The organism is Blautia sp. CGZ-1-C1 (genome assembly GCF_056504575.1).
Genome location: NZ_JBWLUT010000090.1, coordinates 1 through 57,671 on the forward strand (window position 1 = coordinate 1; position 57,671 = coordinate 57,671).

General features: G+C 39.0%; 55 protein-coding genes and 7 pseudogenes (1 of these 62 running past the window's edge). 54 read left to right on the top strand and 8 right to left on the bottom strand.

Features of this window, described 5'->3' with window-relative positions:
* From AC058W_RS07260 to AC058W_RS07305, 10 genes and pseudogenes are all read left to right on the top strand, one after another.
* A pseudogene (locus AC058W_RS07260) lies at positions 1-350 on the top strand (hypothetical protein); the annotation flags it as partial.
* A 1,294-nt stretch (positions 351-1,644) separates the two neighbouring features.
* Complete coding sequence (locus tag AC058W_RS07265; protein ID WP_117674929.1) at positions 1,645-1,941, top strand: hypothetical protein; 297 nt, start codon at positions 1,645-1,647, stop codon at positions 1,939-1,941.
* Positions 1,942-1,962: 21 nt separating this feature from the next.
* Complete coding sequence (locus tag AC058W_RS07270; RefSeq protein ID WP_117674928.1) at positions 1,963-2,472, top strand: RNA polymerase sigma factor; 510 nt, start codon at positions 1,963-1,965, stop codon at positions 2,470-2,472.
* Position 2,473: 1 nt separating this feature from the next.
* Positions 2,474-3,127: a zf-HC2 domain-containing protein gene (locus AC058W_RS07275; RefSeq protein ID WP_479389899.1), complete on the top strand. Its 654-nt coding sequence runs from the start codon at positions 2,474-2,476 to the stop codon at positions 3,125-3,127.
* A gap of 188 nt (positions 3,128-3,315) precedes the next feature.
* Positions 3,316-4,170 (top strand): YitT family protein, encoded by an 855-nt coding sequence (locus tag AC058W_RS07280; RefSeq protein ID WP_118419922.1) that lies wholly within the window; start codon positions 3,316-3,318, stop codon positions 4,168-4,170.
* 90 nt (positions 4,171-4,260) lie between these two features.
* On the top strand, positions 4,261-5,574 hold the full coding sequence (locus tag AC058W_RS07285) for a Na+/H+ antiporter NhaC family protein (protein WP_118136119.1): 1,314 nt from the start codon (positions 4,261-4,263) through the stop codon (positions 5,572-5,574).
* A 153-nt stretch (positions 5,575-5,727) separates the two neighbouring features.
* Entirely contained in the window at positions 5,728-6,369 is a 642-nt protein-coding gene (locus AC058W_RS07290; protein WP_118136117.1) for a MerR family transcriptional regulator, read from the top strand.
* Positions 6,350-6,667 (top strand): YbjQ family protein, encoded by a 318-nt coding sequence (locus tag AC058W_RS07295; protein ID WP_019163048.1) that lies wholly within the window; start codon positions 6,350-6,352, stop codon positions 6,665-6,667. Before AC058W_RS07290 ends, AC058W_RS07295 begins: the two co-directional genes overlap by 20 nt.
* Positions 6,668-6,759: 92 nt before the next feature.
* Complete coding sequence (locus AC058W_RS07300; protein ID WP_019163047.1) at positions 6,760-7,095, top strand: hypothetical protein; 336 nt, start codon at positions 6,760-6,762, stop codon at positions 7,093-7,095.
* A gap of 57 nt (positions 7,096-7,152) precedes the next feature.
* Positions 7,153-7,581, top strand: coding sequence for an SseB family protein (locus tag AC058W_RS07305; RefSeq protein WP_019163046.1), 429 nt, complete (start codon positions 7,153-7,155; stop codon positions 7,579-7,581).
* Between the two features lie 118 nt (positions 7,582-7,699).
* On the opposite strand, the gene AC058W_RS07310 is transcribed toward AC058W_RS07305, so the two are convergent.
* The gene (locus AC058W_RS07310) at positions 7,700-9,067 is read right to left on the bottom strand and encodes an MATE family efflux transporter (protein ID WP_118419923.1); all 1,368 of its coding nucleotides are present in this window, start codon (positions 9,065-9,067) and stop codon (positions 7,700-7,702) included.
* 207 nt (positions 9,068-9,274) lie between these two features.
* Here AC058W_RS07310 and AC058W_RS07315 point away from each other — a divergent pair, with 207 nt between their 5' ends.
* Positions 9,275-9,733: a ferritin-like domain-containing protein gene (locus AC058W_RS07315; RefSeq protein WP_026649487.1), complete on the top strand. Its 459-nt coding sequence runs from the start codon at positions 9,275-9,277 to the stop codon at positions 9,731-9,733.
* 112 nt (positions 9,734-9,845) lie between these two features.
* On the opposite strand, the pseudogene AC058W_RS07320 reads toward AC058W_RS07315, so the two are convergent.
* Positions 9,846-10,031 (bottom strand): annotated as a pseudogene (locus AC058W_RS07320) (DUF6783 domain-containing protein); the annotation flags it as partial.
* Between AC058W_RS07320 and AC058W_RS07325 the strand changes: the two are divergent.
* The 9 genes and pseudogenes from AC058W_RS07325 to AC058W_RS07365 all read left to right on the top strand — a co-directional run bounded on the left by AC058W_RS07325 (position 10,005) and on the right by AC058W_RS07365 (position 17,908).
* Positions 10,005-10,115, top strand: a pseudogene (locus AC058W_RS07325) (DUF6783 domain-containing protein). The pseudogenes AC058W_RS07320 and AC058W_RS07325 overlap by 27 nt on opposite strands.
* Before the next feature lie 391 nt (positions 10,116-10,506).
* Positions 10,507-10,890 carry a LacI family DNA-binding transcriptional regulator gene (locus AC058W_RS07330; protein ID WP_479389900.1) on the top strand — a complete coding sequence of 128 codons (384 nt, stop codon included), beginning with the start codon at positions 10,507-10,509 and terminating at the stop codon, positions 10,888-10,890.
* Positions 10,887-11,078, top strand: coding sequence for a hypothetical protein (locus AC058W_RS07335; RefSeq protein WP_479389901.1), 192 nt, complete (start codon positions 10,887-10,889; stop codon positions 11,076-11,078). Before AC058W_RS07330 ends, AC058W_RS07335 begins: the two co-directional genes overlap by 4 nt.
* 116 nt (positions 11,079-11,194) lie before the next feature.
* On the top strand, positions 11,195-11,491 hold the full coding sequence (locus tag AC058W_RS07340; RefSeq protein WP_479389902.1) for a substrate-binding domain-containing protein: 297 nt from the start codon (positions 11,195-11,197) through the stop codon (positions 11,489-11,491).
* 345 nt (positions 11,492-11,836) lie between these two features.
* Positions 11,837-13,066, top strand: a complete 1,230-nt coding sequence (locus AC058W_RS07345) for an ABC transporter substrate-binding protein (protein WP_118136111.1) — start codon at positions 11,837-11,839, stop codon at positions 13,064-13,066.
* A 179-nt stretch (positions 13,067-13,245) separates the two neighbouring features.
* Positions 13,246-14,124, top strand: coding sequence for a carbohydrate ABC transporter permease (locus AC058W_RS07350; RefSeq protein ID WP_118136109.1), 879 nt, complete (start codon positions 13,246-13,248; stop codon positions 14,122-14,124).
* Between the two features lie 50 nt (positions 14,125-14,174).
* Positions 14,175-15,005 carry a carbohydrate ABC transporter permease gene (locus AC058W_RS07355; RefSeq protein WP_118136107.1) on the top strand — a complete coding sequence of 277 codons (831 nt, stop codon included), beginning with the start codon at positions 14,175-14,177 and terminating at the stop codon, positions 15,003-15,005.
* An 18-nt stretch (positions 15,006-15,023) separates the two neighbouring features.
* Positions 15,024-16,505 (top strand): glycoside hydrolase family 32 protein, encoded by a 1,482-nt coding sequence (locus AC058W_RS07360; protein ID WP_118136105.1) that lies wholly within the window; start codon positions 15,024-15,026, stop codon positions 16,503-16,505.
* A 65-nt stretch (positions 16,506-16,570) separates the two neighbouring features.
* Positions 16,571-17,908: a NosD domain-containing protein gene (locus tag AC058W_RS07365; RefSeq protein WP_118136103.1), complete on the top strand. Its 1,338-nt coding sequence runs from the start codon at positions 16,571-16,573 to the stop codon at positions 17,906-17,908.
* Positions 17,909-18,081: 173 nt separating this feature from the next.
* Here AC058W_RS07365 and AC058W_RS07370 read toward each other — a convergent pair whose 3' ends face one another.
* Positions 18,082-18,318, bottom strand: a complete 237-nt coding sequence (locus AC058W_RS07370) for a DUF6783 domain-containing protein (protein ID WP_334295136.1) — start codon at positions 18,316-18,318, stop codon at positions 18,082-18,084.
* On the opposite strand from AC058W_RS07370, the gene AC058W_RS07375 reads away from it, so the two are divergent.
* Positions 18,235-18,414 (top strand): DUF6783 domain-containing protein, encoded by a 180-nt coding sequence (locus tag AC058W_RS07375; RefSeq protein ID WP_479389920.1) that lies wholly within the window; start codon positions 18,235-18,237, stop codon positions 18,412-18,414. The two genes, AC058W_RS07370 and AC058W_RS07375, sit on opposite strands and share 84 nt — an antisense overlap.
* Here AC058W_RS07375 and AC058W_RS07380 read toward each other — a convergent pair.
* Positions 18,333-19,574, bottom strand: coding sequence for an AraC family transcriptional regulator (locus AC058W_RS07380; protein ID WP_118419924.1), 1,242 nt, complete (start codon positions 19,572-19,574; stop codon positions 18,333-18,335). The two genes, AC058W_RS07375 and AC058W_RS07380, sit on opposite strands and share 82 nt — an antisense overlap.
* Positions 19,575-19,805: 231 nt before the next feature.
* Here AC058W_RS07380 and AC058W_RS07385 point away from each other — a divergent pair.
* The 4 genes and pseudogenes from AC058W_RS07385 (at position 19,806) to AC058W_RS07400 (ending at position 25,852) form a co-directional block, all read left to right on the top strand.
* Positions 19,806-20,973: pseudogene (locus AC058W_RS07385) on the top strand (glycoside hydrolase family 5 protein).
* A gap of 95 nt (positions 20,974-21,068) precedes the next feature.
* Positions 21,069-22,439: pseudogene (locus AC058W_RS07390) on the top strand (MFS transporter).
* Positions 22,440-22,738: 299 nt separating this feature from the next.
* Positions 22,739-24,388, top strand: a complete 1,650-nt coding sequence (locus tag AC058W_RS07395) for a glycoside hydrolase family 32 protein (protein ID WP_479389903.1) — start codon at positions 22,739-22,741, stop codon at positions 24,386-24,388.
* A gap of 96 nt (positions 24,389-24,484) precedes the next feature.
* On the top strand, positions 24,485-25,852 hold the full coding sequence (locus AC058W_RS07400; protein WP_479389904.1) for an MATE family efflux transporter: 1,368 nt from the start codon (positions 24,485-24,487) through the stop codon (positions 25,850-25,852).
* A gap of 242 nt (positions 25,853-26,094) precedes the next feature.
* On the opposite strand, the gene AC058W_RS07405 is transcribed toward AC058W_RS07400, so the two are convergent.
* Positions 26,095-28,125, bottom strand: a complete 2,031-nt coding sequence (locus tag AC058W_RS07405; protein ID WP_479389905.1) for a right-handed parallel beta-helix repeat-containing protein — start codon at positions 28,123-28,125, stop codon at positions 26,095-26,097.
* A 259-nt stretch (positions 28,126-28,384) separates the two neighbouring features.
* Between AC058W_RS07405 and AC058W_RS07410 the strand changes: the two genes are divergently transcribed.
* The 20 genes and pseudogenes from AC058W_RS07410 to AC058W_RS07505 all read left to right on the top strand — a co-directional run bounded on the left by AC058W_RS07410 (position 28,385) and on the right by AC058W_RS07505 (position 47,518).
* Complete coding sequence (locus tag AC058W_RS07410) at positions 28,385-29,107, top strand: GntR family transcriptional regulator (RefSeq protein WP_118411089.1); 723 nt, start codon at positions 28,385-28,387, stop codon at positions 29,105-29,107.
* Positions 29,108-29,376: 269 nt separating this feature from the next.
* The gene (locus AC058W_RS07415; RefSeq protein WP_118411228.1) at positions 29,377-30,948 is read left to right on the top strand and encodes an amidohydrolase family protein; all 1,572 of its coding nucleotides are present in this window, start codon (positions 29,377-29,379) and stop codon (positions 30,946-30,948) included.
* 35 nt (positions 30,949-30,983) lie between these two features.
* Positions 30,984-31,430, top strand: a complete 447-nt coding sequence (locus tag AC058W_RS07420; protein WP_479389906.1) for a hypothetical protein — start codon at positions 30,984-30,986, stop codon at positions 31,428-31,430.
* Positions 31,339-32,406, top strand: a complete 1,068-nt coding sequence (locus AC058W_RS07425) for a YfcC family protein (RefSeq protein WP_479389907.1) — start codon at positions 31,339-31,341, stop codon at positions 32,404-32,406. The genes AC058W_RS07420 and AC058W_RS07425 overlap by 92 nt, the downstream gene beginning before the upstream one ends.
* A gap of 43 nt (positions 32,407-32,449) precedes the next feature.
* Positions 32,450-33,421 carry an SIS domain-containing protein gene (locus AC058W_RS07430; protein ID WP_025577721.1) on the top strand — a complete coding sequence of 324 codons (972 nt, stop codon included), beginning with the start codon at positions 32,450-32,452 and terminating at the stop codon, positions 33,419-33,421.
* Between the two features lie 59 nt (positions 33,422-33,480).
* Positions 33,481-34,341, top strand: coding sequence for a PfkB family carbohydrate kinase (locus tag AC058W_RS07435; RefSeq protein ID WP_025577722.1), 861 nt, complete (start codon positions 33,481-33,483; stop codon positions 34,339-34,341).
* Positions 34,342-34,645: 304 nt separating this feature from the next.
* Entirely contained in the window at positions 34,646-35,572 is a 927-nt protein-coding gene (locus AC058W_RS07440) for an SIS domain-containing protein (protein WP_479389908.1), read from the top strand.
* A gap of 123 nt (positions 35,573-35,695) precedes the next feature.
* A complete protein-coding gene (locus AC058W_RS07445) occupies positions 35,696-36,532 on the top strand; it encodes a sugar phosphate isomerase/epimerase family protein (protein ID WP_118411231.1) in 837 nt (278 codons plus the stop codon).
* A gap of 24 nt (positions 36,533-36,556) precedes the next feature.
* Entirely contained in the window at positions 36,557-38,038 is a 1,482-nt protein-coding gene (locus AC058W_RS07450; RefSeq protein WP_118411232.1) for an ABC transporter permease subunit, read from the top strand.
* Positions 38,031-38,753: an amino acid ABC transporter ATP-binding protein gene (locus AC058W_RS07455; protein WP_118411233.1), complete on the top strand. Its 723-nt coding sequence runs from the start codon at positions 38,031-38,033 to the stop codon at positions 38,751-38,753. The genes AC058W_RS07450 and AC058W_RS07455 overlap by 8 nt, the downstream gene beginning before the upstream one ends.
* A gap of 387 nt (positions 38,754-39,140) precedes the next feature.
* A complete protein-coding gene (ureA, locus tag AC058W_RS07460; protein WP_117844345.1) occupies positions 39,141-39,443 on the top strand; it encodes an urease subunit gamma in 303 nt (100 codons plus the stop codon).
* Positions 39,444-39,457: 14 nt separating this feature from the next.
* Positions 39,458-39,817 carry an urease subunit beta gene (gene ureB / locus AC058W_RS07465; RefSeq protein WP_479389909.1) on the top strand — a complete coding sequence of 120 codons (360 nt, stop codon included), beginning with the start codon at positions 39,458-39,460 and terminating at the stop codon, positions 39,815-39,817.
* A gap of 12 nt (positions 39,818-39,829) precedes the next feature.
* A pseudogene (ureB, locus tag AC058W_RS07470) lies at positions 39,830-41,552 on the top strand (urease subunit beta).
* Positions 41,553-41,724: 172 nt separating this feature from the next.
* A complete protein-coding gene (locus AC058W_RS07475) occupies positions 41,725-42,231 on the top strand; it encodes an AmiS/UreI family transporter (RefSeq protein ID WP_008705095.1) in 507 nt (168 codons plus the stop codon).
* A 49-nt stretch (positions 42,232-42,280) separates the two neighbouring features.
* The gene (locus AC058W_RS07480) at positions 42,281-42,757 is read left to right on the top strand and encodes an urease accessory protein UreE (RefSeq protein WP_479389910.1); all 477 of its coding nucleotides are present in this window, start codon (positions 42,281-42,283) and stop codon (positions 42,755-42,757) included.
* Between the two features lie 48 nt (positions 42,758-42,805).
* Positions 42,806-43,498: an urease accessory protein UreF gene (locus AC058W_RS07485; protein ID WP_118411235.1), complete on the top strand. Its 693-nt coding sequence runs from the start codon at positions 42,806-42,808 to the stop codon at positions 43,496-43,498.
* 150 nt (positions 43,499-43,648) lie between these two features.
* Positions 43,649-44,257 (top strand): urease accessory protein UreG, encoded by a 609-nt coding sequence (gene ureG / locus AC058W_RS07490; RefSeq protein WP_021925795.1) that lies wholly within the window; start codon positions 43,649-43,651, stop codon positions 44,255-44,257.
* A 9-nt stretch (positions 44,258-44,266) separates the two neighbouring features.
* Positions 44,267-45,118, top strand: coding sequence for an urease accessory protein UreD (locus AC058W_RS07495; protein ID WP_118411236.1), 852 nt, complete (start codon positions 44,267-44,269; stop codon positions 45,116-45,118).
* 201 nt (positions 45,119-45,319) lie between these two features.
* Positions 45,320-47,023, top strand: coding sequence for an AAA family ATPase (locus AC058W_RS07500; RefSeq protein WP_118411237.1), 1,704 nt, complete (start codon positions 45,320-45,322; stop codon positions 47,021-47,023).
* 210 nt (positions 47,024-47,233) lie between these two features.
* Positions 47,234-47,518: an alpha/beta hydrolase gene (locus tag AC058W_RS07505; protein WP_118411238.1), complete on the top strand. Its 285-nt coding sequence runs from the start codon at positions 47,234-47,236 to the stop codon at positions 47,516-47,518.
* A 12-nt stretch (positions 47,519-47,530) separates the two neighbouring features.
* Here the strand turns inward: AC058W_RS07505 and AC058W_RS07510 are convergent, their stop codons facing one another.
* Positions 47,531-48,358 (bottom strand): carbon-nitrogen hydrolase family protein, encoded by an 828-nt coding sequence (locus tag AC058W_RS07510; RefSeq protein ID WP_227226541.1) that lies wholly within the window; start codon positions 48,356-48,358, stop codon positions 47,531-47,533.
* A gap of 242 nt (positions 48,359-48,600) precedes the next feature.
* On the opposite strand from AC058W_RS07510, the gene AC058W_RS07515 reads away from it, so the two are divergent.
* Positions 48,601-48,801, top strand: a complete 201-nt coding sequence (locus AC058W_RS07515; protein WP_119243584.1) for a hypothetical protein — start codon at positions 48,601-48,603, stop codon at positions 48,799-48,801.
* A gap of 65 nt (positions 48,802-48,866) precedes the next feature.
* Here the strand turns inward: AC058W_RS07515 and AC058W_RS07520 are convergent, their stop codons facing one another.
* Together AC058W_RS07520 and AC058W_RS07525 are read right to left on the bottom strand one after the other, a co-directional pair.
* Positions 48,867-49,490, bottom strand: a complete 624-nt coding sequence (locus AC058W_RS07520) for a substrate-binding domain-containing protein (RefSeq protein WP_479389921.1) — start codon at positions 49,488-49,490, stop codon at positions 48,867-48,869.
* A gap of 1 nt (position 49,491) precedes the next feature.
* Positions 49,492-49,923 (bottom strand): LacI family DNA-binding transcriptional regulator, encoded by a 432-nt coding sequence (locus tag AC058W_RS07525; RefSeq protein WP_479389911.1) that lies wholly within the window; start codon positions 49,921-49,923, stop codon positions 49,492-49,494.
* Positions 49,924-50,301: 378 nt separating this feature from the next.
* Between AC058W_RS07525 and AC058W_RS07530 the strand changes: the two are divergent.
* The 8 genes and pseudogenes from AC058W_RS07530 to AC058W_RS07565 all read left to right on the top strand — a co-directional run.
* Positions 50,302-51,036 (top strand): annotated as a pseudogene (locus AC058W_RS07530) (TIM barrel protein); the annotation flags it as partial.
* A 24-nt stretch (positions 51,037-51,060) separates the two neighbouring features.
* Positions 51,061-52,005 carry a sugar ABC transporter substrate-binding protein gene (locus tag AC058W_RS07535; RefSeq protein WP_118411242.1) on the top strand — a complete coding sequence of 315 codons (945 nt, stop codon included), beginning with the start codon at positions 51,061-51,063 and terminating at the stop codon, positions 52,003-52,005.
* Positions 52,006-52,134: 129 nt separating this feature from the next.
* A complete protein-coding gene (locus AC058W_RS07540; RefSeq protein ID WP_173699914.1) occupies positions 52,135-53,631 on the top strand; it encodes a sugar ABC transporter ATP-binding protein in 1,497 nt (498 codons plus the stop codon).
* Between the two features lie 7 nt (positions 53,632-53,638).
* Positions 53,639-54,613, top strand: a complete 975-nt coding sequence (locus AC058W_RS07545; protein WP_118411244.1) for an ABC transporter permease — start codon at positions 53,639-53,641, stop codon at positions 54,611-54,613.
* 53 nt (positions 54,614-54,666) lie between these two features.
* Positions 54,667-55,689, top strand: coding sequence for a zinc-dependent alcohol dehydrogenase (locus AC058W_RS07550; protein ID WP_118411245.1), 1,023 nt, complete (start codon positions 54,667-54,669; stop codon positions 55,687-55,689).
* A 26-nt stretch (positions 55,690-55,715) separates the two neighbouring features.
* Positions 55,716-56,552 carry a sugar phosphate isomerase/epimerase family protein gene (locus tag AC058W_RS07555; RefSeq protein ID WP_118411246.1) on the top strand — a complete coding sequence of 279 codons (837 nt, stop codon included), beginning with the start codon at positions 55,716-55,718 and terminating at the stop codon, positions 56,550-56,552.
* Between the two features lie 19 nt (positions 56,553-56,571).
* Positions 56,572-57,609, top strand: coding sequence for a Gfo/Idh/MocA family protein (locus AC058W_RS07560; protein WP_173681313.1), 1,038 nt, complete (start codon positions 56,572-56,574; stop codon positions 57,607-57,609).
* A gap of 13 nt (positions 57,610-57,622) precedes the next feature.
* On the top strand, positions 57,623-57,671 hold the beginning of the coding sequence (locus AC058W_RS07565) for a sugar phosphate isomerase/epimerase family protein (protein WP_118411248.1). 872 nt of this gene lie beyond the right edge of the window; only the first 49 of its 921 coding nucleotides appear in the window; it begins with the start codon at positions 57,623-57,625; its stop codon lies beyond the right edge, outside the window.

Genomic DNA, 57,671 nt, shown 5'->3' on the forward strand with positions numbered 1-57,671 from the left:
TTCACGAGAACGATTATCATGTCATGCATATCAGTTATGTGGCGAACCGGATCGTGTATCTGGATCAGGAGGTTCGCAGAACCTCTTATTATCTTACAGATGACGGATACAATCTGATACTTTCCACTCTTGAAATAGAAAATAATATGAAGTTTACCATCCATGAAATGATCTTTCGGATGCATCTGGAAAAGCAGAGCTATGATAAGGCTGTGGATGAGATTTAGAATGTCCTTAACCTGATGCGCATCCAGCTTCAGAAGATTCAGGAAGCCATGGGGAAAATTCGCAGAAATGCCCTGAATTATTCGGTAAAGGATTACGAGGAAATCCTTCTGGAGAATCTGGACTATTTTTTAAGACCCTTATTCAATCGGGAGCCGGACAAGGTTTATAATCTGAATAACGAACTGATTCCTGTGGCTGCAGAAGACCATGAGCCGGTTTCGGAGAATCTGTCTGCGCAAGAATTAAGAAATTGCAAGGGAATTCTGATCAGGGATTATAATCAGAAGATACGGGAAACCAGACAGAAGAAGGAAGAACTGGTGCGCACGTTGAATAAGATTGTCCGTATGGAAAGCTTTCAGGATGATTTTTACAGAAAACCTCTGGAACAGATGCTGGAACTTTCCGATGATGCAGTGCGTGTCCTGACTCAGTTAAAAACTACAGTGCAGTCCTATGACAGCCTTATGGAGAAGTTAGAGGTCGATATTTCTGTAGTAGAGAGGGAGAAGGAACGTATCACAGAACTTCTGGAGGATTATGTGCGGGAAATCCACAGTAATCTTGGAAAAATTGACCATAATTCAACCATCACCATCAGGGAAAGAAATATCAAAATGTTAAAGATCCAGCTTCCGGACTGGGAAGAAAATGCAGGGCTTTATCGTCTGAGATTGGAAGATTTTATTGATAAGATCACCATGGAAGGCGTGGAACTTTTCGAGAAAAATGAGAACGCACAGGAGTTTTTCGGCTCCGGTATCACTACCAGAAATCTCTATGATCAGGTGGTAGGAATTGGAAATGTACAGATCCATCTTTATAAGATTGAAGCCCAGAGAGAGTATCCGATTACCTGGAAAGAGGTTTCCAGAAACTCAGGTGGAGAAGGATTTTTGTCTGCATTTGTAATCCTGTCCAGCCTTCTGTATTATATGAGACGGGATGACACGGACATTTTTGCAGATAAAAATGAGGGAAAGGTTCTGATCATGGACAACCCGTTCGCGCAGACCAATGCCTCCCATCTGCTGATCCCTTTGATGGATATGGCAAAAAAGAGCAACACACAGCTTATCTGCCTTACCGGTCTGGGCGGAGAGTCCATATATAATCGTTTTGACAATATATATGTGCTGAATCTGATCGCTGCAAGTCTGAGAGGCGGTACCCAGTACCTGAAAGCTGAACACAAAAGAGGAAAAGAACCGGATGAACTTGTCACTGCGAGAATTGAAGTGGGGGATCAGATGGAGCTGTTGTTTTAATCGAATCAAGTAAGTCCCCTGCAGAGACTGCGAAAAGCAAACAGCAGGGGATTCTTTTTTATTTTTCTGTAACGTTTCTTCTGTCTGTGACTTAGTTATATAGAAAGACATCAGATAAAATAATGATACAGCAGACAGGAGGATTATTATGAAACGATATTTAGGAATATTCATTCTGACAGTTGTGGTTGGTTTATCAGGTTGTGCATCCGATACAGACAGTGATACCCAGGTGAGCAGCCGTGCATATTCAATGCAGATGCAACAAAATCAGAACCGTGTTCAGACATTCAATGGAAGAAGACAGATCAGGTCGTCAGATGGATCTATGTGGACACCGCCGGCAGGGTCATATCAGGATAAAGATGGTTATATTCTGGATAAGGATGGCACCACGATCGGTCAGACAGGACCATTAAAAATCCCGAAAGATGCAGTAGGATAATAAAAAATATAAGGGGCAGGAATGGAGAAATCAGAAATCGAAACAATCTATAGGAAGTATTTCCATGATGTCTTTCTCTATATCCGGGCACTTTCCGAAAATGAAAGTCTGGCAGAGGAAATCACCCAGGAAACATTTCTGAAGGCAATGAATAATATTGAGAAATTTGACGGCCGGAAGGATATCCGCGCATGGTTATTTGTAATTGCGAAGAATACATATTTCCGCTATTGCAGACGAAACAAAATCTACGTGGGCGAAGAATTTTCAGAAATAATGCAGGATTCCATGCAGGATACATCCCCGGCAGTACTGGATCAGATCGTGCAGGATGAGACAGTTCGGAATCTCAAACGCTATGCAGAACTGATACCGGAACCCTACAGGGAAGTATTTCATCTGCGGATATATGGTGAACTCTCCTTTGAGCAGATCGGAAAATGCTATCAGAAAAGTGCAGGGTGGGCAAGAGTAACCTACCACCGTGCACGCCAGATGATAAGAGCACAGATAAGTCAGGAGGAAAAGTAACATGGAAAAAATAAACTGCAACGTGATACAGGATATTCTGCTATTGTACATTGAAGATGCAGTAAGCGAAGATACAAAAGAACTTGTAGAAGAACATCTGCAAAACTGTGAAATCTGCCAGCGGGTATACCATGAGACAAAGGCAGACCTTGAAAATGATATGAAAATCTATGCGCAGACAAAAGAAAACAGCAATGAAGCAAATGACCTGAAGAATTTCAGGAAATTTTTAAAGAAAAAAAAGACAAAAACAATCCTGCTTTCCATAGCAGCAACCATAGTTTGCTTTTTGGCAGTGTTTACCTTTATGAATAAACATGTCACATATATCAACTACAAAGATGCCGGGATTACTATTGTTGAGGATAATAAAGATGAAGTAACATATAGAATGAATATAAAAGGAAATTATCGCTGGAAAACATCTTTGGACAGAGAAACAGGTGTAATGACTATCCATTTTGAACAGAGCTTGTGGGAAAAATATGTAAGCTGTATTTTTTATCCATATGATCAATTTCATGAGATTCTGAAGAAAGATGAGATAAAAGAAGTATATGTAGATAAGGATGGAACTACAACAACAATCTGGGAAGCACCGGAGGAAGAACAGAAGGCCTATTTATCTGAGAAACATACAGAACCGTTAGGATAAAATATTAGAACATTTTTCAAACATGTTCGAATATATGAAAGCGAATTTTATAGCAGTCCTATAGGTTATAAGGATTTACAAAGGGGGTGTCATGGAAGACAGCCTCTTTTTGTAATTGCCAATGGACATTCTCTTTCTATATGTTACAATAGAACAAGAATATGGAAAGAAAGACAGGAAATCTAACTATGAAAAAACAACTAAATTATGCAGATATCATAAAGGAAGCACTGATCCTGACAGGTGCGGTAGCGATCATTGCGGCAGCAGTTTATTTCTTTCTGGTGCCGAGCCATGCCTCTGTAAGCAGTATCTCCGGTCTTGGTATCGTGCTATCAAACTTTGTACCCTTACCACTGTCTGTGATCACCATGATTTTGAATGTGGTACTTCTGATCATTGGCTTTATCACCTGCGGACGCGAATTTGGTGTAAAAACGGTTTACACCAGTATCGTTCTGCCCTTATTTCTCGGATTATTCGAGAAATTATTTCCGGATTTTGGCTCTATGACCAATAGTCAGGAACTGGATGTGCTGTGCTATATCCTGGTAGTCAGTGTAGGACTGAGCATTCTTTTTAACAGAAATGCATCCTCCGGCGGACTGGATATTGTGGCAAAGATCATGAACAAATATCTCCACATGGAACTGGGAAAAGCAATGTCTCTTTCCGGTATGTGTGTGGCTCTTTCCGCAGCGCTGGTATATGATAAAAAGACAGTGGTGCTGAGTATACTGGGAACATACTTTAATGGTATGGTTCTGGATCACTTTATCTTTGACCATAATATCAAGAGGCGTGTCTGCGTTATCACTCAGAAAGAGGAAGAACTGCGCAAGTTCATTATTGAAGATCTGCACAGCGGAGCAACAATCTATGAAGCGACAGGTGCCTATAATATGAAGAAACGCAATGAGATCATCACGATCGTAGACAAAACAGAATATCAGAAGCTGATGGCTTACATCAATAATGAAGATCCAAAAGCCTTTGTGACAGTTTACAATGTATCGGACATGCGCTATCAGCCCAAGCTGTGATAAATACTATGGCAGGAAAACTGAGTGTATGATAAAATAGCAGAGTGATTATATAACCATAAAGAGATTATGGTAGAAAGAGGATAAAAGATGAAAAAAGGAAAAGGAATTGCCCTGCTTCCCATTGGTGTATTTCTTGTATTATACCTTGGACTGGGCATTTTGTTTGAGTATGTGATGGAAATCCCCATGGGATTTTATAATGTGCCTATTGTAGTAGCATTTCTGGCTGCGATCCTGGTTGCCTGTCTGCAGAACAGAGCACTGGATTTTGATAAGAAACTGGAGATCATGGCACAGGGAGTAGGGGATAAAAATATCATCACCATGCTTTTGATCTTCCTTGCAGCAGGTTCCTTTGTAGGGGTTGTGGGAAGAAGCAGTGCTGAGAGTGTTGCATATTGTATGCTGAGTCTGATACCTGCCAGATTTTCAGTTTCTGTGCTGTTTGTAGTTGCCTGTTTTGTGTCTGTGGCTATGGGAACCTCTGTGGGAACCATTACCCTTCTGACACCCATCGCAGCTGCAGTTTCCACAGCATCAGGATTTGATCTGGCATTTTGCGTGGCTTCTGTTATGGGCGGAGCCATGTTTGGAGACAATCTTTCTTTTATTTCAGATACGACGATTGCTGCATGTAATGGTCAGGGATGTGAGATGAAAGACAAATTCAGGGAGAACTTCTGGATCGCTCTTCCGGCAGCCGGCGCCACACTGATTTTAATCCTGATCCTGTCATTTCAGACAGAAATTCAGGGTCGTGTGCTCCAGCCCTATCATCTGACACAGGTAATACCGTATGTGCTGGTGTTGATCGGAGGAATTGTTGGAATCAATGTATTTGTGGTATTGCTGACAGGAATTGTATCCGGAGCATTTATCATGCTGATCGGAGGACATATCACACCTGTAGAGATCCTGAAAAATATGGGATCCGGTGTATCCGGAATGTTTGAGACCTGTATGGTGGCAATTCTGGTAGCAGCCATGTGTGCGCTGATCCGTGAATATGGTGGATTCGATGCGCTTCTTGGCTGGATCCATAAAATTTTCCGCGGAAAGAAAGGCGGACAGCTTGGAATGGGACTTCTGGTAGGAACTATGGACATTGCCACTGCCAATAATACAGTGGCAATCGTAATGGCAAACCCTATCGCAAAGGAAATGGCAGAGGAGTATGGAATTACACCGAGAAAGACAGCTTCCATACTGGATACTTTTTCCTGTGTTTTCCAGGGAGTGATTCCCTATGGTGCACAGATGTTGGTTGCAATCTCAGCAGTGAATGAACTGGGTGGTGAGATTTCTGCATTTCAGATCATGCCGAAATTATTTTATCCTATGTTATTGCTGCTCAGTTCTCTGATCACAATTATGAGAGGTTCAGACCGTACAGGAGCTTAAAAGATTCCCCCTGCCGGAAGCTATATTTTTTTCAATTTCTTTCAAAAAATACTTGACCTTCCTCCTTGTGGAAGCAGTATAAAGGAAGCACAGACAGGGCAGTAGAGTAGCGGATAGGCTGTATCTGCTGTCAGGAAAGCAAGAGGTAACAGAATGAAGATCAAACAGGTGGAAGAGCTGGTAGGCATCACCAGAAAGAATATCCGTTTTTATGAAGAGCAGGGCCTCCTGAATGTGGAGCGTGCAGAGAATGGATACCGGGAATATCATACGGCAGACATTGCCAGACTTCAGGAAATCAAATTATTCCGGAAGATGGATATTTCCATAGAAGAGATGAGAGCTCTTTTTGAAAAGAGGAAAAGCCTGCAGTTCTGTCTGGAACAGCACCTGAGAGAACTGGAACGCCGCAGGGAGGGCCTTGTGAAAATGCAGGAAATGTGTGAGCGCCTGATTACAGAGCATCAGTCCCTGGATACCTTAAATGCCGAGAACTGTCTGGAAGAAATCGAGCAGATGGAGAAAGAGGGTGCAAGGTTTATGGATATAAAGAAAACAGATATCCGTAAGAAAAGAAGGACAGGAGCGATCATTGGAGCAGTAGTCATGATCTTGCTTATGGGATTTGTGATTGGGCTTATGTTGTGGGCAAATACACAAGATCCCATACCGACCGGACTGCTGATATTTCTGATCGCCATACCGGTTGTGATCATCGGAGGAATCCTGGCAGCACTTGCAGGACGCATGAAAGAGATTGAAGGAGGAGAAGAGGATGAAGCTTCTAAGTATTGAATATATCCCGGGTGTGGAGTTTGAGGCGCTGGGAATTGTAAAGGGAACCGTTGTACAGACAAAAAATGTAGGAAAAGATTTCATGGCAGGGATGAAGACTCTTGTAGGCGGAGAAATCACTGGCTATACGGAAATGCTCAATGAGGCAAGACAGATTGCCACCAAGCGTATGGTAGATGAAGCCAAAGAGATGAATGCGGATGCTGTGATCGGTGTAAAATACGGCTCCTCCCAGGTAATGTCAGGGGCTGCAGAAGTGATCGCATATGGAACTGCTGTGAAATATAAACAGGATTAAAAATTAAGAACAAGAGCAGAGAACGCAAAAAGAGATCTTAAGTAAGTAAAGCAGAAAATCCGTAATGAAGGCTGGGAAAGGAAATTCAATATATGAAGATTGAAGGAAATCAGAAGGAATTAGACGCAATGGCTGAGTTTCATAAAGGAAACCGTGCAGAGGGTTTGCGTCTGCAGGAGGAATTCGCGGCAGAATTTCGTGAAGAATACAAGGAGAAGGATCACTGTTCCTGCCAGAAGGCCTGTCGTTATCACGGAAACTGCAAGGAATGTGTGGCAATCCACAGAGCACACCAGGAACATGTTCCGAACTGTATGCGGCCTCTGCTCAATAAGAAGCTGAAACTGTTATCAGAGCTGACAGAACATACGCTGGCAAATGAGATAGAGGCACCGCATGAGATCCTGAGAAAGCCATCAAAAAGCTGAAAAATTTAGAAAATACACTGGAAATAAAACGATGAAAGGCATAAAAGAGATATTAATATGAGTGATAATAAGAATGTAAATCAGGATAAAGGTCTTCAGGGAAATGAAAAAATAGAGCAGGCGATCGCTGCTCTGCAGCAGGAAGCCACTCAGGAAATGCTGGCACATACACTGACTGTAATCCGTAGACGAATGAGAGAAAACGGCCAGTTTATCCTTTCAGTAGAACCGCCCACAGGAGACAACCAGCTCCGGATCGGCACAGTGAAAACCGGAGATGGAAAAGTCTGGTGGGCGGCATTTACAAGCTTTGAGGAAGAACTGAAAGGCGGCGGAAGCGTACAATCCACTTTTCTGACAGACATAGATCAGCTTTTTCATTCAGCATTACAGGTAAATGAGATTGAGGGAATCATCCTCAACCCATGGAACCGGACGATAATGCTCGATAAGAACCTGATTAATATTATATTGGGAAATATATGAAGCTATGTAAAGAACTCTCATGTTCAGTTAAATAAAAGTCCTCATTGTTTATCCTTTTTACAATTTCTGCAAAGTTATGCGATAGTTAAAAATGGATAAATACTGAGGACTTTTCTGCTTATCGGGAGTTTCCCATTTTGTTCAATTCAGGCAATATTGTAATCAGCATGGTAATAAAACACAGAGAACCACCGATCACATTGGATACAGGCTCTGCCATAAACACGCCATCTGTGCCCATGTGTAATCCATAGGGCAGGAAATAAGTCAGCGGAACCACGATAAATACTTTACGAAGCAGGGAGAAAAAAATCGCCTGCTTTTTTTTATTTAATGATTTAAACACTGTTTGACCAATATACTGCAGATCCATAAAAATAAAGGCTGCAAAGTAAAGTTTCAGTGCAGGAACTGCATCCTTTAATAGCAGTTTGTCTGAACTGAAGATCCCGATCAGAAATTCAGGGGCAATGAGAATGACGCTCCACATGATACCTGTATAGATCAGAACCATAATGATCAGAACAACCCCTGCTTTCTTTACCCTGTCAGGACGTCTGGCTCCGTAATTGTAGCTGAGAACAGGAGAGGTTCCCTCATTGATCGCATGGATAGGCGTCTCCACCATCTGGCGAACACTGGATATAATAGTCATGACAGAGATATAAATATCACCGCCTGTCACGGAAAGAACATTATTGCAGCAGATACTTACCAAGCTGTTAGTCAGCTGCATGATAAATCCGGCAGACCCCAGACTGATGATATCCCTGGCATGTCTGGTGCACTCAGAAATCTCATTTATATGAATCCATCTTACCTTCAATTCTGATTTTCCATGAAGAAAATAAAATACAAGCAAGGCAGAGAGAATCTGAGAGATGACAGTAGCAATCGCTGCACCCTTAATCCCCATATCCAGAACAAAAATAAAAATCGGATCAAGAATAATATTTGCCACTGCACCGACTGTTACTGACAGCATACCGATAATGGCATATCCCTGTGCATTGATAAAAGGATTCATTCCTGTTGCTATCATGGAAGGGAGAGTACCCAGAAGGTAAATCATCAGATAGGGATACGCATAAACCAGAGCATCATCTGAAGCACCAAACAGAGTCAGTAAGGGGCGGGCAAAAAGAAATCCGATCAGCATCAGCACAGCAGCACTTCCACATAACATGGTGAAAGCAGTATTCATGATCATGTCAGCAGTCCTGGAATCTCCTTTTCCGCGGTTGATAGAGAAAATTGGTGCACCTCCGGAACCAAAGAGATTACTGAAAGCAGTAATGATCATGATGATCGGAAAGCATAAGCCCACAGCGCCAAGTGCAGTTGTTCCTATATCATGGATCCTGGCGATATAGATACGGTCCACAATGTTGTATAAAAGATTCAATATCTGCGCTACCAGCATGGGAAGCGCAGCGCTTAATATATTGTTGGTTACAGTTCCGTTTTCAAAATCAATTCGTTTCATTATAAATCTTCCTAAGTTCAAAAGTCTTATCGTGCATATAAGTATATCATAAAGTAAACAGAAATTCACTCTGATACAGTGGTATTGGAACAAAATATTCTCTGAAATTGTCATAAGTCATGATACAGAGAATAAAAAAGCATTTTTTATCCATACTATTTTCATGTAACAAAATACAGTATTTCTTAAAAAAGGAGACAACAGACTATGATTTTAAAAGAAAAGGAACGTTCAGTAATCGAAGATCTTCAGACACAAGAGAAAAGCTGTGTGGAAAAGTATGGAAAATACGCAGAACAGGCCAGAGACCCGGAGCTTAAAAATCTTTTCCGGAATATCCAGCAGGAAGAACAGAAGCATTATGAGTCTTTGTCAATGATTCTTTCCGGAAGTGTGCCTGAATGTAACTGTAATGACAGATCAGGCAGAGACTATCAGCCAAAAGCAGTCTATACAGCCATGAGTTCACCGGAAGATAAACAACACGATGCGTTTCTTGCAACAGACTGTATTGGTACAGAGAAGCTGGTGTCAGGAACATACAATGATGATGTATTTGCCTTTGGCGACAGTGGTGTACGCAAGCTGCTGGCAGATATCCAGATTGAGGAGCAGAATCATGCGGAGATGCTGTATAAGTATAAGACTGTGAATGGAATGGCATAAGAAGTCTTAAGGCATTGAGCAGAGTAGCATATTGGGAAAAATTCTATACCAGGACTGCTATAATTACCTGACAGGAGACAATTGGTTTTGACTGTCTCTTGCCAGGTACATCTTATTTTATAGAAAATATGATGGTATAAATGTTGGGATATTTTATGAAAAATTTTGTAAAATTTGTCATGATAAAAGCCATAAGATAATTGCTAGAGCGTGTTTGAAAAATCATTCCCATAATCTGCACGCCCCACTTTGCGATATATTTTGCCAAAATTTGTTTTCCGTAGCTCGCTACGACGCCCTTATTTGAACAAAATCTCCTACAAATTGTGATGCACATTTTGCGGAAAGCATTTTTCAAACACATTCTAGGAATTCCGATTAGTTACGTAAGGTGTAATAGTGAATTTTGGCAGGAATGAATAAGAATTTTTTATAAATACTTGAATGAATATGGTAAATATAATACACTACTCATTAGTGGTATATTATTTATTAGTAATGTATTATATTTGTTGGAGTATTTGTATTGGATTTTTTTGGTCTGATAATATTAAAAATAATTTATTTGCAGAAGGTATATCTTTAGATGATGAATTTCAGGTATCTTCTAAATGGAGTTAAGAAATCCCAAATTTTAGAAAATTTGCTGATTTATTACTTAAATCGTTGTTTCTTAATGTTTGACAAGTTCTAAGTTTAAATATCTCATCGTGTATGCTTGAACAAATTTGGAACTTGGGAATTTAATATCATAATATGAAAGTGTGGAAAAAATGGCAGGGATTAAAGATGTTGCAAAAATGGCAGGAGTAGGTGTGGGAACAGTTTCAAGAATGCTTAATGACAGTGGATATGTTTCTCTGGATACGAGGGCCAAAATAGAAGCTGCTATGAAGGAATTGAATTATACACCGAATGAACTTGCCAGAAATCTGTATTATAAAAAAAGCGGCATAATTGCGGTACTTGTACCGAATGTATCCAATCCTTTTTTTGCTGAGTTTGTTGATTGTGTAGAAGGGGAACTGCGCAAAGCCGGCTTCAAAATTATGTTATGTAACACATTGAAAGATGTAAAGGCTGAAGCTGAATATCTGGATTTGCTGAACGGACGTATTTGTAGATGGGATAATTGCGGGAATGTCTTCTTTGGATGAAAGTTGAGTATTCTAAAATTCATAAGCCGATTGTTGCGCTTGACAGATATCTGGGAGAAGAAATTCCGGTAGTAGCTGTGGACCATAAAATGGGTGGACGCCTGGCAGCAGAAGTGTTGCTGCGTAATGGCTGCAAAAGTAATACTTCATTTCAGAAGTACTGCAGAAAAAGAGTCTTTATATCATGATCGTCATGCAGAATTTCAAAAAATTATGGATGAGCAGGGAATAGAAACCTATTGTTTATGATCTGGACTGGCGGCGTTTGGATATTCAGTATTATCATCAGGTTGCAGAAGAAGTTATGGAAAAAAATCTGAAATTTGATGGTGTGTTTGGTGTAGACCGACTGGCTATTGAATGCATGAATGGATTGATCAGGCAACACAAAAAAATCCCGGAAGAGGTAAAAATAGTTTCTTATGATGGAACGTATATTACAGAATTGGTAGAACCGCAAATAAGTACAATTGTTCAGCCCATTGACAGAATGGCAGAGGAATCTGTAAAAAACCTTTGTGAGCTAATTAATGGAAAAAAAGTGAAAAATAAAAAAAGTATTTTAATACCTGAATTCCGTAAAGGCGGAACAACAGTATAAACAGATGTCATACGTGCGTTGTGCATTTGTTACAAAATAAAGGATGAAAAATAAAAATAAGTACAAAATATTTGGACATAATTTATAAAAAAAATAAAAAAACCATAATTGGATTGACAAAAGCTACAAAAAGGTTATAATGAAATCAACAAGACGAAGAAAACAAATTTTTTAAACAATGTGGAACGCGTTCCATATTGTAAAACAAAATTTGTTTTCCCAATGTTAACCCGTAAAATTAGATTACTCCGGAGAATATCTAAAGCGGTTGAAGCAGTATGTAAATGGAACGGCATGATATTTAATATCATGGAATTTAGAATCTTTAAGAATAGGAGATTAAAAATGAGAAAAAAGATTGTTAATTCATTAATTACAGCAACTGTGATTGGAAGTATGCTTACAGGAATGGCAGTTCCCTGTTTTGCAGGTGGGAAAAAAGACGGTGGAAGCAGTATTACAGTTCTTGTAGAAAGTGGTTCACCTGCAGAAGCACTTGCCAATAATACAGCAGCTGATTTTGAGAAAGAAACAGGCTGTAAGGTTGTTGTTGATGCTGTTGCCTATACTGGTATGTATGATAAGCTTTCTACCGAAATTAAAGCAGGACAGGCTGCTCATGATGTTTCATGCATGGATTTTGTATGGCTGGCAGCTTTTGCTGATGCAATCGAACCAATTACAGATGCAGATACCAGTGATTTCCTTCCAACGCTGGAAGAAAGCGGAACAGTAGATGGTAATCTTCTGGGATATCCGATGTGGGTAAACGCTAAGATCCTTATTTACAGAAAAGATCTGATTCCGGAAGATAAAGTGCCAAAGACCTGGGATGAATATAAAGCACTGGCAAAAGAAATGAAAACAGACGATATGTACGGAACAACAGTTTTTGGAAGTGGTTCTGACGCAGTTTGTTCCTTCCTTGATTTTGCCTGCCAGGCCGGTGCAGATGGATTAGTATATGACAAGGATGGAAATGTAAATATTACAGATCAGCCATATGTGGATGCGCTTGATTTTATGGTTGAAATGGCAAATGAAGATTGTACGCCATCAGATTCTCTGGCTACTGCTTCTACAGAGTCTCAGGAACTTTTCAATAATGGTAAAGTTGCAATGCAGTTGAACTGGAGCCATCAGTATCCTGCAGCTGTTGAGGCACTTGGAGCAGATAAGGTGGGATGTGCACCAATGATTGCCGGCAGTGCAGGAGTAGGAGCAACCACAGGTCCATGGTATGAATGTGTAATGAAAAATTCTGAGAATAAAGACATGGCACTGAAATATGTAGAATATATGTACGATCATAATGCAGATTATATGAACGGAACCCTTAAAATTGCCGGCAGAACTTCTGTTTATGAGGAAGCTGGAAAAGAGGCTGGTAATGAGCATACAACAGCAGTTCTTGACACATTGAATGAAAAACAGTCTCAGCCAAGACCTATGATTTCAACCTGGTCACAGGTAGAGCAGGTTCTTACAGGTGTTGTAGAATCCTGTCTTGGTGGAGCAGATGTGAAAGAAACCCTTGAATCTGCAAAAGAAGAGATTGAGGCAATTGGGAAGTAAAGTGACAAAGTAATAAAGAAAAAGCAGATTGCAGACATCTACCAAATAATAAAAAATGTAATTAAATCAAGGGTGATTTTACCTGGACATCGAACACACTAACTATGAATTTACTAATCTATGATGTATGATGCAGGGAGTAAATCGCCCTTGATTTTTATAAGAAAGCGGGAAATATTATGAAATTGATATCAAAAAAAACACTATTGCTGTTTTTTCTTCCTGGCGCGATTTTCATGGGTGCCTTTTTGATTTATCCTATTTTTAAAATGGTATTTGACAGTTTCTTTAAGGTTGGAATTACAGGAGCCAGAACTTTTATTGGATTTGATAATTATATTAAAGCATTTACAGCTGGCGGTTTTTTGAAGCAGCTGAAAAATACATTGATTTATATTTTGATTGCGGTATCTGTGGAAACAGTTTTAGGATTTATTTTTGCATTATTATTTGAACTTGATTATAAGGGCAGTAAAATAGTACGTTCATTAATGATGACACCACTTATGATCGCACCGCTGGTTGCAGGTCTTATCTGGAAATTGATGATGAGTTCAAACTTTGGTATTGTCAATGAGTTTCTGACCAGAATAGGAATCTTGTCCAGTCCAAGTGATATTTTGTGGCTTGCAGATTCCAGATGGTCATTGATCGCCTGCTGTATTGCAGATATATGGCTGACTACACCGTTTATGATGCTGATGATTCTGGCTGGCCTTCAGGGATTGGATACCAGCGTGGCAGAAGCTGCAAGAATGGATGGAGCAAGTAAGCTGCAGGAAATTTTTTACATAAAAATACCGGGAATTAAACCGGTTCTGTTGACAGCATTGTCAGTGAGAATTATAGATGCAGCAAAGACTTTTGACATTATCTGGGCAATGACAGAAGGTGGACCTAACAGTTCATCGGAGACAATTAGTATTATTATTTATAAAACACTTGTAAAGTATAATAATACAGGATATGCCAGTGCAATGGCTGTTATCTTTATCATAGTTCTTGTAGTGTTTACATTAGTATTTATGCAGAGTTTATGGAATCCAAAGAAAAAGTAAAAGCTGTCAAAGAAAAACAGTAATAAGAAGGATTCAATAAGGAGACCAAAATGAAGAAAGGTAATAGTATCAAACTAAAAATAGCAGTTATTATTTCTATAATTATTACGATATTCTGGCTGCTTCCATATATTTATGTAATTTGTTGTTCGTTTAAACCTGGATCAGAGGTAATTGCTGTTCCGCCATCTTTTCTTCCAAAAAGCTTTTCGGTTGAAAATTTCACTCAATTATTTGTAAGAATGAACGCGGGTGGGTATCTGCTGAACAGTTTGATTACAGCAGTTTGCAGTACAATTATTGCAGTTATCTTGGGTTCACTGGCTGCATATGCTATTCAGAGATCTGGAGCGAAGCTGTCAGTAGGGCTGGTGGTATTGATTTTATGTCTGAAAATGATTCCTACATCCAGTATTGCAGTACCTATTTATGAGATTATTTGTAATATGGGATTGTATGATACCAGAATTGCATTGATTATTGTTTATGCGGCAGTAAACATGCCTTTTGTAATGTGGACAATGCTTAGTTTTTATGAGGGAGTACCGTCTACTTTGGATGAGGCTGCATATGTAGATGGCGCTTCCAGCCTTCAGACATTCAGAAAGGTTATTTTGCCGATTTGTAAGCCGGGACTTGCAACTGCCTTTATATTTACATTGTTCCTGGCATGGAATGATTTTCTTATTTCTCTGTTGCTGACCAGTATGAATGCTAAAACATTTACAGTAGGTCTTGCCGGTTTCCTGTCAGCGTATAATCTTGACCTTGGACCGATGTGTGCAGGAGCATTTTTATTTAGCTTCCCGGTAATGATTTTATCAATGTTTGCACAGAGATACATTGTTCAGGGAATGACAGCAGGAGCTGTAAAAGGATAATAAGAATGGAGAAAGCCAGTGAATAAAATATTAATGAGACAAAGAATAGAAAACGCGCAAAAAGAAATTGACAGTAAAAAGATGATTGTTCAAAATGGAAAAATGCGTCAGCATTATCATTTTATGCCCCAGAGCGGGTGGATGAATGATCCTAACGGACTGATCTTTTTTAACGGACAGTATCATGTGTTTTATCAGACTAATCCATATAATGGATTTTGGGATTGTATGCATTGGGGACATGCAGTCAGCAAAGATTTAGTTCATTGGGAATATTTGCCTCTGGCATTGGCACCCAGTGAAGAGTATGATGATTATCAAAAAGGTGGATGTTTTTCCGGCAGTGCAATCGAACACGAAGGTAAGTTATATGTATTTTATACGGCAACTGCAAATCATGGAAACGGAAGTGAGCAAAGCCAGTGTCTTGCTATAAGTGAAGATGGAATAAATTTTGAAAAGTATGACGGAAATCCTCTCTTTGATGCACCGGAAGGTATTCAGCCGGATTCATTCCGCGATCCAAAGGTATGGAAGCATGAAAATAAATATTATATGGTTGTAGGGGCCAGTCGTAATAACAGAGGATTAGCATTGATATATGAATCTGCAGATCTTTATCATTGGAATTTTTTAAACGTGCTGGCAGAAAGCCGTGGAGAATGGGGATTCATGTGGGAATGTCCGGATTTTTATCAGCTTGGCGATAAATATGTTCTCACTTTTTCTCCAATGGGCTCAGGAGATCATACATCAGTATACCTGACAGGAGATTTTGATTACAAAACAGGAAAATTTGACTGGCATATCAGTGGTGAAATGGATTGGGGATTTGATTTTTATGCGCCACAGTCCATGGTTGCTCCTGATGGAAGACGTCTGATTGTTGCCTGGGCGAATGAATGGGAATGGATGCCTCTCTTTAAGGACTGGGGACCTACTTATCAGGAGGGCTGGTGCGGATTTTTTAATGTGATTCGTGAAGTTCGGATGTGCAAGGATGGAACGCTGGCGTTTGTTCCTGTAGAGGAAATGGAAAAAATCCGTGAAAACAAATTTACGCAACGGGAAATACAGATTACAGAAACACCTCAGCAGTTAAAAGCAGGAGATGGAATCAGCTTTGAGATGAAATTTACATTGGATCTTGAAGAAACTGATGCAGACAGGGTAGAACTGAAGCTCAGATGCGGAAAAGAAAAAGAATCCCGTTGTATTTTTGATCTGAAAAATGGTGAATTGCTGGTAGACAGAAGCTGTGCAGATGGATGGAGTGTAGGAACATCCAGAAGTGTACTTAAGGTCAGCGAAAAAAGTCTGGATGTACATATCTTTTCAGATCAGAGTTCTCTGGAGATATTTACAGATCAATACAGAAATAATCATTCCAATAATATTTTTGCAGGAAATGATCAGGATGCAATAAGTATATCTGCGTTTGGTGGAAGAGCGGTAATCAGAGACTATGAAGCATATGGATTGCAGGAGTGTTTTAACTGAATCAAGTAGCGGAGCGGATTGCGAATATCCGCTTGACATGAACTGAAAGCAGGAGGAGTATTGAAATGAAACGTAATAATTATTATGATGTCACTGACTGGCAGGTAGGTAACCCATATACGGATATCGGAGAAGTGATCAACAGTATCATTGCAGACATCAAGAACAGACAGAAGGATACAAATGTAAATGATGGAGGAAAACCGGGAGCAGTAATTTATATTCCGTCTGGAGATTATCATTTAAAAACGCAGGTGAAAATTGACATCAGTTACTTGAAAATCCAAGGATCAGGACATGGATTTGTGTCTTCAAGTATCCGATATAATGTGCCAAAAGAACAGTGGAAGGATCTTCATGACATCTGGCCGGGCGGTAGCAGGATTCTGGTAGATTTGGAACCATTAAAGGGGGATGAAAGATCCGGTGCTGCTTTTCTGGTGGAACGAGAGGGAGATCCGAGAATCAGTTCCGTGGAGTTTGAAAATTTCTGTATTGATGGACTCCATTTTGTAGATGACGGAAATGGAGATCCAGAGAATACATATTTAAATGGAAAAACAGGAATTTATGTAGCCAGTGCACAGGATTCTTTCAGAATTACAGGCATGGGTATTATTTATCTGGAGCATGGAGTGACTCTTTACAATTCTGATGCATTATCTGTTCATGATAATTTTATAGCAGAATGTGGAAATTGTGTAGAACTTCGTGGAGCCGGACAGGCATCTAAAATAACAGATAATCTTATGGGGGCTGGTTATAGAGGTTATACAATTTTTGCCGAAAATTTTGGAGGACTTCTGATTACTTCCAATAACATTTTTCCAAGAGGAAAAAGTATAGTACATCTTAAGGGTGTTCTTAGATCATCAGTAACTGCAAACAGATTTCATTCTTTTTATCCGGGAATGCTGATAATGGAAAATTGTAGAGAAAATCTCATATCTTCCAATCATTTTCTCAGAGATCATGAACCATGGCCTCCGATGCTGGAATATGATAATGGATTAGAGGATGATTTTGGCCTGATTCATATTCAGGGAAGTAGCAATTCACTGATTGCTAATCACATTTCGGAGACGATTGAACAGCAATATCTGAAACCGGCAGGCATAAAACCGATAATCATTCGTTTGGTTTCCGGAAGAGAAAATTACATTGCAAACAATCATATTGTGGCAACTACAAAAACTGATAAAAAAGAAAGTGAAGAAAATCAATCCTGCTTTGATGCACAGGTTGGAGCATTGTTAAGTATGGATGAGCTGGTTAAACTTCCGATTGAAGCAGTACATGTTGATGAGGAATCATTGAATAATATAATACTGGATACATGCAGAGAAAATGAAGTTTCTATGAATTTTTCGACAAATGTATTCCGAGAAATTCCTGTTAAATAAAAATTAAATGACATTAATAAATTATTGTCGGCATTATTTTGTGGAATTACTATAATAGGTACTATTGTTCATATATCAGGTTGCATAAACATTATTATCATTATAACTTTTAAAAAGACAGATGAGTAATCTGTCTTTTTATTATAATTATAAATTGTAAAAAACTCCTGATTTTAAAAGAAAAAAGCACAGTAATCGAAGACCTTCAGACTCAGGAGAAAGTTGTATTGAAAAATACGGAAAATACGTACAGTAGGCAAAAAAATCTGAAGTTTATAGCGTGTTTGAAAAATCATTCTCACAATCTGCGCATCCCATTTTGCGGTATATTTTGCCCGAATTCGGTTGCCGTAGATCGCGCTACGACGCCCCTCATCCGGACCAAATCTCCCACAAATTGTGACGCACATCTTGCGAAAAGCATTCATTTAAAGTTCTGCCCGTATTTTTCCCGATACTGCCGCAGAGTCATTCCTGTATATTTTTTAAACACTTTTCCCAGATGACTCTGAGAGGAAAATCCCAGATAAGTGGCGATTTCAATATAAGAATAGGGGGAATAAGCCAGAAGATTCCTGGTAAGCTTTACCTTTTCCTGTAGAATGAAATCCGTAAGAGTAACGTTTTCACATTGCCTGAATAGTTCAGAAAGATAATTCGCATTCAGATGCAGATACTCTGCAATATTCTGGATGCGGATTTTTTTGTGTAAATGTTTAAAAATGTAATCTTTGGACTGTTCCACCCAGATATTTTTGGAGGCAATATCAGAAGAAACTTTTTTTTGCTCACGGATTTCGGCAACTGCTTTGATATACTCCATCTGAAACTGGCGGGCCAGATTCACGGTTACTACAGGATCCGTCATTTCTTCTATTTTCTGTATAAAAATATCGCTCATAGAGAAAGCTATTTCCGGCAGCAGACCGCCGCGGATCGCAGCGCGGCTGGCAAGAGTCATGAGAACAATTGCCAGATTCTTGCTATTTCTCAATGCGTCTTTGGAAAGAGTTCCAAGCTTTCCTATATAATCTTCGCTGATACTTTTGCGGTACATTTCCATATCTCCGTTCTCAATACTTAAGAATTCGCGGATTTCCTGATCATAGGGATTATGCGGCTCGTCCATTTCCTGGCGCTCGAAAATAAGTGCAGAATAATTACACATAATATCATAGTCTTCTGCCTTTTTCACGCAATTAGAAGAAATGAGATCATCCCGGATAAGAGGAGATTCACTGAACAGATTATGGGCCAGAAGCACATTGGAGCAGAAATAATAAAAATTGCAGCAGAAGACAGGAGTAAGATCTTTCTGTGCCAGGAAAGGCAGGTTTATATGTAAATTCGTCTGTATAAAGGACGAAAACACTACAGGTCCAATGAGCAGATATTTCTCTCCTGCAGCAATGTATGCGTAAAAAATCTGCTGGTCAGCAGTTCCGGCAGAGAAGATAAGAGGATTGTTGGCAAGATTGAAAGTATCTTCTGCATTTAAAATAGAATCCGTAAAAACAGAAAATGGCAGATATTCATCGCTTATATCTTTACGTGCACAGACAACTTCCGGCTTTGTCTGTGAAGATAAAGTGTCTGTCCAGTTTTTTATAATTGTATGTAATTCATAGGAAATATGCTGCATGAGATAATCTATATTAAAATTCATGGCGGATTCCTCCTGTTATTAACGAAAACGATATAAAAGGGAACATATGTAAGTATTTATATCATAACATATTTGCCGTGAAAAGTGATAAAAAACTGAGAATTATAATATAAAATTTCCCTTTTCACAGATAAAATAATGATTGAAAAATAAAGAGCGCGTGAAAGTAAATTGATATCGGAAAGACGTTTCCGAAAATGTAAAATTTATACCAATATCAGGGAGGAAAACATGAAAGTAAAAGGAGTCAATCTTGGAAACTGGCTGGTACTTGAAAAATGGATGAGTCCGTCTTTGTTTGATGGCACAACAGCAGAAGATGAATACTATCTGCCCACACAGCTCTCCAAAGAGGTCTATGAAGCAAGAATCAGAGATCCATCGTTCTGAGTACATTACAGAAAGAGACTTCACAAGAATTAAATCCATGGGAATGGATGCAGTAAGAATCCCGGTTCCATATTTCATTTTCGGTGACAGAGAACCATTCATCGGATGTATTGAAGAATTGGACAAAGCATTTAACTGGGCTGAGAAATACGGTCTGCAGATTCTGATCGATCTTCATACAGCACCGGACAGCCAGAATGGATTTGACAATGGTGGAATCAGCGGTGTATGCAAGTGGTCACAGGAGCCGGACGAAGTGGAATTCGAACTTACAGTACTGGAAAGACTGGCAGAGAGATACGGAACAAGAAAAGGATTGTGGGGAATTGAAATCCTGAACGAGCCAATACTGGAAGATATGTGGGAATCCATGAAGGTTACAGAGCGCTATCCTGCAGTTGATCCTGAGAAAGCCAAAGGAACAAAACCAAATACAATGGAATTCATCCGTGGTTTTTATCTGGAAGCATACGACAGAATCCGCAGACATATGCCGGAAGACAAATATGTGGTATTCCATGATGCATTCTGTTTAAAAGCATGGAAAGATTTTATGCGTGAAGATAAGTACAAGAACGTAGTTCTGGATACTCACCAGTATCTGATGGTTGCAGAAATGAAGGGCTGTGAGCAGACTGTAGAAGAGTATGTGAAATATGTAAAAGAGCTGAAAAAAGACATCGCAGAAATGCAGGAATACTTCCCGGTAATCTGCGGTGAATGGTGCCTGTTTAACTCTCTTGCAGTTGGATGCGATACAAAGGGCGGACAGACAGTTCTCAACGGTGTAGAAGGCATGGCACAGGAAACAGTAAGTGCTGAGGAAAAGAAGAAAATCTACAACGCAGTTGCTGAGGCACAGCTTGACGCATGGAACGCAGGAAGCGGATATTTCTATTGGAGCTATAAGCTTCTTACAGATACAGTAAACACACCTGGCTGGGTAGGCTGGGACAGCTGGGATTTCGGCAGATGTGTGGACTTCGGATGGTTTCCGATTGAGAAATAAGAACAGATTTATTGAAAAGTAAAGAGCACCTGTTGTGATGAAAATGAAAAAATTACAACAGCATACAGGGAGAAAAGATTATGAAGAACGTAAACATGAATCCGGATGCTAAGCTGTCTTTCCTTGAGAGATTTGCTTATGGTATCGGCGACTATGCAGGAAACCTGGTGTACTCTGCAATCAGTGCATTCCTGCTGGTATATTACACAAACGTAATTGGTGCAAGTGCAGCGGCAGCAGCATCTATCATTGCAATTTCCAAATTCCTGGATGGAATTTCTGACCTTGCAATGGGTTATATCGTAGACCATACACACAGCAAGTGGGGAAAAGCACGCCCATGGATCGCAAGATTATGTATTCCGCTGGCAGTATGTACAGTTTTAATGTTCAGCGTACCGTCTGCATTTGCAGGAAAAGTGCAGATCGCATATATGTTCCTTACATATAACCTTGTTTCCACGATTTTCTATACAGGTATTAACGTTCCATATGCAACTATGTAGGGACTGATGACAATGAACCAGTATGAAAGAGGACTTCTCGGAAACTTCCGTAACCTTCTGGCTACAGCCGGAACTATGACAATCAACACAGTTGTTCTGAAAATGACAGGCTTCTTCGGTGGAGGAGATGCTTACACTCAGAAGGGCTGGACAATGACTTTTGTAGTACTGATGATCGTATTTATCGTACTGAACATGTTCATGTTCTTTGTATGCCAGGAACGTGTACATGAAGAAAGCGCAGAAGGTGGCCAAAATCAGGTTTCCTTTATAAAAGGTCTGGAAGGTCTTTTCAAAAATAAATACTGGCTGTTAATGGTAGTAAGTCTGTTCGCTATGTACTTTATGATGTCCTGCTTCTTTGGTTCAGCAGTATACTTCACAATGTACAATATGGGAAATGACGGATACTATGCAATGGTATCCAACCTTCTGTCAATTGCACAGATCGTAACTCTGTTCATCACACCATTCCTGATGAAGAAGATCAGTAAACGTTACCTGTTTATGGGGGGAATGGCAGTTGCAACTGTAGGTTTCGTACTGTCAGGACTGACAACTTCCTACTCTCTGATCTGCCTTTCTTCCGTTATCAAAGGTATTGGATTCGGATGCGGCGGAGCAACTATGTTTGGATGCCTTCAGGATGCGATCACATATGGTGAATGGTATAATGGATACGGCACAGCAGGTATGGGAAATGCAGCTTCTTCCTTCTGTATGAAAGTTGGTTCCGGTGTGGGAACAGCAGCACTTGGCTGGATCCTTGCAGCAGGTGGATTTGACGCACAGCTTAAGGTTCAGAGCGCGTCTGCACTGTCCTCTATTTCAATCGCATTCGCATGGGTACCGGTGATCACATGTGTAATCTGTGTAATCTGCATGGCATTCTTCAATGTAGATAAATACTATGCAAAAGTAGTGGAAGATCTGTCTCAGGGTAAACACAGAGGCGAATAATAGTAGCAGGATAACAAATAAATTGCATCATTTCTATAGCAATCCTCTCAAATGTATTGTTTATGAGGATTGCTGTAAATAAACATAAGCTAACAGTAAAAAGGATGTCGGATTTGCTCCCGGCATCCTTTTTATATGTGGTCATACAGGATAAAATAGTATAAAAAAATGTCAAAATATTTTATTGAAACTCCCCGTGATTTTGTTATGATATAGTAAGATTATGTCGGCAGAAGGTCAGTACGATACTTTGATATATAGTGAATCAGAGACAAAATTCAGAAAGGGGATTTTTACATATGTATACAGGAAACTATGAATGTCTGGAATTATTTGTAAAACCAGAAGCCGGGAAAAAAGGTAGTGTGAGCCTGAAGAAGATAAAAGAAAACAAAACAGAAATAAAAGAACTGCAGCATATCTATGGGAACTGGATCAAGTTCCAGACAGATAAAGATACAGAATACGAGATTACTGCACAGGACTGCACCATTACCTTTGCTTATTTAAGCGAATGTGAAAATATCCTGAAGAATGGAATTTGCGTACTGAATACCACAGACAATTTTAAAGCAATGAATAAAGAAGAATTTTTTAAATTCATTGACACTCCGTACAGAGAGCAGTTTCATTTTTCGCCGGTTGTGAACTGGAACAATGATCCGAACGGACTTTGCTGGTTTAAGGGTTATTATCACCTTTTCTATCAGCTGAATCCTTTTAAACAGGAGTGGAATAATATGTACTGGGGACATGCAGCAAGCAGGGATCTGGTGCATTGGACACATCTTCCGGTTGTGTTAGAGCCTCAGGAAGAAATCCTGGATAATCTTGCGATTAAAGGTGGTGCTTTCTCCGGAAGTGCACTTCCGATGGGAAATGAGGTGTACTTCTATCTCACAAGACATATCGGACCTCAGGATGACGGATGGGACACTATTCAGTATCAGACAATGACAAAGAGTAGCGATATGATTCATTTTGAGCCGGAAAAAGAGATTATCAGGGAGAAACCGGAAGGTACTAACTATGATTTCCGCGACCCGAAAGCAATTAAGATCGGTGAGAAGTATTATATTGTATTAGGTGCATGCGTAGATGAAAAAGGAACATTTCTTCTGTATGAATCTGAAGATGCAGAGAACTGGAAATACAGATGTCCTCTGATTACAGAGGAAACAAAGATCAGAACTATTGAGTGTCCGGACTTTTTCCCACTGGATGATAAATATGTAGCTATGGGAGCATGGATGAGCCATTATGATGAATATGGAAGATTCCAGCAATGTAGATATTACGTGGGAGACTGGAGTGGTGATGCAATGGATGTCCATACGCAGCAGTGGGTGGATTTTGGAAGCAACTGCTATGCAGCGCAGAGCTTTCAGCATGAAGACCGCAGGATCCTGATCGGTTGGATCAGTGATTTCTATGGAGAGCATATTGCTACAGAGCCGGGAGCTTATGGAAGCATGACGTTGCCAAGAGAACTCCATGTGAAGAATGAACATGTATATACAAAACCTGTAGAGGAAGTTTACACGCTTCTGCGTGATACAGTATATGAAGGCACAGGCAGTGAGATTAAAAGCAGTTCCATTGCAGATAACAGATATTATGCATCTGTATCATTTGGAGAAACAGGAGATTTCAACATTCTTCTTGGTCAGGATGGGGATAAATCCATCAGTCTGACTGCAGAAGGGGGAAAAGTATTCCTTAAAATGGCCGGTGTGAAGAGCGATAAGGTACAGTTTGTTTCTTCTGTGGAGAAATGCAGAAATGCAGAAATTTTTGTAGACGGAAGAACAATCGAGGTATATTTAAATGATGGAGAAGATGTTGGAACCAGGCTGTTTTACAATAGTAGCAGACAGGGAATCTTCTGCCTGAACAGTGAAAAAGATGCGCAGGTGAAAATTTGTGAAATGAAATCCATCTGGAAATAAATCAGAGATTTCAGAAATCGGAATCTCAGATTTTTTCGAATATCTGTTTAACTTATGAAAACGTTATAGAAATATAGAGGATGGGAGTAAATAGAAATGACCACATCTATGATAAAGGGTAATCCACTGAAACTGATGTTACAGTTTGCGTTTCCTTTATTATTAGGAAACCTGCTGCAACAGACCTATAATATTATTGACGCTGCGATCGTAGGCCAGATCCTTGGGGCAAAAGCACTGGCAAGTGTAGGAGCCAGCAGCAGTATACAGTTTCTGGTACTTGGATTCTGTATGGGAAGCTGTACAGGTTTTGGCGTTCCTGTAGCTAAATATTTTGGCGCGGAAAAGATAGAGAAAATGCGGGATTATATCTTTAATGGAGCTGTGTTATGTGCAGGAATTGCAGCGATCCTTACAGTATTATGCAGCGTTTTATGTCCTCAGATATTACATATTCTATCAGTACCGGAGGACATTTATGACAATGCATATAGTTATCTGCTGATCATTTTCCTGGGGATTCCCTTTACGATTTTATATAACTATCTGTCCAGTATTTTGAGGTCAGTGGGAGACAGCAGGACACCGTTTATATTTCTGGCGTTATCTGCTGTTCTGAACATTTTTCTGGATTTATTCTGTATTGTAGTGCTGAAACTTGGATGTGCCGGAGCTGCCATTGCAACAATTTCCGCACAGGCGATCAGTGGAATCTTGTGCCTTATTTTTATCATCCGCAAGATGAAACTCCTGTGGCTCAAGAAAGAAAACAGGGCAATAAAGGGGAATGCAGTAAAGGAACTTCTGGCAATGGGAATGCCTACGGGACTTCAGTTCTCCATCACAGCTATCGGAAGTATGGTTATGCAGTCTGCCAATAATGGACTTGGAAGTACTTATGTATCCGCATTTACGGCAGCAATGAAGATTAAGCAGTTTACCATGTGTCCATTTGATGCTATCGCAACATCTGCATCTGTATTCTGCAGTCAAAATCTGGGAGCAGGACAGTCTGACAGGATTAAGAAAGGTCTGCGCTGTGGTATTACAGTGGGAGTAGGATATGGTATTGCGGCGGGAATTTTACTGATTTTTGCAGGGCGTACACTTTCTATGCTGTTTGTTGGAAAGAGTGCGGTGGCAGTTTTGGATGCCTCTGCTAAATACCTCAGATGTATGGGATTTTTCTACTGGAGTCTTGGTATTCTCAATGTTGCCCGTATGGTAACCCAGGGACTTGGATATTCAGGCAGAGCCGTTTTCTCCGGCGTAACAGAAATGATTGCCAGAACAGTTGTCTGTCTTGGATTTGTAGGAACTTTTGGCTTTACAGCCATCTGTTTCGCAGACCAGACCGCCTGGGTCACAGCAACCTGTTATATTCTTCCAACATGCCTGTGGTGCATCCGAAAGTCTACAAAAATGCTTGCATCTATAGCAGTCCGAGTAAATAATGCATCTTAAGCGAATTAAGTAAGTCCCCTGCGGGGGGGGGGTGTGAATATCCGCTTGACTCCAGCCCATCAGAGTGTGAAATTCTGCTGAACTGTCTTAAATACATTATTTATTAGGACTGCTATAATAAAAGTATAACAAAATAAGAAAACAGCTATGCAAGAGCAGTAGATAAAAATATCTGTACTCTTCATAGCTGTTTTTATGTATGGTTTATATATGGTAAAGCTATTGACTATATGGATATCAGGTTAAAAGAGCTTTTGCTCAGCAGCTTTTTTATCCGTAAATGGTCCTGCGACAGTTTTGACATCTCTGTGATTTCCAAAGAAATCCTGATTAAAGATAATCGGGCTTCCGTCAGGATTTTCGTATTTCTGCTCCGGTTCGAATGCCATACCAAGTGTTTCAGTTGAGATGATACCGTCGGTTTCTTCTTTGATGATATCATACAGATTGGTCTTCAGATACCAGCCATCTTCTTTCTTTTCGACAGAGATATCTACAGTGTGTTCTGCATCTGTGACTGCATCTGTTTCTTTTTCCCATGCACGTGCTCCGTTGAAATAGAGATTGCCGGATGCCCATACAGGAAGATGATCATAATAGCAGTTGCCTGTTGTTTCAGAACCCATTCCGCAGTAACCTTCGAACTGTCTGTTCCATTCATCGAAGGTTGGATATCCGTTAAATTTGAAAGTTCCTGTGATCACATTGCAGTCATCCCACATATTTCCATTGTTACCCATAAGATCAGCCAGATCCTGCATACAAGGGCGGATCGGTTTCTGAACGAAGATGTTGTTGTAGAATCTGTCATCTCCATGAAGGATGGTCATAAATCCTGCAACCTGAGTTCCGTGTTTGGTGTGATATGGAGTATATCTGGGAGATGGAATATCAGGTGCACCGTTGTCTGTACCGATACCAACAGAAACGAAGCCGCCGCAGATCAGGTTATGTACAAGTGCAACGCCTTGGGTTGCAATTTTCAGTGCACGGTCAGACAGCAGGATATTGTGGTCGATCAATGTCGGACCATGGGAAACCTCAACGAAAATATCTTCTCCTACGCTTGTGACAGCGTCATCCCCTGCCTCGAAGTCATTAGGAAGAGCATTGTCATGGAAGAGATTTCCTGTAACGCGGGTTCCCTGTGCCTGCCAGTCAAGCCACAGACCACGGGTGCAGTTGTGGATATGGTTGCGGCGGAAAATAACATCGATAGCAGCATGCATTTTGATACCGCCGATCTCTGCTCCTGCCAGATTCTGCTTGTTGTTAATGTGATGAATATGGTTGTCTTCAATAACAGAGAATACGCCTCCAAGATGTCCTACAATACCTGTCTGACCGCAGTCATGGATCTCACATCTGCGTACAATATGGGAACCGATGTGTTCTTTATCCCATCCTTCATAGGAAGCCTGGCAGATGCAGTCGCGTTCTGTCTGAGTTCCGTCTTTGTATTTCCACTTTAACCATTTGTTATCATTTTCAGGCTGCAGATATTTACCAAGAGAAATACCGCTGCATTTGGATTCATAGATTTCACAGTCTTCGATGATCCATCCTTTGGACCAGTGAGGACCGACCATTCCCTCCTGATAAGCTGTAGGGGGAGCCCACTGAGTAGCAGCCTGACTGATGCGGAAACCGGAGAGAGTGATATATCCGATTCCTTCACTTTCCGGATAGAAGCAGTTTCTTCTTACACTGATCTCAACATTTTCTTTATTGGGATCTTTTTCATGGAAGTTTGCATAAATAATCGTCTGATTATTGGCTTCATCCTGTTCTGCGTACCATGTATATACAGAGAAATCAGGATCCCATGAGATAGTACTTTTTTGTGGATTTTTAACTTTATCCAGAGTGGTTACTTCATACATGGATTTTTCATTCAGATATACATCTCCTGTATGAGCAATAAATGTAGCGATAAACCAATCTCCGGATACCAGGGTAGTAAATGGGTTATAATCACCGAAGATTCCGTTCGGAATGACTGCTTTCCATACAGTGCCTTCTACATTTCCCCAGTCTTTGACAGCTTCACTTCCTGTAATGTGCGCCTGTCCTTTTATTGCAGAACGGTAGGTGATACGCTTGTCTGCCGTTCCAGCGTGAATCGGATTAACAGCTTCACGGTATAATCCCGGTGCAACGATGACTTCATCTCCCGGAAGTGCCTTTGCAGCGGCCTCCTGAATAGTTTTGAATGGATTTTCTTTTGTTCCGTTTCCGGTCTGGATCACGGATGCATCAACGTAAATAATCATTATAAAAACCTCCCGGCCTTCTGGCCTGAATCCTTCTGTTTGCGGGCGAAATGCCCATAAGATATGTAATCTAGTGTAGCATGTAGATATGCAGCGAAACAATGGAATCCTGTGTCATTTTGTATGAATTTTGTGATGATTCATTACTGTTCACTGACAATGTCGGATTCTGATTTTTTTCTGACAGTTTTTTGCGATTTTCTAAGAAATATGATATAATATAACATTATATAATGTTTGCAAATGGAAGGAGTCATCAATGAGTTTGGATAAAAAATCACAGTTACCATTATATGCTCAGTTAATGAAAGAGATAAAAGATCAGATTCGAAAGGGAACATATAAGGAGGGAGATCAGATTCCCACAGAAGGAGAATTATCCACTGCCTATCAGGTCAGCAGGATTACAGTGCGCAGAACAATTGAAGAGTTATGCTCTCAGGGATTTCTTGTAAAAAGACAGGGAAAAGGAACTTTTGTGGAAATACCCAAAATATATCGTAAAATAGAAAATGATAACAACATGAGTTTTTCTGAAGCGTGTCGTTCAAATGGAAGAAAGCCGTCTTCACATATCATTTCCTGTCATATTATGGAAATGCAGGAATGGCAGCAGGATTTTTTTAAACCTGAACATACTAAAATATATCATATAGAACGAATTTTGTCAGCCGATAACTTGCCGATTATTTATGAACATATTTATATTCCAACCGATTTTCTGCCAGATTTTCAGGTGGAAAAGCTGGAAAATGGATCTCTTACACGTCTTCTCAATAAAGAATATCATATGAAAGAATCTGAAAAAGCGAGAAGTACAGTAGAAGTCAGTACAGTTTCTCAACCAGTGGCAGGATACCTTAGAATGAATGAAGGAGAACCTGTTATGATTCTGGCAAGCTATATTAATAATGAAAAAGAAGAACCTTTATATATCAGTTATGAAATTATTGCTGGTTCACGTTACAAAATTTCCATATAGACAACGAAAATGTAATATTAATAGATGGTGAAGAACCGTTTAAACACGAAAGGTTATATTGAATAAAAAGAAGGATTTCAAATCTTGTTTTCAGCACAGAAATATACTCTGAAAATGAGAAACGGAAATCCTTTTTTTGTGTGTTATAGACAAAAAAATAAAGAATAAAATATCAAGAATTCACAAAGTTATGATTTGCCCAAAAGATCATATTGTATTATGACGTTATATGATGATATAATACAAACCAAGAAAGGAGGACGTGATAAATGAAAAAAAGATTTTCAAAAGTGATTATTGCAAAACATCTTTTTGACGGTATAAATGAGAAAGATTACGAAGGATATCTGTGTTTAAGTGGAAATCATATTGTCGAAAAAAAAGCAGGAAAACCTGAAAAAGATATTTTGGATCAGGCACAGGAAGTTCTTAATTTCAGGGATGAACTGGTTATGCCGGGAATTACAGATACTCATACATTTTTTACCGGATATGCAATTTATCATGTAGGAGCAGATTTTTCGAAAGTGACAGATAATGAAGAGGGATGCTGTATTCTGAGAAAATATGAGCAGAAGAGACATCCGGAGGGAGCATTACTGGGGCATGGATGGAATCCGGAGATGTGGGACAGGCAGAACGGAGAAGAAATGCTGGAAGAGAAATTTCCAAATAAAGCGGTGATCATTTTTTCGGCAGATCGTTCCTGTTGTATTATGAATCAGAAAGCCAGAAATATTTATCAGTTTTCGGCAGAAACATGTTATCCGGAAAGCTATTACCGCATCATGAGAGAATATCTGAATGACCGGGAATTTATTAAAAAGGAATTTTCAGATTATATGAAAATGATGAATTCCAGAGGGGTAACTACTGTAAAGGAAATGGGATTTGATGACTTCTATGGATTTACAGATTATCTTAAAGAACTGGAAGATTCTGAAGATCTTAATCTGAGAACCTTCTTTATGTCACAGCCTGTAGGTGAAGGAATGAATCTTGTTTATGCCCGCAGAATGAGAGAGCAGTTTACAGGAAATAAGATTCGTTTCAGTGGTTTTAACCGGATGACTGATGGTACGATTGCTTCTTATAAGGGTGATTTAAAAGAGCCATATGAAAATCAGGATTTCTGCTGTAAAGATCCGGTTCCATATGAAGAAATTGAAAAAGACGTTCTGGCAGCAGATGCAGAAGATTTCAGATGGTCTTTACATGCACAGGGAGATGGTGCAGTAGGAAAAATCACAGAAATTTATCAGAAATGCAAGAAGGTTCAGGGAAAGCTGAAAAACAGACATGCAATTACAGATATGGAGTTTACAGATCCAAAGGATTTGGAAATCCTTGGTCGGATTGGGGTAACAGCAGAATTATATTTTCAGATTATGTCACTGGATCCGGCAGATGTGCTGATTAATAATATTAAACAGACGATAGGTGCAGAGCGTGGAAAATATTACTGGAACCGCCGTAAAATGCAAGACAGTGGAATGAATTTAAGTGGTGCCACAGATTTACCGTTACTGCTTACCAGTATACCGGAATCTATCTATTATTCCTGTGGAGGATACATGGATGGACGTGCTGAAGCATTTCAATCAGAAAATACTCTTACTGTACCGGAACTTCTGAAAGCATGGACAATCGGTGGACAGAAAAATCTGGGTATGGAAGAAGTGCTTGGAACGTTAGAAGAAGGGAAACTGGCAGATATTACTGTGTTTGACAGAAATTTACTTGAAATTAATCCGGTAGATGCCAGGGATGCAAGGGTTGTAATGACAATCATGGACGGAAGAACCGTTTTTACAGAAAAAAGTCAGATAGAAAAAAATTGATCTGACAGAAAACAATAAGAAAAGGGGAAGGTAAAATGGAAGAAAAGAAAAAATTCAAACTTCATATGCCACATGTGCTCACATTGATTTTTTTCCTGATCATTGTAGTGGCAATACTTACATGGATTCTTCCAAGTGGTGAGTTTGAACGAAAGGTAATAGAAACTTCTGCAGGAGAAAGAAGTGTAGCAGTAGCAGGAACTTATCATTCGGTAGATAAAGTTCTTGAAGATGGAACAAATTTAAGACAGGGAATTGCTCAGGTACTTATGGCACCTGGAAAAGGAATTCAACAGATGGTAGAGGTTCTTGCATTTGTCTTTATTATCGGCGGTGTATTTCAGATTATGGCCAAGACTAATGCACTGAATATAGGGAATTCAGAAGATTGTGAAAAAACTTGGAGTAAAAGAAATTCTGATCATACCGATTCTAATGGTTCTTTTTGGATTAGGTGGAAGTACCTTTGGAATGTCAGATGAGTTGATTCCATTTTATTTGTTGATCATGCCAATTATGTTTGCAATGGGATATGATTCCATGACTACTTTTATGACAGTCTGCTTATCTGCAACAGTTGGTTATGCTGCATCTACAGTAAATCCGTTTTGTGTATTGATTGCACAGGGCATTGCCGGGATTCAGGGAAATCCACAGCTGGTATTTAGAATGCTCCAGTTTGCGATTATGATGGCTTTGGTTATTGCTTTTGTAACCTGGAGAGCATTTAAGATTAAGAAAAATCCTGAAAAGTCTATTACGTATCAGGATGATCTGATCAAGAAAAAAGAAATGAATACGGATATTGATTTTAATCAGGAAATGACAATCCGTCAGAAGTTGGTGCTCCTCACTTTTGTGATCGGAATGGTCATAGTGGTAGTAGGACTTGTAAAAAATGGCTGGTATATGAATGAATTATCCATGTGCTTTCTGGGAATGGGAATCCTGATGGGAATCTTTGGTGGTATGAATGAAACAGAAATAGCAGAAGAGTTTATCAATGGTGTAAAGGATATTGCATTTGCAGCTATGGTAATTGGCTTTTGCAGTGGAATCATGGTAATTGCGCAGGATGGAATGATTATTGATACTATTTTAAATGCATTAAGTGGACTGGTAGAAAAATCCAATAATGTTGTTTTCTCAGCAGTGATGTATGTGGTTCAGTCTTTACTGACGTTGTTAGTACCGTCCTCCTCAGGACTGGCAGCATTATCTATGCCAATCATGGCACCTTTATGTGACCTTCATGGTGTAAATCCGGAAGCGGCAGTTACAGCTTTACAGTATGGAAATCAGTTGACAAACCTTATGAGTCCGGTAGCAGGGACAACAGTAGCAGGGCTTGCAATCTGCAAGATTTCATTTGGACAATGGTGGAAAACTATCTGGAAAATGTTTTTGATCATGGCGGTTATAGCAATTGTATTCTGTACAATTTCAGCAGGATTATAGAAAACTATAAAATAAAAAATATAAATAAAAGGAGATTATTAAAATGAACAGACCAGAAGAATTAATCAAAAAAATCTATGAAGAGCAGGGACAGATTAATGATGTATTTTTTACAGCATGTGGAGGTTCTTTAGTAGATCTTTATCCAGGATTCTATTTTATCAATGCAGAATCAGAAACTATGCACTCTCATTGGCTTACAGCAAAAGAGTTGATTGTATCCCCATCCAAATTTCTGAAAAAGGGTGCACTTGTAATTCTTTGCTCTCATGGTGGTAATACAAATGAAACTGTAAATGCAGCGAAACTTGCCAAAGAACGTGGTGCGGCAGTGATTACTATGACACATAATCCAAATTCTATCTGTGCACAGGAAGATATGAATCCAGTCGTATATAGCTGGGAAGATGATACAAATGAAAAAGAAAGACCGCAGGGAATTGTAATGCGTGTTCTTAATGAACTGATGAAGTTACAGGAGCCATCTTATACAAAATATGAAGCTGTACTGGATGGACTTGAAAAAGCTGACGGTATTGTCCGTGCAGCAGTAAAGAAAGTACAGAACCGTACATGGGTATTTGCTGAGAAATATTTTGAAGAGCCGTTCCTTTATATTATGGGCTCTGGTGCTTCTTATTCACAGGCATATGGTTTCTCTATCTGTTCTCTTCAGGAAATGCAGTGGATGGATTGCTGCTATCTGCATTCCGGCGAATATTTCCATGGACCATTCGAATGCACAGATGAAGACCATCTCTACATTCTTCTTATGGGAACAGGTGCAGCCAGAGTTATGGATGAACGAGCACTTACTTTCCTGAAAAAATATGGAAAGAAATATGAAGTAATTGATGCTAAGGAACTGGGAATTGATGCAATTGACGAAAGCGTAAATGAATATTTCTGCCCAATGGTATTCTATGCAATGTCAGTAGCATATCGTACAGGTTTACAGGACAAGAGAAGACATCCTCTTGATATGAGAAGATACATGGGTGTTGTAGAATATTAATATTCTTTCGTAACAAGTCTGGCAGATATGAATCTGCCAGATAAAAAAGGAGAAGAAAAATGGTAAAGTATAATACAAAAGTATTGGGATTTGGTGATAATGTAGTTGATCTGTATGAACATTCTCATATGATGTATCCAGGCGGGAATTGTGTAAATCTGTGTGCATATTCCAAAATGTTTGGTGTAGAGAGAGCTGCATATATGGGATATTTTGGAAGTGATGACATTGCAGAATTTGTAATTTCAGTATTAAATGAACTTGGAATTGAAACTGTAAAGTGCAAACAGTTGGTAGGAGAAAACGGATGGTCTAAATGTACACTTCGTGATGGAGACCGTATATTTGGGGATTATAATGAAGGTGGAGTAAGAGGAAAGACTCCGTATATTCTTGACCGTTTTGACCTTGAATATATGAAAGAATTTGATTTTGTGCATACGGGAAATTATTGCTATACAGAATCACAGCTGAAAGTTATGAAAGAGGCTGGTATAAAAATTTCCTTTGATTTTTCTGATGACTCTTCCAAAGAATATTATGAAAAATATGCACCATACATTACATATGCATTTTGTTCCTTTGACGGAGATGATGAAGCAGCAAAAGAACATCTGAAATTTATTCATTCCCTGGGACCGGAGCTGGTATCTCTTACCAGAGGTTCTAAAGGCTGCATTATGTATGATGGTGAACAGTTTTATACACAGCCGGCAACACTTATTGACAATGTGGTAGATACAATGGGTGCCGGAGATTCTTTTCTGACTTCTTTTATGGATTGTTATATTGATCAGCTGAAAAGAGGAACTGACAGACAGGAAGCAATCCGTACTTCTTTAAAGGAAGCTTCTAAATTTGCAGCACATGTATGTACACTCAATGGTGCTTTTGGATACGGAAAACCATACGAGGATTAGTACAGCGAATATTAAGTAACTGCTATATTGACTTGTCTGATTTCTCATCTGCGGCGTTGTCGTCAATCGCCGTAGCCACCGCTACGCCTCATTCCTCCGCCTTGCAGCTGAAGAAATCATCCTGCGTCAATATAACAGAAACTTAATTTTCGCTGTACTAGAAATATAATATATAAAGCAAAAGATAAAGAGGAGAAAATATATGCTGTACCATGGAAATGCAATGGATTACATATATGAGACTCCTGGTATCCTGCAATACATATTGGAACATAAGAAGGAAATTCTTGAGGACAGCAGCAGAGTGCTGAAAGATAAGAAAATATCAGAAATTTACCTGACAGGTTCAGGATCTTCTTATAATGCAGCAGTAGCTGTAGCCGATTTTGCAAAGAAATTACTGGGTATACGGGTTACACCTGTATACCCAGTAATGCTTATAGAGGATTATGAATTTATTTCAAAAAGCGCAGTGGTAACAGGAATTTCACAACAGGGAACCAGTGCAGCAGTCATAAAGGCACTGGATGATGTTAGAGAGCGCGGCATTGTCACAATTTCAATGACCGGTGAATATGATACGGAAATTACCAGACATGCAGATGCTAACATATATATTGAATGTGGTTATGAAGATGCTGGTGCAACAACCAAAGGTTTTACGGCAACAGTATTGACTTTGATGATATGGATTATTGATACTGCCGAAAGCATTGGAAGGATTACAGAAAAAGAAGCTGAAAACTATAAAAAGCGAATAGATGCTGTAATAAAGAATATGAAAAATGTTCTGCAGATAAGCAAACTCTGGTGTTCAGAAATATCAGAGAAACTAAAGGATAATGAAGATATGATACTTATTTCCGGTAATAAAATGAGGAGTTTGCTACTGGAGGGAATATTAAAATTTTCTGAGACTTGCAGATTTCCGGTGAGGGGATATGAAGCAGAAGAATTTATGCATGGTATGTATAATGCTGTCACTTCAAAAACTAACTTTTTATATATTTTTCCACCCAATGGTTATGAAAGAAATCGAATGGGAAAATTGTTCGATTATTATACAAAGCAGGGTTACTGTTTATTTGGAATTAATTCCGCTTTGGCAGATGAAAATACAAAATATATACTGAACTGTACGTTTACAGACGATCTTGAGTTTTCAATTCTGGAATATATTCTGCCTGTACAAATGTTGTTTGTTATGACATCACAGGCAAGAAAGAAGTAGATTTGAATATTCCGTCAGATCCTGATTTTCATAGATATATGGGTAGTAAACTGGAAAAATAGGAAATTATATAGGTATTATTGAACTATGAACAGGCAGCAGAAGAAAGCATGGAGGATAAAAATGGAGAAATTAATCAACAGAGAACAGTTGGCAGGTATGAATATTCATTATTTATTTTATTCATTGGAATATTTTCTTGATGCACAAAAAGAAGCCGGATTTAAAACAATTGAATTATGGCCTGGAACACCGCATTTCTTTTTAAGCTATGTAGAATATTCTGACTGTAAACATGTCAGAAAACTTCTTGATGAAAGAGATTTGACTGTGAAGGTGATTACACCGGAAAATTGTACATACCAATATCAGTTTGCTGCACAGGAAAAAGAGCAGTTTGAAAAAAGTATGGCATATTTTAAGAAAGCGCTAGATGCCGGTGAAGAATTGGGTGTAGAAACAATGGCAATCAATTCAGGATGGGGATATTGGAATGAAGACAGGGAGGAAGCCTGGAAACGTTCAAGGGAAATGCTGTCTGTTTTGGCAGAATATGCCAAAACAAAAAATATTCGACTGGCAATGGAATCTCTTCGTCCACAGGAATCCAACCTTGCTACTACGGTATATGATGTAAAAAGAATGCTGGATGAGGTAAATCATCCAAATCTGAAAGCGATGATTGATACCACAGCAATGGGAGTTGCCGGTGAAACAATTGATCAATGGTTTGATATACTTGGAGATGATATTATCCATATGCATTTTATTGATGGAAATCCGTATGGTCATCTGATTTGGGGGGATGGAACGCATAATCTTGAGGAGTTTCTGAAGGCAGTCAATCGTCATGGATATAAGGGGTATCTTGGACAGGAAATTACAGAATTTGACTATTTTGAAGATCCGGCTAGAGCAGATAAACGGAATATGAAAGCATATGAAACATTTATACGCTAAAACTCATATTATAGGAGATCAGCTATGAGTGATAAAATGAAAATAAAAGTTTTTTCATGCATCATGCTTACTCTGCTTTTCTTATGTGCATGTAGAACGCAGAGTGTCTATGCTAAGGAAAAGATAACTGTCGGAACGAATGCAGAATATGCACCGTTTGAATATCTGGACAGTGATGGAAATCTCACAGGTTTTGATTATGAACTTCTGGAAGCAATTGCCCAAGAAGAAAATCTGGAATTGGAATGGAAAGATATGCCCTTTGATTCTTTGGTTGGTTCTATGGAAACCGGAAATATTCAGATTATTGCAGCAGCGATAGGACCAACAAAAGAAAGGGAAAAAAGTGTAGATTTTTCGGATGTTTATTATACGGGATCCCAGAGCATTGTAAGCAGTCAGAAAACACCTTTGTATGATTTTGCTGAATTATCCGGGAAAAGAGTAGCAGTTTTGGAAGGATCCCAGAGTGATTTTATTGTATCCGGAGAGAATACAGACTATGGTGTTGTTGAAAATGCAACAGTTGTCCGCTTTAAGAACGCTGCAAGTGCAGTAATGGAACTGAAAAACGGAGGTGTAAATGCTGTCTTAATTGATACTATTATGGCAGAGATTTACTGCAGACAGAATGATGATATTGTTTATCAGAAAGTGGATGGAACGGAAGAGGATACAGTGTATTGTATTGAAAAAGGAAATACAGAACTTTTAAATACAGTAAATAAGGGACTGAAAAAGTTAAAAGATAATGGAGAATATGACCAGATTTATGAAAAATTTTTCTCAGGAGAAAATGATACAACGCAAGTTCAGATAGCAGATAACACAGGAATAATTGGAACTTTCAAATTTATTTTTCTGCAGGATAACCGTTGGAAATATTACCTGAATGGACTACAGGTTACGCTCCTGGTTTCAATCATGTCAGTACTTTTGGGAACTGTGATTGGATTAATGGCAGCAATGATAAAATTGAATGCCGATCGTAAGAAAAAAGAAACTGTATTGTCGAGGATTATCCATATATATGTAGATGTGATTCGTGGAACCCCTTCGGTATTACAATTGATGATCGTGTATTTTGCTGTCTTTCATAGCCGGTTGGGATATGTGGCAGCAGTTGTGAGCTTCGGGATTAACAGTGGTGCCTACGTGTCTGAAGTGATACGTGCCGGAATTATGGCAGTTGATAAAGGACAGCAGGAAGCCGGAAGATCTCTGGGACTTGGATATAAAGATACAATGAGATTTATTATTATTCCACAGGCTTTAAAAAATATTCTGCCTGCAATGGGAAATGAATTTATACAGTTGATTAAGGAGACTTCCATTTTGGGATATGTAGGTATTATGGATCTTACCAAAGCTTCCAGTTATGTTTCATCAAGAACCTATCAGATGTTTATACCATTGATAACTGCTGGAATTATGTATTATCTGATTGTGAAAATACTCTCTATATTTCTCGAAAAGATGGAAAGGAGAATGAGACAAAGTGATTAGTGTACATAATCTGAAAAAATCTTTTGGAAATGTGCAGGTTCTCAAGGGTATTAATATAGAAATACGAAAAGGTGAATGTGTCTGTATTATCGGCCCTTCAGGATCTGGAAAATCTACTTTTTTGAGATGCCTGAATCTTCTGGAGGTACCAGATGAAGGAGAAATTATTATAGAAGGGGAGAGCATTCTGGAAAAAAGGAAAGATATTGATAAATATCGAGAAAATGTAGGAATGGTATTTCAGCATTTTAATTTATTTCCAAATATGACAGTGCTGAAAAATATAACTCTTGCACCTGTAAGATTAGGAAAATGGAAAAAAGAGGAAGCAGATGAAAAAGCAATAGGACTGTTAAAGAGAATTGGGTTGGAGAAGAAAGCACTATCTTATCCATCAAAGCTTTCCGGAGGTCAAAAACAAAGGGTTGCGATTATAAGAGCACTGGCTATGAACCCTGAAATTCTTTTATTTGATGAACCAACTTCAGCATTAGATCCTGAAATGGTAGGAGAAGTACTTGATGTAATGAAGAAATTGGCAGGAGAGGGAATTACAATGCTTATAGTTACCCATGAAATGGGATTCGCCAGAGAAGTGAGTGATAGGGTATTGTTTTTTGATCAGGGAGCTATATTAGAAGACGGTTCTCCAGAAGAAGTATTTGAAAAGCCACAACATAAGAGAACGAAAGAATTTCTTGCAAAAGTTTTATAAAATTCGAGTTACAAAAAGAAGATAGTGTTATGGTTGGTGTAATGTAAAAAGAAACAAAAAATTCACAAAAAACATCTTGACCATCAAAGAAACACAAGTTATAATCCCCTATATAAAAATTTTCGTGCAAAGAGCAGACAATGGGGTCTGAGAAAGAATCCCATTGTCTGCTCTTTTTTGCGTACTACGAAGATTTTTGTTACTGTTCACACACCACTATCCCGCGAGGTGTTTTGGCATGAATATGCCAAAATCCCGAGACATACAAGCCAAAATTCCATTGCCGCAGGCAATCTGGAATGAATTTTGGCTATGTTACTGAGAACGGAGTGAACAGTAACAGATTTTTGCATATTATAATCCGCACAATTCGAGAGGAGGAATATCATGAGGCTGAATCCCAAAGAACAGGAAAAATTAATGCTTCATATGGCAGGAAATCTTGCAAAAGAGAGAAAGGAAAGAGGTCTGAAACTGAATTACGTGGAGGCACTTGCGTATATCAGTTCTGAACTCCTGGAGCTTGCAAGAGATGGTAAAACAGTGGTAGAGCTGATGCAGCTTGGAACCAAGATCCTTACAAAGGATGACGTAATGGACGGTGTTGCTGATATGATCAGTGAAGTTCAGGTAGAAGCAACATTCCCAGATGGAACCAAGCTTGTGACAGTACATAATCCAATTCAGTAAGGAGGAAAATGAGCATGAAAATCGGTGAAATTATGGCCGCAGATCGTGAGATCACACTTAATGAAGGCAAGAAAACAGTGACAGTAACAGTGGCAAACAAAGGCGACAGACCGGTTCAGGTCGGTTCTCATTTTCACTTCTTTGAAGTAAATAAATGCCTTTTTTTTGACAGGGAAAAAGCCTATGGATATCATCTGGACATTCCTTCAGGAACATCTGTAAGATTTGAGCCGGGTGAAGAAAAAGAGGTTCAGCTTACAGAAATGGGCGGCAGACAGAGAGTATTCGGACTGAATGACCTTACCCGCGCACAGGCAACTGACGATACAAAAGCAGCATCCATGGAAACTGCGAAATTAAAAGGATTTCTGTAAGGAGGGACAACAATGAGTACAAAAATTTCCGGAAGCAAATATGCGGCAATGTATGGCCCGACTACAGGAGATAAGGTACGTCTGGCAGATACAAGCCTTGTGATCGAGGTAGAAAAAGATTATACAACCTATGGAGACGAAGTAAAGTTCGGCGGCGGCAAGACAATCCGTGACGGTATGGGACAGTCTGTAAAAACCTGCAGCAAAGACGGAGATCTGGATACTGGTAATTACCAATGCATTGATCGTAGACTCCACAGGAATCGTAAAAGCAGACATCGGTATTAAAGATGGCAAGATTGCAGGAATCGGTAAAGCCGGAAATCCGGACATCATGGATGGTGTGACACCCGGAATGACAGTGGGTGCATCTACAGAAGCACTTGCAGGAGAGGGAATGATCGTAACTGCAGGTGGAATTGATACCCATATCCATTTCATCAGTCCGCAGCAGATCGACTGTGCATTATACAGCGGTGTAACTACTATGATCGGTGGTGGTACAGGCCCTGCAGACGGTACAAATGCGACTACCTGTACACCTGGACCATGGAACTTAAAAATGATGTTAAAGGCAGCCGAGGAATATCCGATGAACTTAGGTTTCCTTGGAAAGGGTAACTGCTCAGACGAAGCTCCTCTTATTGAGCAGGTCAAGGCCGGAGCTATGGGACTGAAGATTCATGAGGACTGGGGTGCAACACCTGCAGTTATCAATCACTGTCTGAATGTGGCAGATGAATATGATGTACAGGTTGCCATCCATACAGACACATTAAATGAAGGTGGATGTGTGGAAGATACACTTGCAGCCATCGGCGGCAGAACTATCCATACTTATCATACAGAGGGTGCAGGCGGTGGACATGCACCGGATATCATCCGCGCAGCAGCAGCTCCGAACGTACTGCCATCCTCCACAAACCCTACAATGCCATATACAGTAAACACTCTGGATGAGCATCTGGATATGCTGATGGTCTGCCATCACCTTGACAAGAGAATTGCGGAAGATGTTGCATTTGCAGATTCCCGAATCCGTCCTGAGACAATTGCAGCAGAGGATGTTCTTCATGATATGGGTATCTTCAGTATGATGAGCTCTGACTCTCAGGCTATGGGACGTGTAGGTGAGGTTATCACACGTACCTGGCAGACAGCAAGCAAGATGAAAGATGAGAGAGGTGCACTTCCGGAAGATGCAGGACATGACAATGACAACTTCCGTGTAAAACGTTATATCTCCAAATATACCATTAATCCGGCAATCACACACGGTATTTCCCAGTATGTGGGCTCTGTGGAAGAAGGTAAATTCGCAGACCTCGTTCTCTGGAATCCTGTATTCTTTGGTGCAAAACCGGATATTATCATCAAAGGCGGTATGATCATTGCATCTAAGATGGGCGATGCAAATGCATCCATTCCGACTACACAGCCGGTTCTCTATCAGCCAATGTTTGCAGCTCATGGAAAAGCTAAGAACGAAGCCTGCCTGACCTTTGTATCCCAGGCTGCCATGGATGAGAATGTAAAAGAGAAATACGGTCTTGAGAAAACTGTAGTACCTGTAAAGGGATGCAGAAATATCAGCAAAAAAGATATGGTATTTAACGACAGAACACCGGAACTGACTGTAGATCCGGAGACATATAAGGTCACTGTTGACGGTGAAGAGATCACTTCCAAACCGGCAGAGAAGCTTCCGCTGACACAGCTTTACAGTCTGTTCTAAACAATTTTAAACCATTACATTCTGGTTATCTGATCATAAAAATGATATTCGCAGGACTGTTATTTATGGAGTTTTGTGAGAACTTTTATAAGAACTTACCAAACAATATAATGACAGTCCTGTCAGATTTAACAGAAAAATATACTGAAGAAGCAGGAGAGGAGAGAATATTATGTTAGGAGTTTGTCTTTTATTCGTAGGAATCGTACTGATCAACAACGGTATGTGTTCTTTATACAATGTAGACGGAAAATCAACCGCCATCATGAACATCTTTACAGGTGGTCTTTCTTTATTTATTAATTTTGTCAATCTGGTGCAGGGCAATTATTATGCAGCAGGAACAGGATTACTGTTCTGCTTTACCTATCTTTTCGTAGCCCTGAGTAAATTCCTGAAAGCAAGCCCGATCCCATTTGCATGGTTTTCTACTTTTGTAGCCATCAATGCGGTGATCTTTGGTACAATCGAGGGATTTACAGGAAGCACTGCACTGGGAATCACACCGGATCTGCGTTGGGCAGCAATCTGGTATCTGTGGGCAATTCTCTGGGGAACTGCTTTCGTAGAAGATATCTGTGGAAAGAAACTGGGAAAATTCGTTCCATATCTTCAGGTATTTGAAGGAATTGTAACTGCATGGGTTCCTGGAGTTATGATGTTACTTCAGATTTGGTAGAAAATAAATCTGATAAGAAATTTTTATCGGATTCAGGAGGTAGAAAATAATGCTGTGTGAACAGGTTTTAGGAAAGCTTCATGACTTTGATACTACAGGAAAAACAATAGAATATGTAGATATTGAATGGCACGAAGCATTCAAGAAAATACATAAGAAAACAACAGACAAAGGAACAGAAGTGGGAATCCGCATGGACGATTCCATTCTTGCCAGAGGTCTGTATCAGGATGATGTGATCTATGCAGATGATGAGAAACTTGTAGTGGTAAATACACCGCCATGTGAAGTGATCCGCGTTTCTCTGACTCTCGGACATGAGAAAATGTCTGCAAAAGTTTGCTACGAAATTGGCAACAGACATGCACCACTTTTCTGGGGAGAGAATGATACATTTATCACGATCTATAACGAGCCAATGCTTGTTATGCTTCAGAAAATCCATGGAGTTCAGGCAGAGAAAGAAGTGTTGAAGCTGGACTTTGACAGGAGGATTTCTGCGAGTATTCATAATCATCATCACTAAATTTATCTGGATAATCAATATGCAAATGAATTATTATGGAGGTTCTTCATGTCAGAAAAACAATTTTATTTACTGCAGGTAAATGATGCATTATTTCCAATCGGAGGCTATTCTCATTCACAGGGACTGGAGACTTATATCCAGCGGGGAATTGTCCACGATGTAGACACAGCCAGAGAATATATTACGCACAAAATCAAATGGAATCTTGCATACACAGAGCTTCTGGCAGCCAGACTAGCCTATGAAGCGGCTGAGAAAAAAGACCTGAAAGAACTTCTATATCTGGAAGAACTTCTGGAAGCATCAAGAATTCCTATGGAGCAGAGAGAGGCAGCCAGAAAAATGGGTTCCCGTTTCGCAAAGACCATTGAAAAACTTGGATTATCCATCAGTGAAAACGGGATTTTCAGAGAATATCTGGATGCACGAAAAGGAAAAGCAGTAAATCATTGCTGTATTTACGGAGTTTTCTGCGCAGAAATGCAGATTCCGCTGGAGGAAGCCTTAACGCATTATCTCTATGCACAGACCTCAGCTATTGTGACAAACTGTGTAAAAACAATTCCATTGAGTCAGACATCCGGGCAGCAGCTGCTAAGTGGCTGTTATGGAGAATTTGACGAGATATTAAAAGATGTGATGACAAGAAGTGAAGAAGATATGTGTCTCTCTGCGCCGGGATTTGATATCAGAGGAATCCAGCATGAGAAACTCTATTCCAGGTTATATATGTCGTAGTTTGAATCTGACATTAGTTTTTCCAGGCTAAAATGTGAATAGAAATAGAATCATGTGCATAATATGAAATCTTAAAAATTTATATGTGGAAAATTAGCGAACAGATTATAAGAAGCTATCAACAAGTAAAGTAGAAAAGAGGAAATCGGTATGTCATATGTAAAAATCGGAGTTGCCGGACCTGTAGGTTCCGGAAAAACAGCACTTATTGAAGCATTGTCAAGAAAGATGGCAAAAGATTACAGCATCGGCGTCATCACAAACGATATTTATACAAAGGAAGACGCACAGTTTCTGGCAAAGAACAGTGTTCTTCCGGTAGAGCGTATCATTGGTGTGGAAACAGGCGGCTGTCCTCATACAGCGATCCGCGAAGACGCTTCCATGAATCTGGAAGCAGTAGATGAGATGATGGAGCGTTTCCCTGATATTGAACTTCTTTTCATCGAAAGTGGTGGAGATAATCTGTCTGCAACATTCAGTCCGGAACTGGTAGATGCAACCATCTTCGTCATTGATGTAGCAGAAGGAGATAAGATTCCACGTAAAGGCGGTCCTGGAATCACACGCTCTGATCTCCTTGTCATCAACAAGATCGACCTGGCTCCATATGTAGGTGCAAGTCTCGAAGTAATGGAAAGAGACTCCAGAAAAATGCGCGGTGACAGACCATTCCAGTTCACAAATATCCGCGGAGATGAGAACGTGGATAAAGTAGTGGAATGGATTAAGAAGAATGTACTCTTAGAAGGAATGTAAAGAAAGCCTATGGATAACAAATTTGGAAAAGTTTCCCGTATCAGTGCCTGCGCCGCACTGAAAGATGGAAAAACCATTCTGGAAGACCTGTCTTTTACAGCACCATACAAGATCATGACACCTTTTGAAAAGGAAAATGGAGGAATCCAGATCATGCCTCTCTGCGCATCTGCCGGAATCATGGCAGGAGATTCACAGGAATTTTCCTACCATGTAAAAGAAGGTGCAGACCTGGAGATTCTGTCCCAGTCTTTCGAGAAGATTCACAAGATGGATGAAGGCTCTGCCAGCCGTACCATAGAAGTGCAGGTAGATAAAAATGCTGCATTATACTATTATCCTCAGCCTGTAATCCCTTTTGCACAGTCTGCTTTTGACAGCAAAATGACGATTCATCTGGAAGATGAAACTTCGAAATTGTTTTTGCTGGAGATCATTTCCTGTGGTCGAAATGCACATGAGGAACGATTTCAGTATCGCAGATTTTCCTCAAAGGTATTGCTGTACCGGGGAGAAAAACTGATCTACAGAGACAACACCAGATATGAACCGGGCAAAATGCCGATGGAAGGAATCGGGTTGTACGAGGGTTTCACACATATGGCAAATCTGTTTCTGTCTAAACTATGTGACAGAGGTGACGCGGATGGTCTGGATAGAACATCAGAACTGAAGGAAAAGATCTGGCAGATTCTGGATGAAGATTCAGAAGTAGACGGCGGTGTTACCCGCCTGACTACGGGTGATCTGGCATTGAGAATCTTCGGACATCGTGCCCAGAAATTACAGCAGATAGCTGAGAAAATTAAGGAAATCTATACTTCCTGCCAGATAAATCATAAATCGGTTATGAATGAATGACTTTCCGTCCCAGTGGCTACGTTACCGTGAACGGAGTGAACAGTAACGATCTCTTTTTTGTAGTTGAAGCTACTAAAATAGAATCCTTGCTATTGTCTTTTGGGGATGTTAAGATAAGGAAAAGAATGAATGGAAGAAATGTATTTTTAGGTTGCTGGGCATGGAGTGAACAGTACCATTTTCAGAGAGGAGTGTAAACAGATGAGCAATAAAAAGAAACTGCCGGTAGGAGTCGATTCTTTTAACAAACTGGTTCAGCATGACTTTTACTATATAGATAAAACAGGTCTGTTGGTCGAGCTTTTGAAAAATTGGGCAGAAGTAAATCTGTTTACCCGACCGAGACGATTTGGAAAAAGTCTCAATATGTCTATGCTGCAGACATTTTTTGAAATTGGTTGTGATAAGACACTGTTTGATGGTCTGAAGATCTCAGAGGAAAAAGAACTGTGCCAGGAATATATGGGGCAGTTTCCGGTGATTTCTATTAGCCTTAAAGGCGTAGAGGGACAGACATTTCAGGAAGCTTTGGCAGCAATGAAATATATTATAGGACAGGAAGCTTTGCGCTTCGGATTTCTTCTGGAAAGTGACAGACTATCTGATAAAGATAAAGACATTTATCAGCAGCTTACAGAAATAGGAAAAGGTACAGGCAGTCTTTTTGCCATGACAAATGATGTATTGGGTACCAGTCTGAAAACTTTGTCAGACTTACTTTGCAGGCATTATGGAAAAAACGTAATTCTTCTTATAGATGAATATGATGTTCCTCTGGATAAAGCGTTTCAGTATGGGTACTATGATCAGATGGTATCGCTTCTTCGTGTAATGTTTGGAAATGCTTTAAAAACGAATCCGAGTCTGTACTTTGCAGTGCTGACGGGATGTCTGAGGATTTCAAAAGAAAGTATTTTTACAGGACTTAATAATCTGAAAACACTTACAATTACAAATGCACAGTTTGACGAATATTTCGGTTTTACAGACAAAGAAGTTAAAGAAATGCTGGCATATTATGATCTGGAAGAACATTATGAAACAATGAAAGAATGGTATGACGGTTATCGTTTTGGAAAAACGGATGTATATTGTCCTTGGGATGTGATTAATTTCTGTGACGATCTGCGGGCAGATGAAGATGCATATCCTCAGAATTATTGGTCTAATACCAGCGGAAATGCCATTGTACGTCGTTTGATTGACAAAGCAGACAGTGTTACGAAAAATGAGGTTGAGAGCCTGATTGCAGGTGACGAGGTTATAAAAGAGATTCATCAGGAACTGACCTATAGTGAGCTGGATCAGTCGATAGAAAATCTGTGGAGCGTATTATTTACTACCGGTTATCTGACTCAGAGAGGCAGAGTAGACGGTAGGAAATATCGTCTGGCAATTCCTAACAGAGAAATCAGAGAATTATTTATAACGCAGATTCGGGAATGGTTCCGTAAGTCATCAAGGAAGGATACAGGGACACTGGAAGCTTTCTGTCAGGCTTTTCCACAGAAAGACGCTGTGAAAATTGAAAAGCTTCTGAATGAATATCTCTGGAATACTATCAGTATTCGGGACACATCTGGCAGAGAGAAAAAGGAGAATTTTTACCATGGAATGATTCTGGGACTTCTCAGATATAAGGAAAACTGGCTGGTGAAATCTAACGCAGAGTCCGGAGAAGGATACAGTGACATTCTCATTGAAGTTCCAGAGAGCCGGACTGGTATTGTAGTGGAAATCAAATATGCAGAAGATGCAGCATTTGATTCTGCCTGCAATAAGGCAATCCAACAGATTGAGGAAAAGCATTATGAGGCAGCACTACTTGGGGATGGTATGGAGAATGTTGTAAAATATGGAATTGCCTGTTATAAGAAAAGATGTAAGGTGTTATTGGCAGAGTAAGAGTTTGTCTTCTGTCCAGGTCAAAAAAAGTATTAATTTTTTTGACCTGGATAGAAAAAGAAAAGAAATTTGTTTATAATAAGGTCATTAAAATGTGCCGTTTCCGTTTTTAGAGAGAGTTTCTCTTTTTTTGTTGCTAAAATATACCCATAAACAAACAGAAAGCAAACACAAGGAGGAAATGAAATAATGGGTAAAAAGTAGCAGTGATTGGATGAATATCGTACATCTAATGAAGGAAAATATCCAACGCAGATTCAGGATGTAAAGGCGGCTATACGTTATCTGAGAGCTTATGCAGAAAGGTTCAATATTGATGAGGAAAAGATTGGCGTTATGGGAGAATCGGCAGGAGGTTATCTTACATGTATGGCAGCACTGGATAATGCTTCAGGTTTAGATGTAGGAGAACATCTGGAAAAATCAAGCAGAGCACAGGCTGCATGTGCATGGTATCCTCCTACAGACTTAACGGCATTTCCACATGATTTATGATGAGGTCCCTCCTTATAAATAACATTCAGGTCTGCGTGTTTTCAGATAAGGTATTTTATTTCTTAATTGGGATGTTTCCTGGAGATTGATCTCACAGGTGAGAAGCTGTTCGGAATCATCTGCTTTTGCAAGAATATCACCACTTGGATGAATAACCAGTGATTCACCGGAGAAATCCATGGCGTCTTCTCTTCCGACGCGATTACACATGGCAATAAACACCTGATTCTGCATAGCTTGGACACGCATTTCCCATTCAAACATTTCCATTGGCTCTGCTTTCGTGTTGGCAGTGGGAATAATGATCAGATCGGCTCCTTTTAGCGTGCAGGTGCGGATACTTTCCGGGAGATGTCTGTCATAGCAGATGACGATTCCTATTTTTCCGAAGGGTGTGTCAAATACTTTAAATCCTGTATCGGAAGGAGTGTAGTAGTCCTGTTCATAGAACTGTTTTGCCTGTGCGATATGAATCATCTGGGCAGTATCTGCTAACTGTCCATCGGGTGTAATCCACAGGGAAGTATCATATCTTTTTCCCTGACGCTCCAGGTAGACATTAGGTGACAGATAATAGTGATGCTGTGCTGCTTTTTCTTTTAATTTTGAGATTTCCACAGAATCAGGCTGAAGACAATAGCAGTCAACGTTCCTTTTTTCATACTGAGGAAAAAATGGAGAAAGCTGAATCTCTGGGAAAAACAGTAAATCAGTTCCATTTGCCTGATCACAAAATAACAAAGATTTTTCCAGATTCTCCTGCATATTTGAGGCCATAGATATTTGGGCGAGTGCAAGCTTCATAGTAGCAATACCTTTCGTAAAACAGTTTAGATACATCTATCATAAATTGCTGAAGAGGATTTTGCAAGAAAATGTTACTATTTGTTGTGGCATATTTGCAAGCCATTATTCATGTGTTTTAGCTCTGCAAAATGTATTAGATGATACAGAGTAGTATCTTTTTCAATTATATTTGGATAGAATAAGTATTATGAAGGAATTGCAAGAGAAAGACTTGCATGTTAATATATTTATATACAAAAGAATAACAGTTCCAGTTCCTTTGGAGAGGAGAAATCATGCGTGATGAGACAATAATAGACGTATATACGTCTGGAGTAAATGGTGCAGAATATGATGCGGGAATGAAACAGCTTATGAGTAATAAGGAGATTATTATTCCAATTCTGCAGATGACAGTACCGGAATTTAAGATGTGCTCACAGTGTAGAGATTTATCGAGTAGTGAATCGATATCAGGATATTATGAGAATCTTTGACTGAAAATATGTATAAGAAAAGACAGTGATTTCATGTTTGCGCGAAATCACTGTCTTTTTTGTATTTATTCCTGTGATGTAGATTCACGAATAATTAATTCAGTGGGTAGTTGAACTTGCTTAATTTCGGTATCTGGATTATTGATTTTTTCAATCAGAAGTTCAGAAGCAAGATATCCAAGTTGAGAACAAGGCTGTTTGATCGTAGTAATAGATGGAGTTGACAATTGAGAAATATTTGTATTATCAAATCCAATGACAAGAACATCTGAAGGAACTTTTAAATTACAGTATTGTACTGCCTTTATAGCAGCAGCAGCCAGATTATCTGAAATGGCGAAAAAGCAGTCTGGTGGGTTTGGTGAAGACAGAACCTGCACAATTGATGTAAAAGCAAGATCATGATTTAATTCTGGCAACTGGATAATCCAGTTAGAAGGATAATCAATATTAGCAGAAGCCATAATGGATTTATATGCAGCGAGACGTATTCTTGCATAATTAAATTCAATAGGTCCATTTATAATACTTATTTTTTTTCGCCCAATTGAAAGAAAATAGTTTAATGCGAGTTCGGTAGATGCAAAATCATCAATTCCTACGTAGGAGGCATACGGATTGTCAAAATATTCACAACATTGTACGACTGGAACATGGGAAGTAATTAGCTTTAATGCTGATGGAGAAATACTATTTTAAAGTAATCACGCCATTTGCTTTTAAACGATGAATCATATGAATAAATTTGTCTACGTTATCAGAGCTAAATTTAAACGATGTAAAAACGACAGACATAGAGCGCATATTTGCAGATGATAAAACACCGTCAATAATTTTTGAATAAAAGGGATTTGACATATCCGGAATATTCATAAGGAGAATTTTATCAGTCTGCTCATCTGATTGAGTAAGAGGAAGCGTGCCGGTAGGATAAGCAGATGGTGTATTATCGGATAATTTTGTTTCACCATATTGATAGCCAAGTTTTTCTATTGCCTGAAAAATAGAATCCAAAGTATTTTTTTTAACATGACAGTTATTATTTAATGCGCGTGATACAGTTGCAATAGATACATTAGCCTCTTTTGCAACATCACGGATTGTAATTTTTTTAGACTGCATACATTCCTCCGTATATTGATAAGTTATAATACTACTATAGCATAAAATTGCAAAATGTAAAAGGAATAAATAAAAAAAATGTAACTACATGAAATAAAAAAATGTAACTACATGAAAATGTTACATGAAACAGGTGCCATGATACGGCAAAATAAACAAAAAAACAGTTAAAAAAAAGTATAAAACAACGAAAATGAACAATAAGACGAGATTTTGATTGGCTTAAACAGTGAAACAATATATCATGGTGTTACATAAAGAAATGAAAAACATAACAAGGAGGAAGAAAATGAACGTAAAAATTTCTTACAACACACTGGTATACGCCGGTGAGAGTATTGCAGAGCGGAATCAACGGTCGGACCGGCAAAATTTGGCTATGATGGTGTAGATTTTGTAGGTGAACCAGATCAATTTGATACAGCTGAAATCTGCAGACTTTTGAAAGAGAATAATATTGAAGCCAGTTCTATCTGTGCAATTTTTACAAATGAAAGAGATTTTGTTTCAGATGATCCAGTAATCAGAAAACAGGCAGTAGAATATATGAAGAAGTGCGTGGATTTTTCTGTTGCGATTGGAGCAAAATCAATTAGTACACAGGTGACAGCGAATATGAAAATTGACGCTGATGCACCATTTGAAACAGCTTGGAAATGGGCAGTAGAAGGACTGAAGGAAGCCGGAGAATATGCTTTAAAGAATAATATTCGTCTTACATTAGAAGCATGGAATCGATATGAAACATATTTGATAACAAAACTTGATATGGCACTCAAAATGGTTAATGAAGTAGGACTGGAGAATGTTGGTGTCATGGGTGACACATTCCATATGAACATTGAGGAAAGCAACATGGGAGATGCAATTAGAAATGTAGGAAAGAAATTGTATTATCTCCACATTGCAGACAGTAACAGAGCAGCACCTGGAAGAGGTCATATTGATTTTGAAGAAATTGCACAGGCATTAAAAGATATTGATTATAATGGATGGATTTCTATGGAACTCTTACCAGCAGCAGCAAATCCATTTAGCGGAATTGTACAGGAAGAATTCTATGATCAGTACACAGAAGAGTCTATTACATATCTGAAAAAATTATTTTCATAAATTAAAAGATTGGAGAGCTTGAAAATGAAAAGAAAAATGGTAATCGGAATGTTAACAATGGGAATGGTATTATGTGGAGCAATGACAGTATCAGCAGAATCAGATGGATATGTTATTTCTGCTTCCCATGGATACGGTGCTGTAGAACACTGGGAAATTAAAACAATTGGAATGCAGGATGCAGCAAAAGATCTTGGAGTTGAATTTAATTATAAATATGCAGATGGGGATCTGCAGCAGGAAGTAGCAGATATAGAAAATTTTGTTGAGATGGGAACAAATTACATCATTGTAGGACCATGTAATTCAGAAGGAATTGTTCCGGTTATCGAAGAAGCACAGGATAAAGGTGTTGCAGTTGGAACATGCGATATTGGTATTGAAGGCGTGGATGTGGCAAGTTTTGTAAGCTCCGATAATTACGGCATTGGAGAGATTGCAGCAGATTATATAGGAACTGAAATGAATGGAGAAGGCGAGATTGCAATTCTGACATGGCCGGCAGCATCTGCAACTGCTGACAGAGCAAAAGGATTCAAAGATAAAATGGAAGAAAAGTATCCTAATATAAAAATTGTTTCCGAACAGGATTGTAATGCAGACAGAAGTTCATCTCTGGCAGCAACAGAAAGTATCATTCAGGCAAATGGTGATATCAAATTTGTATGGGGCGCAAACGCTGAAATGGCACTGGGAGCATATGCAGCGACACAGTCATTAAATCGTTCAGATATTAATGTAGTTGCAGTTGATACAGATGGGGAAGTTATGGAAGCTATCCAGAATGGAACTAACCTGGTTGCTACAGTTTCTCAGGATCCATATACAATGGGATATAAAGCTCTTGAGAATGCAGTAAAATATCTTGACGGAGAAAAGGTGGAAGATATTGCAATTGAATGTGAATTAGTAACTGCAGATAATTGCGCAGAAATTATTGAAAGAAATGAGGAATATCTGAACAAATAAAAGAAGGTATGCTACATTCTTCAGAATAAAAGTTTCCTTCCTTGTTTAGAACAAAATATATAACAGATGATCTGTGGGCAGTTGGAATCTGACCACAGATCATCAAAATATAGCTTGAGGGACGAAAAAGTGAAAAAAACAATATTAAAAGCTACCGGAATCTCCAAATCATTTTCCCATGTACCAATTTTGAAAAATGTCGATTTTGAATTAGACAGTGCAGAGACACATATTCTTATGGGAGAAAATGGAGCTGGAAAGTCGACTTTAATGAAGATTATAACGGGTGTTTACCAACAGGATAAAGGAAACATATACCTGGATGACGGAAAAGGAAATTTGGAAGAAATTGCTTTTTCAAATCCTAAAATGGCATTGGAAAAAGGAATAAGCATGGTATTCCAGGAATTCAACCTGATGGAAAATATGACGATAGCCGAAAATATATTTATGGGCTATGAACCGGTGAAAAAAGGACTTATTGATTGGAATAAAATGAATCAGGATGCTCTGAAATGGATGGAAATGGTGGAGATTGATGCACCACCAACAGAGCTTGTTGAAAATCTTTCTACAGCACAGAAACAATGTGTAGAAATTGCAAAATGTCTGTCACATAATGCAAAAATCATTATATTGGATGAGCCTACGTCAAGTCTTTCAGAAAGAGAAGTAAGAACGCTCTTTAAGCTGATCGCTAAACTGAAAAAAGAAGGTATCAGCATTATTTATATTTCTCATAGAATGGAAGAGATATTTGAAATCGGAGACAGAGTAACAGTATTTAGAGACGGTGAAAAAATCGACACTCTAAATATTAAAGATACTACTGAACAAAAACTGATTCAATTGATGATAGGGCGAGAATTTAAAGAAAGTTATTCAGAATATAAAATAGATGAAAATCGTGAAATTGTACTTGAAGCAGAAAATGTGATCACTTCAAAGTATAAAGACCCTATAAGTTTCAAAGCATATAAAGGTGAAATTACTGGTATATTTGGATTGGTAGGTGCCGGAAGGACAGAACTGGCAAGAGTTTTGTTTGGCATTGACAGAAGTCCATGTGGAACAATAAAAAAAGATGGTAAAGTATTAAATCTTAAGTCAGCAAAAGATGCAATCAATAATAAAATAGGAATGGTACCAGAAGATCGTAAACAGCTGGGACTGGTTCTAAAGCATAATGTGCAGGATAATTTGACAGTTGTAAAATTAAAAGATTTGCCCTGGCTGCTGAAATCAGATCGAGAAGAAGCACAAATCACAGATCATTATATCAATGCGCTGTCGATAGCGACACGTGGAGGACAACAGATTGTAGGAAGATTAAGTGGTGGAAATCAGCAAAAAGTGGTGATTTCAAAATGGCTGTCATTAGACTTGGATGTGCTGATTCTGGATGAGCCAACGAGAGGCGTTGATGTAAAAGCCAAGGCAGAAATCTATGATATTATGAGAAAACTGGCAGATCAGGGTGTTAGTATCATAATGATTTCATCAGATCTTCCGGAAATCTTAAGAGTAAGTCACAGAGTCATTGTTATGCACGATGGAAAGATAACATTAGATGGTCAGACGAAGGATTATGACCAGGAAAAAATAATGCATGCTGCGATAAGTTGAGGGAAAAATGAATAATAAAACGAATAGAAAAACAGAAAGCGGAGTATCAATAAGAGTTGAAATGATACGACAGCTGACACTTGTGCTGCTATTAGCGGCAGAATTGATAATTTTTGCCTTTATGACGCAAAACTTTTTTACTACTTCAAATATGATTAATGTGCTCAGACAGGTTTCCATTACCGGAATATCTTCCCTAGGTATGTTCATGATCATTCTTTTAGGGGATATTGATCTGTCAGTAGGTTCAATGTATGCGTTTATAGGCGTTATTAGTGCAATTGTATTTAAAACAACAGAAAGTACATGTTTAACGTTAATTGTAGCCTTAGCACTCGGAATTGCAATTGGACTGTTCAATGGAATTTTCACAGCAAAATTTCGTGTACCAGCATTTATTACAACATTAGCTACAATGAGTATATGCAGGGGATTTGCATATATTATTACAGGAGGATCACCAATAGGTGTAACAAACCCGAAATTTACATTTTTAGGTACAGGCTATGTGTTTAATCTGATTCCGCTTCCAGTTATTTTTATGATCATTGTTTTAATTTTGGGAATGATTTTGGTAAAACATACACGATTTGGAAGATATATTTATTCATGTGGAGGAAATGCACAGGCTGCAAAATGGTCAGGAATCAATGTAGACAAAATTCGCATTACTGTATACGTAATTGCCGGATTTTTAAATGGATTTGCGGCAATCATTCTGGCAGGAAGACTTGGCGGTGGATTACCGGCAACAGGCGAAGGGTCAGAAATGGATGTTATTACAGCGGTTGTGCTGGGAGGAACCAGTATGTCTGGAGGAAAAGGCAAACTTTGGGGAGTTGTCCTGGGTGTGCTGATTATCGGAGTACTGACAAATGGACTTACTATGATAAATGTATCCAGCTATTGGCAAAAAGTAATTAAGGGAATCATTATACTTGCGGCAGTTATTATGGATAACCGCAATGCAGCTACAAATTAATTTGTGATTATTTACAGAGAGGAGGATACAGTAGAAATTACTGTGACAAAAAAATGAAAGCGATTGTATTTAAAGATTTAGCAACTTGGACATATGAGGAAAGATCAGTACCTGAAATTAAAAAAGTAAATGATGTATTGGTAGAAGTAGAAGCAGCAAGTATTTGTGGTACAGATGTGCATGTACTTGGAAACCCTCCTGGATTTATTGGAACAAAGGGAAGTATCCTTGGACATGAGTGTGTAGGAACTGTAAGAGAAATCGGAGATGGTGTAGAAGGACTGAAAGTAGGAGACAGAGTAGTTCTGGTACCGAATATTCCATGCGGATACTGTGAATCATGCCGACAGGGAAAAGCAAACATGTGTGAAAATGAAAAAGTAATGGGTGTAACCTGTGATGGAGTGTTTGCAAAATATTTTGTTGCTCCAGAAGTAGCATTAACGAAAATTCCAGATGATATGGATAAAGATCTGGCAATCTTTGCTGAGCCGGTAAAATGTGTAATGGGAGCTATGGATTGGGTTAGAGTTCTCCCGGGAGAAACGGTATTAATTCTTGGCGGTGGTCCAATTGGACTGTATTTCATTATGCTGATGAAAGCAAATGGTGCAGGAAAAATCATTGTTTCAGAACCTTCAGAATATAGAGCAAAATATGCAATGGATTGCGGAGCAGACATTATTATTGACCCAACAAAACAGAATCTTGCTGAAGAAATTGCTAAAATTACAGGTGGACGCGGCGTAGACATTTCTGTAGATGCAGTGGGTGTTTTGATTAATGATGCAATTGTAAATACATGTAAAGGTGGACGAATTGTATTAATGGGTCAGAACGGAGCTGTAAATGAAACAATTTGCCAAAACGATATTGTGTCAAAAGGATTGAGCATTTTTGGTAACTATATCGGAAACTATATTATGTCCAGAACGGTAAAGACACTGGAAGCAGGAATCATTCCTGTTGAAAAGATAATCACACATAAGCTCCCGATGTCTAAATTCGCAGAGGGACTGGATGCTATGAGAAAAGGTGTTGGTTTAGAGGTTATCTTATATCCGGATGAGAACTAAAAGCACAAAGTCGAGGTGAAAAGGTTATGTATAAATATAGCATGACACAATGGATTGTAGGAAACGAAGATATAGAATACAGTTTTCAGAGACTGAAAAAAAATGGTTATGATGGAATAGAATTTGCAGCAGAGCCGTATACAATTGATCAGGAAAGAATGGTTTCGTTATTAAAAAAATACGAAATGGAATGCACATCGTTGTGTGGTATCTTTCCAGAAGAAAGAGATCTGACATCCAGAGATCCGGAGTGTGCAAATACAGCGATCCAATATATTAAAGACAGCGTTGATTTTGCTGTCAAAGTGGGTGCTCCTTATATAATTGTGGTGCCTTCTCCTGTGGGAAGAGTTGCGCTTCCGGAAGGCTATACATATGATGAAGTGTGGGAAAATGCAAAAAAGAATCTGAAAATTGCTGCAGATTATGCTGCATCTAAAAATGTAAAACTTGCAATAGAAGCCATCAACCGATATGAAACATACTTTTTGAATACTTTAACAAAAGCATACAAATTTGTATGTGAAATGAATCATCCGGCTGTCTGGATTATGGCAGATATGTTTCATATGAGTTTGGAAGAAAATAATATTGGAGCAAGCCTGAGAATGATTGCAGATCGGCTGATTCATGTACATATTGCAGATAATACACGTGAGGCAGCAGGACTTGGAAAGACAGATTTTAAGGAAATGTTTTATGTGCTCCGAGATATCGGTTATAAAGGACCATTGACCATGGAATTTATGCCGAGATTAGCCAATCCATATGAGTCCGGAGATCTTGAAACAAAGTCTCATTTGATGGATAAATATGCGGAACAGGCAATCAACTATATGAAGACACTGGAGAAAAGTGTCTGATAAAACCGGAGGGGGGAATATGGTAAGAATAGGCGTAATAGGGTGTGGGAAAATTGCACAGACCAGACATCTTCCTGAATATGCAGGAAACAAAGACTGTAAGATTATCGGAGTATATGATCTGAATTTTGAAAGAGCATCTGAAATTGCCAGTCAATATGATGCAACAGCATATTCTTCAGTAGAAGAATTATTAGCAGATCAACAAATTGATGCAGTTAGTATCTGTGTGGCAAATAATGCCCATGCGGAAATCTCTATTCAGGCATTAAATTGTGGAAAACATGTTCTTTGCGAAAAACCAATGGCAACGACATTGGAAGACTGTGAGAAAATGGTAAAAGCAGCGTCTGAAAATGGAAAGTTTCTTATGATTGGTCAGAATCAGAGACTTGCAAAGGCACATGTGAAGGCAAAACAATTAATTGCAGATGGTGCAATTGGAACAGTCAGAACATTTAAAACAACCTTTGGACATTGCGGACCTGAGACATGGAGCATAGATCCTGGAAAATCCAGTTGGTTTTTTGATAAAAAAAGAGCTGCAATGGGAGCAATGGCTGATTTAGGAATTCATAAAACTGATCTGATACAGTATTTGTTGGATACAACAGTAGCGGAGACAAGAGCATTCGTTGGAACACTAGATAAAAAAGATGCAGCAGGTAACTTTATCGGGGTGGACGATAATGCAATCTGCATATATACAATGAACAACGGAATTGTAGGAACGATGACAGCAAGTTGGTCTTATTATGGAGAAGAAGACAATTCTACGGTACTTTATGGAACAGAGGGAATTATGAAAATATATTCCAATCCCAAATTTGCTATTGAAATCATTACGAAAGATGTTGAAAAAGTATTATATGATATTGATAAGATTCAGACTAATGATAATCAGACAAAATCTGGAATTATTGATGCATTTGTAGAATCTATTGTTAAAAATGAAGAACCTGTAATTAGTGGAAAAAGTGTATTATCCGCAATGAGAGCAGTTTTCGCAAGTATAGAAGCTTCTGAATGTGGTCATACAGTGAAAATCAGACAGTGAATGAGGGAATAAAATGAAATTAGGATTAGTAAGTGCCATATACGACGATGTCGATTATGAAA

What these genes read in the sequence shown, in the direction of transcription:
- AC058W_RS07265 (WP_117674929.1), top strand. Translation starts at nt 1,645, where the DNA reads ATGAAACGATATTTAGGAATATTCATTCTGACAGTTGTGGTTGGTTTA.
- AC058W_RS07270 (WP_117674928.1), top strand. Translation starts at nt 1,963, where the DNA reads ATGGAGAAATCAGAAATCGAAACAATCTATAGGAAGTATTTCCATGAT.
- AC058W_RS07275 (WP_479389899.1), top strand. Translation starts at nt 2,474, where the DNA reads ATGGAAAAAATAAACTGCAACGTGATACAGGATATTCTGCTATTGTAC.
- AC058W_RS07280 (WP_118419922.1), top strand. Translation starts at nt 3,316, where the DNA reads ATGAAAAAACAACTAAATTATGCAGATATCATAAAGGAAGCACTGATC.
- AC058W_RS07285 (WP_118136119.1), top strand. Translation starts at nt 4,261, where the DNA reads ATGAAAAAAGGAAAAGGAATTGCCCTGCTTCCCATTGGTGTATTTCTT.
- AC058W_RS07290 (WP_118136117.1), top strand. Translation starts at nt 5,728, where the DNA reads ATGAAGATCAAACAGGTGGAAGAGCTGGTAGGCATCACCAGAAAGAAT.
- AC058W_RS07295 (WP_019163048.1), top strand. Translation starts at nt 6,350, where the DNA reads ATGAAGCTTCTAAGTATTGAATATATCCCGGGTGTGGAGTTTGAGGCG.
- AC058W_RS07300 (WP_019163047.1), top strand. Translation starts at nt 6,760, where the DNA reads ATGAAGATTGAAGGAAATCAGAAGGAATTAGACGCAATGGCTGAGTTT.
- AC058W_RS07305 (WP_019163046.1), top strand. Translation starts at nt 7,153, where the DNA reads ATGAGTGATAATAAGAATGTAAATCAGGATAAAGGTCTTCAGGGAAAT.
- AC058W_RS07310 (WP_118419923.1), bottom strand. Translation starts at nt 9,067, where the DNA reads ATGAAACGAATTGATTTTGAAAACGGAACTGTAACCAACAATATATTA.
- AC058W_RS07315 (WP_026649487.1), top strand. Translation starts at nt 9,275, where the DNA reads ATGATTTTAAAAGAAAAGGAACGTTCAGTAATCGAAGATCTTCAGACA.
- AC058W_RS07330 (WP_479389900.1), top strand. Translation starts at nt 10,507, where the DNA reads ATGGCAGGGATTAAAGATGTTGCAAAAATGGCAGGAGTAGGTGTGGGA.
- AC058W_RS07335 (WP_479389901.1), top strand. Translation starts at nt 10,887, where the DNA reads ATGAAAGTTGAGTATTCTAAAATTCATAAGCCGATTGTTGCGCTTGAC.
- AC058W_RS07340 (WP_479389902.1), top strand. Translation starts at nt 11,195, where the DNA reads ATGGAAAAAAATCTGAAATTTGATGGTGTGTTTGGTGTAGACCGACTG.
- AC058W_RS07345 (WP_118136111.1), top strand. Translation starts at nt 11,837, where the DNA reads ATGAGAAAAAAGATTGTTAATTCATTAATTACAGCAACTGTGATTGGA.
- AC058W_RS07350 (WP_118136109.1), top strand. Translation starts at nt 13,246, where the DNA reads ATGAAATTGATATCAAAAAAAACACTATTGCTGTTTTTTCTTCCTGGC.
- AC058W_RS07355 (WP_118136107.1), top strand. Translation starts at nt 14,175, where the DNA reads ATGAAGAAAGGTAATAGTATCAAACTAAAAATAGCAGTTATTATTTCT.
- AC058W_RS07365 (WP_118136103.1), top strand. Translation starts at nt 16,571, where the DNA reads ATGAAACGTAATAATTATTATGATGTCACTGACTGGCAGGTAGGTAAC.
- AC058W_RS07370 (WP_334295136.1), bottom strand. Translation starts at nt 18,318, where the DNA reads ATGTGCGTCACAATTTGTGGGAGATTTGGTCCGGATGAGGGGCGTCGT.
- AC058W_RS07380 (WP_118419924.1), bottom strand. Translation starts at nt 19,574, where the DNA reads ATGAATTTTAATATAGATTATCTCATGCAGCATATTTCCTATGAATTA.
- AC058W_RS07395 (WP_479389903.1), top strand. Translation starts at nt 22,739, where the DNA reads ATGTATACAGGAAACTATGAATGTCTGGAATTATTTGTAAAACCAGAA.
- AC058W_RS07400 (WP_479389904.1), top strand. Translation starts at nt 24,485, where the DNA reads ATGACCACATCTATGATAAAGGGTAATCCACTGAAACTGATGTTACAG.
- AC058W_RS07405 (WP_479389905.1), bottom strand. Translation starts at nt 28,125, where the DNA reads ATGATTATTTACGTTGATGCATCCGTGATCCAGACCGGAAACGGAACA.
- AC058W_RS07410 (WP_118411089.1), top strand. Translation starts at nt 28,385, where the DNA reads ATGAGTTTGGATAAAAAATCACAGTTACCATTATATGCTCAGTTAATG.
- AC058W_RS07415 (WP_118411228.1), top strand. Translation starts at nt 29,377, where the DNA reads ATGAAAAAAAGATTTTCAAAAGTGATTATTGCAAAACATCTTTTTGAC.
- AC058W_RS07420 (WP_479389906.1), top strand. Translation starts at nt 30,984, where the DNA reads ATGGAAGAAAAGAAAAAATTCAAACTTCATATGCCACATGTGCTCACA.
- AC058W_RS07430 (WP_025577721.1), top strand. Translation starts at nt 32,450, where the DNA reads ATGAACAGACCAGAAGAATTAATCAAAAAAATCTATGAAGAGCAGGGA.
- AC058W_RS07435 (WP_025577722.1), top strand. Translation starts at nt 33,481, where the DNA reads ATGGTAAAGTATAATACAAAAGTATTGGGATTTGGTGATAATGTAGTT.
- AC058W_RS07445 (WP_118411231.1), top strand. Translation starts at nt 35,696, where the DNA reads ATGGAGAAATTAATCAACAGAGAACAGTTGGCAGGTATGAATATTCAT.
- AC058W_RS07450 (WP_118411232.1), top strand. Translation starts at nt 36,557, where the DNA reads ATGAGTGATAAAATGAAAATAAAAGTTTTTTCATGCATCATGCTTACT.
- ureA (WP_117844345.1), top strand. Translation starts at nt 39,141, where the DNA reads ATGAGGCTGAATCCCAAAGAACAGGAAAAATTAATGCTTCATATGGCA.
- ureB (WP_479389909.1), top strand. Translation starts at nt 39,458, where the DNA reads ATGAAAATCGGTGAAATTATGGCCGCAGATCGTGAGATCACACTTAAT.
- AC058W_RS07475 (WP_008705095.1), top strand. Translation starts at nt 41,725, where the DNA reads ATGTTAGGAGTTTGTCTTTTATTCGTAGGAATCGTACTGATCAACAAC.
- AC058W_RS07480 (WP_479389910.1), top strand. Translation starts at nt 42,281, where the DNA reads ATGCTGTGTGAACAGGTTTTAGGAAAGCTTCATGACTTTGATACTACA.
- AC058W_RS07485 (WP_118411235.1), top strand. Translation starts at nt 42,806, where the DNA reads ATGTCAGAAAAACAATTTTATTTACTGCAGGTAAATGATGCATTATTT.
- ureG (WP_021925795.1), top strand. Translation starts at nt 43,649, where the DNA reads ATGTCATATGTAAAAATCGGAGTTGCCGGACCTGTAGGTTCCGGAAAA.
- AC058W_RS07495 (WP_118411236.1), top strand. Translation starts at nt 44,267, where the DNA reads ATGGATAACAAATTTGGAAAAGTTTCCCGTATCAGTGCCTGCGCCGCA.
- AC058W_RS07500 (WP_118411237.1), top strand. Translation starts at nt 45,320, where the DNA reads ATGAGCAATAAAAAGAAACTGCCGGTAGGAGTCGATTCTTTTAACAAA.
- AC058W_RS07510 (WP_227226541.1), bottom strand. Translation starts at nt 48,358, where the DNA reads ATGTATCTAAACTGTTTTACGAAAGGTATTGCTACTATGAAGCTTGCA.
- AC058W_RS07515 (WP_119243584.1), top strand. Translation starts at nt 48,601, where the DNA reads ATGCGTGATGAGACAATAATAGACGTATATACGTCTGGAGTAAATGGT.
- AC058W_RS07525 (WP_479389911.1), bottom strand. Translation starts at nt 49,923, where the DNA reads ATGCAGTCTAAAAAAATTACAATCCGTGATGTTGCAAAAGAGGCTAAT.
- AC058W_RS07535 (WP_118411242.1), top strand. Translation starts at nt 51,061, where the DNA reads ATGAAAAGAAAAATGGTAATCGGAATGTTAACAATGGGAATGGTATTA.
- AC058W_RS07545 (WP_118411244.1), top strand. Translation starts at nt 53,639, where the DNA reads ATGAATAATAAAACGAATAGAAAAACAGAAAGCGGAGTATCAATAAGA.
- AC058W_RS07550 (WP_118411245.1), top strand. Translation starts at nt 54,667, where the DNA reads ATGAAAGCGATTGTATTTAAAGATTTAGCAACTTGGACATATGAGGAA.
- AC058W_RS07555 (WP_118411246.1), top strand. Translation starts at nt 55,716, where the DNA reads ATGTATAAATATAGCATGACACAATGGATTGTAGGAAACGAAGATATA.
- AC058W_RS07560 (WP_173681313.1), top strand. Translation starts at nt 56,572, where the DNA reads ATGGTAAGAATAGGCGTAATAGGGTGTGGGAAAATTGCACAGACCAGA.